Raw genomic sequence first — 55,222 nt, forward strand, 5'->3', positions numbered from 1 at the left:
CGTTGTTGAGCGTGGTGGTGGCGACGCGCCAGCCGCCGCCCTCCGGGCCGAGCCGATTCGCGTCCGGCACCCGCACGTCGGTGAGGAAGACCTCGTTGAACTCCGCCTCGCCGGTGATCTGGCGCAGCGGCCGGATATCGACTCCGGGTTGGGTCACGTCGCACAGGAAGTACGTCAGGCCGGCGTGTTTGGGCACCGACGGGTCGGTGCGTGCGACCAGGATGGCCATGTCCGCGTGCTGTGCCTGCGACGTCCACACCTTCTGTCCGTTGACGATCCAGTCGTCCCCGTCGCGGACCGCACGGGTGGACACCCCGGCCAGGTCCGAGCCCGCGCCGGGCTCGCTGAACAGCTGGCAGTAGATCTGTTCGCCGGTGAACAACGGGCGCAGGAACTTTCGTTTCTGTTCGTCGGTCCCGAACGCCGCGATCGTCGGCGCCGCCATGCCCATGCCGATGTAGTTCTTGACGGTGCCGCCCACCGGCGCACCGGCGGCGGCAAGCCGCGCGTCGACCAGCTGCTGCGCGTCGCGCGGCAGGCCCAGGCCGCCGAAACCCTGCGGCAGGTGGACCCAGGCCAGGCCCGCGTCGTACTGCGCGCCAAGGAATTCCCGTGGTTCGGTGGTGGCCGGGTCGTGCTCGTCGAGCAGCGCCTGGACCCGCGCCGTCAGGTCCGCCGTGACGTCGGTGGTGCTCATTGGGCCTGGTATCCCTGGGCGGGGCCGAGCAGCAGTCCGCCGTCGATCACCATCGTCTCGCCGGTGATCCAGCTCGCCGCGTCCGAGACCAGGAAGGCGACGGCGCCCGCCACGTCGGCCGGCTCGCCGATGCGCCCGAGCGCGATCGTCGCGGCCAGCGGATCCTCGTGGTCCTTCCACAGCGCCTCGGCCAGCCTGGTGCGCACCACACCGGGCGCGATGGCGTTGACCCGGACGCGCGGCGAAAGTTCCAGCGCCAGTTGCTTGGTCACGTGGATCAACGCGGCCTTGGTGGCGTTGTACATGCCCATCGCCGGGGATTGGTGCAGCCCGCCGATCGAGGCGGTGTTGACGATCGACCCGCCGTGCTCCCCCATCCACGCCTTGACCACGAGCGAGGTCCACAGCAGCGGCGCCCACAGGTTGACGTCGAAGATCTTGGTGAAGCGGGCGTGGTCCTGCTCGATCAGCGGACCGTACGCCGGATTCGTTCCTGCGTTGTTGACCAGGATGTCGACCCGGCCGAAGCGCTCGCACGTGAGGTCGACGCAGCGCCGCGCGGCGTCCTCGTCGACGGCGTGCGCGCCGACGCCGACGGCCTTCTCGCCGACCTGCGCCGCGGCCTCGTCGGCCGCCTCCTGCTTGCGGGCGGTGAGCACCACGTCGGCGCCGGCGGCGGCCAGGTGTTGGGCGATCGCCAGCCCGATTCCGCGCGAGGCGCCGGTGATGATCGCGGTCCGTCCGGTCAAATCCAGTGAGGTCATCGTGTGCCTTCTGTCGGCTGCGTCAATAATTTTCGTCAGCGATGTTTTGTACACGTGTGCACGTGGTATGCGAGTCGCATGTTAGCGAAACTAACTCTCATGAAACCACTGGTCGTGGCCGGGGCGGTCGCCGCGGCGATCGCCGCCGCACCGGCGGCCTCCGCCGACGCTTTTGCCGCTGGTCCGGCCGCGAATGCTCCGGTCCAGACGCACGTCGTCTTCAAGGACGACCCGGGCGGCGGCGGCTGCGACGCCAACGGCAATTGCGGGTCGGGCGGCCAGAACCAGGGGCCCGGCGGCGGACCCGGCGGGCAGGGTTGCGTGCCGGGCGTCGGTTGCGGCTCGGGCGGCCAGTTCGCCGGCCCCGGCGGCGTGCCGGGCGGCACCGGATGCCTGCCGGGCGTCGGCTGCGGCTCCGGCCACGGATAACCCCTAGGACCCTCAGCCTCCCGGCAGCCTGGTGATCCAGGCCCGGGAGTCTGCCGGGTCGATGACGTCGTCGAGCTCGAACGTGGTGGCCGACCTCAGCGCTTTGCCGTGTTGGTAGGCCGCCGCGACGAGCTTGTCGAACAGCTGCTGTCGTTGTAGTGGGTCCGGCTGGGCCGCGAGCTCCTTGCTGAACCCGAGCCGCACGGCCCCTTCCAGCCCCATGCCGCCGATCTCACCGGTCGGCCAGGCCACGGTGAACTGCGGCGCGCGGAAGGAACCACCGGCCATCGCCATCGCGCCCAGCCCATATCCCTTGCGCAGGATGATCATTCCCAGTGGCACGGTCAATCTCGCGCCCAGCACGAACATCCGGCCGAAGCGGCGCACCGCGGCCTCCTTCTCCGCGTCGGGCCCGACCATGAATCCGGGGGTGTCGCACAGCGAGATCACCGGCAGCCGGAACGACTCGCACAGCGTGAGGAAGTCGCCCGCCTTGTCGGCCGCTTCCGCGTCGATCGCGCCGCCGAGGTGATGCGTGCTGTTGGCGATCAGCCCGTATGCCACCCCCTCGACGCGAACCAGCGCGGTGACGATCCCGACGCCGTAGTCGGGGCGCAGCTCCAGCGCGGAGCCCACGTCTACGATCGACTCGATCGCGCGGTGCACGTCGTAGGCGCGTAATCGGTTCTCCGGGACCACATGTCGGGCCAGCCGCGGATCCGGCGCCGCCCATTCCTGGTTACGGCCCTGGAAGTAGGACAGGTACCGCTTGGCCAGTACGACGGCGTGCGCCTCGTCGCGGGCGACCACGCTGACCACGCCGTTGTGCCGCTGCACGTCGATCGGGCCGATCGCCTCCGGCCGATACACCCCGAGGCCGCCGCCCTCGATCATGGCCGGGCCGCCCATCCCGATGTTGGCGTCGGGGGTCGCGATGATCACGTCGCACACCCCGGCCAGCGCGGCGTTGCCGGCGAAGCAGCGCCCGGAGACGACCGACACCAGCGGCACCCGCCCGCTCAGCGCGGCCAGCATCCGGAAGGTCGGCACGTCCAGCCCGGCGGCGCCGCCGACATCGGTGTCGCCGGGCCGACCCCCGCCGCCCTCGGCAAACAGCACCACCGGCAGGCGTTTTCGGGTGGCCAGCTCGAAGACCCGGTCGGTCTTGGCGTGATTGCGCATGCCCTGCGTACCGGCGAGCACCGTGTAGTCGTACGACACCACGACCGCCTCGGCGCCCCCGATCCTGGCCAGGCCGGCGACGAGCCCGTCGGCCGGTGTGTTGGCGATCAGGTCCTCCTCGGAGCGCCGGCTGCGTTGCGCGGCGATGGCCAGCGCACCGTATTCGACGAAGGTGCCCGGGTCGACCAGGTCGGCGATGTTCTCGCGGGCGGTGCGCCGGCCGCGCGCGTGCCGCTTGGCGACGGCCGCGTCGCGGCCCTCGTCGCGGGTGAGCAGGTGCCGGTGGTTGACCTCGTCGAGGTCGGCGCGGAACCGGTCGAGATCGAGTGCGGCCGAAAAGGATTCGCTGTCAGCCTCGGTGTCCGTGCGGGTGAAGACCAGCAGCGGATCGCCGGTTCCGACGACCTGGCCCGGCGCCACCAGGTTCCGGACCGTCCGCAACGCGTCGGGTGCGGCGAGCACATGTTGCATCTTCATCGCCTCGAGGACGACGAGCGGGGCGCCGGCGCCGAAGGCCTCCCCCTCCGCGGCCACCTCCACGATCGTGCCGGCGAGTTGGGCGCGCAGGGCTTCCTCGCCGGGGTAGAGCTCGACCGGCGCGGCGCGGACGTCCTGCGGGTGGGACAGCGCGGCGGCGGCCAGTTCGGGAAGCCTCTCGTCGAGGAAGTCCGTCGTCACCCAGCCGGACTGGATCGCGCTGTCGCTCAACAGCTCTTGCAGGAACCCGATGTTGGTGCGCACGCCCTCGACGCCGAATTCACCCAGGGCGGTGCGGGCCTTGCGCACCGCCGCCGGCCACGACGTTCCGCGCACGTGGGTGATGACCTTGGCCAGCAGCGAGTCGTAGCGCGGGCTGGTGACCAGGCCCGCCCGGCCGTAGGTGTCGACGCGCACCCCGGGGCCGCTCGGCGGCGAGAACACCGTCAACGTGCCCGCCGCGGGCATCACCGAGCCGTCGGCGGCGAAGGTCTCCATGTTGACCCGCGCCTGGATCGCGATGCCGCGGCGGGCGGCCGGCTCGCCGATCACTTCGCTTCCGTCCGAGGCGACTCCGGCCGGGAGCCCGAGTTCGTAGTACGACGCGCCGCCGGCGATGGCCAGCTGAACGGCCACCAGGTCCACCCCGGTGGTTTCCTCGGTCACCGGGTGCTCGACCTGGATGCGCGGGTTGACCTCGAGGAAGACGAACTGGTCACCGGCGACCAGGAATTCGACGGTGGCAACCCCGCGCAGGCCCACCCGGGCGCACAGCCGGACGGCGGCCTGGTGCAGGGAGCGCCGCCGCGCGTCCGAAAGCCCTTGGGCCGGCGCGATTTCGAGCAGCTTCTGGTAGCGCCGCTGGATGCTGCAGTCGCGGTCGCCGAGGGCCAGCGCGCGCGTCTGGTGCCCGGCCACCGCGCCCACGACCTGCACCTCGATGTGCCGCGCGGCGTCGAGGACGGCCTCGGCGAACAGCGCGGGATCGGCGAAGCCGAGTTGCGCTTCCGCGGCGCACTGTTGGTAGGCGTGCTCGATCTCGTCGGCGCTACGCACCTTCCGCATTCCCCGGCCACCGCCGCCGGCGAGGGCCTTGATCATGACGGCGCCGTCCCGCTCGGCGAAGAATGCCTTGACGTCCTCGACGCTGCTGGGTCCGTCGGTGGCGGGCAGCACCGGCACGCCGGCGGCGGTCGCGGCGGCGCGGGCCGACGACTTGTCGCCGACCAGCTCGAGCACGTCGGCGCCCGGTCCGACGAACGTGTATCCGGCGGCCGAACAGGCGCGCGCGAATTCGGCGTTCTCGGACAGGAACCCGTAACCCGGGTGGATCAGCTCGGCGCCGGACTGCTTGGCCGCCGCGAGCAGTTCGGCCTGATTGAGGTAGGCCGCCGGCCCGGCGCCCGGCAGGCCGATCGCCTCGTCGGCCGCGTGCACGTGGGGGCTCTCGGCGTCGTCTTCGGCGTAGACCGCTACCGTCCGGATGCCCAGTTCCGTTGCCGTGCGGATGATCCGAAGGGCGATCTCGCCGCGGTTGGCGATCAGCAGGGCGGAGCTCATCGGAGCGGGTCGCCCCATTCCACCTCGCCGCGCAGCTTGCCTTTGAGCAGTTTGCCGCCGGCGTTGCGGGGCAGCGCTTCGGCTACCACGGTGACGTATTGCGGGATCTTGTAGTCGGCCAGCCGGCCGCGGCAGTGTTCGAGCACGGCGCGCACGTCGATCCCGCCCTCGCCGGAGAAGAGGACGGCGCCGACCTTCTCGCCCATCACGTCGTCGGGCACCGCCAGCACACAGGCGTCGGCGACGTTGGGCGCCGACAACAGCGCCGCCTCGACCTCGACGCTGGAGACGTTCTCGCCGCCCCGGTTGATGATGTCCTTGAGCCGATCGACGATGTGCACCCGCCCGGCGTCATCGACGCGAACGACGTCGCCGGTGTGCAGCCAGCCGTCCGCGAACGTGCCCCTGTCGGCCTCCGGGCGATTCCAGTAGCCCGCGGTGACGTTGGCGCCGCGCGTGACCAACTCGCCGACGCCGGGCTCGTCACCGCCGAACGGGACCAGGCCGAGGTCCACCGAGGGCACGGCGTACCCCACGGAGTCGGCGTGCTCGACGGCGTCGCGGTCCGGCAGGACGGTCATCAGCGACGCGGTCTCGGTCATGCCGTACCCGTTGAACACGGTGGCGTGGGGGAACGCCTCCTTCACCGCTCCCACCAACGACGGCGCGATGGGTGCGCCCCCGTAGCCGACCCAGCGCACACCGGACACGTCGGCGTCGGCAAAGGCCTTGTGCCGCAACATCAGGGCGTAGATCGCCGGCACGGTCACCATGACGGAGATGCGTTCGGCGGCCAGCGTCGCAATCAATTCGTCGAGGTTGAGCGCGGGCATGATCACCGACGCGCCCCCGAGCCGGGCGGCGGCCAAAAGCTGTGAGTTGCAGCCGGTTACATGGAACAGCGGCACCGAGATGAGCGTGCGCATTCCCTCGCCGAGGTCTCTCGGCTGGTCGAGGCAGCGGATCGCGTTCTCGGTGTTGGTGACGAACGCCTCGTGGGTGGTCGGCACGCCCTTCGGGTGGCCGGTGGTGCCCGAGGTGTAGAACAGCGCGGCGATATCCGTGTGGCCGAGGCCGTGGGTCACGTGGGGGTTGCCGTCGGGCAGTGGCGCGTGCGGCGCGAGATCGATCCGGGCGCCCGAGTCGGACCGGACGAATTCGACCTCGGGTTGCGCGGAGCGCGTATTGACCGCGACCACAACGCCACCGGCCATCACGGTGCCCCAGAACGCGAGCACCCAATCGATGCCGGCCGGGTAACGCACCGCGACGCGATCGCCCGGGCTCAGGCCGTCCGCCCGCAGCCCGCCGGCCACCCGCGCCGCGCGGTCCCACAGCTGCCGGTAGGTCAATCGGCCGGCGCCGAGTTCGACGACGGCCTCGCTGTTCGGGCGGTTGTCGACCTGTTCGGCGAGCATGTCCAGCAGGGTGGCGGGCAGGCGTTCGTAGCGCGGGATACCGTCGGCGCCGCGGGACACGCCGGTCGTCGGGAATGGGTTGTGCGTGCGCGGAATTTCGATCACTGGAGGCATGCCCGGTCCCTATATCCTCCTGCCCTATCGTGATAGCGGTGACGATCGAGGATTCCGCCATCATGCCCGAGGCGTTCTTCGCTGTCGATGGCGACTCCTATCTGCCGAGCCCGCTGGCGCGGGGACCGTGGGGCACGGCGCTGGGCGGTCAAAACGTCGGCGGCCTGCTGGCGTTCGGAATCGAGCAATCCGGCATCGATTCCGAGCTTCAGCCCGCGCGCCTCACGGTCGACCTGCTGCGCCCGGTTTTGCCCGAACCGGTGCGGATCGAGACGTCGGTGCAGCGGGAAGGCCGGCGCATCAAACTCGTCGACGCCGCGCTGGTGCAGAACGGGCGAGTCGTCGCGCGGGCCAGCGGGCTGTTCCTGCGGCGGGGCGAGCATCCCGAGGGTCAGGTGTGGTCCGGCCCGGTCGAGATGCCGCCGCTTCCGGCCGACGCCGACGGCTCCCCGGCCGACATGCCGTTCCTGATCTGGGGCTACGGGGCTACGCGTGCGGGCAGCCCCGGCATCGCGGCGGGCGAGTGGGAACAGGCCCATTCCCAGAAGTTCGCGTGGACGCGGCTGTTTCGCCCGATGGTGCAGGGCTACCCGCTCACGCCGTTCGCCCGCCTGGGGTTCGTGGGCGACATCACGAGCTCGCTCACCCATTGGGGCACCGGCGGTTTGCGCTATATCAACGCCGACTACACCGTCACCGCGAGCCGCCTGCCGGACGGCGAGTTCCTGGGGTTGGCGGCCCAAAGCCATTACGGCACCGCCGGTGTGGCCACCGGAACCGCCACCCTGTTCGACCGGCACGGCCCGATCGGCTCCAGCACGGCCCTGGCTCTGGTCCAGCCGGCGGAGGCATTCCAGCCCGACCTATCAGTCGCTCATCCCATCAGCTGAGCGGCGACCGTCGCGCCCAGTTCCCAGCACGCTTCCAGGTCGGTCTTGCTGGGTTTGCCCGAAACTACCACGGTTTCAGCCACTTTCGTCCAACCCAATCCGGTGGTGATGGCCTCGATGCCCCGCTCGGCGCCCTCGGTGCCCTCGTTGCCGTGCAGGTACACGCCGAACGGTCGCCCCCGCGTCGAGTCGAGGCACGGGTAGTAGCAGACGTCGAACGCGTGCTTGAGTGTTGTATATTCTCTTATTATGACCACGACGCTATCACCGCAGGTCACCCGTGCAGTCATCTACGCGCGAGTGTCATCCGACCGGGCCAAAGGGCGCTCCGTCGCCGAGCAAGAGGCTGAGTGCCGGGCCGAGTGTGAGCGGCGAGGCTGGCCCGTGGCCGACGTGCTGACCGACAACGACCGCTCCGCAACCCGTTTCGCCACCAAAGACCGGCCCGAATACGAGCGGCTGAGGACGATCCTGCAGCCGGGCGACGTGCTGGTGGTCTGGGAAGCCAGCCGGGCGGGCCGGTCGCTGGACCACTACGTTGACCTGCGACGGCTGTGCTCCGACCGCGGGGTGCAGCTCTCCTACTCCGGCCGGCTGTTTGACATGGACGACGGCGACGACCGATTCACCACCGGCCTCGACGCTCTGATCGCCGAGCGCGAAGCCGAGGACATCCGCAAGCGTATCGTTCGCTCTCACCGCGCCAACCTGGCGGCGGGCAAGCCTCACGGTCGAGTTCCGTACGGCTACAAGATCGTTCGTGACCCCGAGACCGGCAAGGCCGCCGGCCGCATACCCGACCCGGCTCGCGCTCCCCTGGTCGCTGAGGCGGCGCGGCGGGTGCTCGACGGCCACAGCCTCGCGTCGGTAGTCCGCTGGATCGCAGACAAAGACCCGCAGCCCCATTGGAACGACGCGAAGCTCCGGCGCATCCTGCTCAACGCCACCAACGCCGGTTACCGCACTCAGAGCGCGAAGGTCAACGGCAAACGCGGCCCACAAAAGATCGTCAAGGAGGGCACCTGGCAGCCGATCCTCACGCCCGAGCAGCACGACGATCTGGTGGCGCTGTTCGCCGCCCGTAAGACCGGGCCCCGCGGGCCTGAGCCGGTGCACCTGTTGTCGGGCCTCGCCAGCTGCGCGGTGTGCGAGGACAAAATCTGGCGGGGCAAGGCCGGACGCAAAAAGGACGGCTCCCTGTATGAGGTCTACAAGTGCCGGAAGGGTTGCGTGGGGCGCAATCTGGGCCAAGTCGATGCCGTCGTGCTGTCGGTGGTCGAGGGCATCCTCAGCACACCCGAGGCGCTGGCGGCACTAGCTGCCCCGCCCGCCGAGCCCGACTCCACCGCCAAGGCCGACCTGGAAGAACTCAAGCGCCAACTAGAAGCCGTTGAGGACCAAATCACCGAGATGAAGATGCCCGCCGATGTCGGCGCTCGGGTTGCGACGCGGCTGGCCGAGCGCATCGCCGAGCTGGAAAAATCCACGGCTCCCACGTTCACCGAGCCGGTGGTGCGGGAGCTGGCCACCGCTCCGGACCCGGTGGCGATGTGGCGCCGGCTTCCGCTGACACGCAAGCGCGAGTTCATCCGCGCGGTAATGACCATCAAGGTGGATCGGGTCGCGAGCCGGTGGCACGCCAAAGAGGATGGCATCCTCATCGACAGCCGGGCGCTCACTCCGCGCTGATCTACGAAATCCGTTGGACTTACCCGACTTTGACGGGCTTGTCTCTAAGGACAAAACTTAGCAACGGTAACTGGCGGCGCACACCGGTGCTGAGTTAAATTTGGCGTCGACCCTCGGCAATGAGCAGGCCCTGCAGGAGCTGGGGGCGCCAAAACGTCGGCCCCAGATGGGCTCGGCGGGCGGCACGCTACAGCCAGGAGTGGCGCGGCAGTAAGAGGCGCCCACGCACGATAACCAGAGGGTGGCGCAGGGCAGCCCGGCTCAGGGACTCGTGCGAAATCGACCGAATCGAATCGGAGATTTCGCACGATGTCCGCAACCACCTTTCAACCGCGCACCCTCACGCCTGAGGAGATTGCCGCTGATCTGAGATGCCAGACCGCGAAGGTTTGGGGTCTGATCAGATCCGGTGAGCTGCCAGCAGCCAAGTTCAACCGCCGCTACCTGGTCGATGCCGCAGCTTACAAGGCCTTCAAGGCCGAGCGCGGCCTGGTTTCTACCGTCGTCGACGACTCGCCAGTCGATCCGGCCTGGGTGGCCGCCCAGGTCGCGAAGTTCTCTCCTGACGACCTACGCCGCGCCGGGGAGCTGCTGCTGGCGCTGTCCCGCACCGACCAAGGGCACGGTCGAGACGAAACCCATAGGCGCGCAACGTGAGTGACCCGTAAATGCAGCGATGCCGCCGGGCTGCGTCTTGGCCTCGACGCGCTGCCCAACGGCATCACCTCAACGACGACTCCACCGAGAGTCTGTCCCCTTCTCGACCAAAAAAGAGGAACACATGAATACGAGTCCGAAACCCGGCAGCCGCACCGCCCGTGATGAGGCCAAGGCCAGCCCCAACGGTCACGCGCGGGCCGCCGTGGCGTTCCCCGGCCAAGGTTCGGGCTCGCCGAACTCGCCCTCGCCGTGGGCGGACGGGACACGATGGGCCGACAAGCTCGGGGTCGATGCGGACACATCCGTCTTCGAACACGATCCCGACATGTGGCAGCGGCTGGTCAGGTCCTACCGCAAATACGACATGTCCGTGTCGCGGGGCATGACGTTCGAAAGCCTCACGGCGGTTCCTCGCGAGGTCTGGGACAAAGGAAAGTCGCCGGTGACGTTCACGCGCGCGGAGGTCGCCAAGCTCGCCGACGAGAGCGGTGCCACCGACCCGAACGTGATCGGTGCCGAGCTGGAAGCGCGGTACCTGCGGGTGCTGACCGCTTTCAACAAAGCCGACAAAGCGAAGAAGTCAATTCCTCGCCGCCGGCTGTACGCGCTGGACGAGGTGGAGAAGGTCTGCGGTCCCGAGGTCGCCGACGACGTCCGCAAGCGGATCGAGCAGCGCAACCGCGACACGTGGAACATGGGGGCCGGCGCGCGGCGGCACGGATGGGAAGAACACAACTACCTGGTGACCGCGGACGAGCTGGTGCGGCAGCACGAGGTGGCGATCGAGACCCTGTTCGAGCTCAAGCCGGCGAGCAAGGACGATCAGAGCGCTGCGCTGGCCGAGCTTGCCGCGGCGCGGGACAGCCACAAGTCAGGCGGTGTCGCACACCGCAATCCGGTGAATAAGCGGTGGCGCACCATCGATGAGCTGGACAGCCTGCCGGGCACTGAGTGGCTGGTGGACAAGCTGTTGCCGGCCGCGTCGCTGATCCACCTTGTCGGCATGTCCCAGTCGCTCAAGAGTTTCATCGCGCTCGACATGGCGCTGTCGCTGGCGACGGGCACGCCGTTCGCGGGAAGCGACCGGTTCGCGACAGGCGATCCGGTCCACGTGCTCTACGTCGTCGGCGAGGGTGTTCGCGGCATCTCCAAACGGGTCCACGCGTGGTGCGTCAAGCGCAAGGTTGACCCGGCGCTCGTGAAAAGGAACTTCACCGTGCTGCATGGTGCGGCGCAGCTCGGCTCACAACGCGACATGGATGACGTGGCGGCCAAAGCGGAAGAGCACCACGCGGGCCTCGTGGTGTTCGACACCCAGGCGCGGTGCACGGTCGGGCTGGAAGAGAACTCCGCCACCGATCAAGGGCGCGCCGTCGCCCACATCGACACATTCATCCGGCGCACGGGCGCCGCGGTGCTGGTGCTGCACCACACCACTAAGGTCGATCCGCGCAACGCACGCGGTTCGGTGGCGTGGCTGAACGCGGTTGATGTCCAACTGATCGCGTTGCGTGACAACCCGACGTCGATGGAGGTGACGATCGAGGTCGGCAAGATGAAAGACGACGCGGTCGAAGGACCGTACCGGTTCAACGTGGTCAAGGTCGTGCTCGAAGGCGGCGGGGACTCTCTGGTGTTGGCGCCCGGTTCCGACCCCACCACGTTCGACCCCGAGGCGCCCATGGAGAAGTGGACCGGCAGAGGGTCCGCCTACGTCAAGCCCATTTACGCGCTCGCCCAGGAACACTGCATCCAAGGCGAGGGGAAAACCCAGAGGGCGCTGGCGCTGGCCGCGAGCGAGATCATCGGCGAGGAGCGAACTACCAGGGGCAAAGTGCGCAAGGTGCACAAGGTATGCAGCTTCAACACCGCCGATGAAGCGGTGAAGCTGCTAGTGGCACACGGGAAACTGGTCGTCGCCAAGCGCGACTACCTCAAGAACGTGTTCTACCAGCCCGACGAGTACCCGCCGCTTGATCCCGCCGACATGAACGTGTTCACGGACACCGACGACGCCGGGCACCGATGACATGGATGCGCAACCGGCGCCGTGATCACCTGCGTGGGGGCTTTCTACAGGCGGAATCACGCGTTTCCGCAGCTCAGCGCCAGTGACCCAACCATGACCCAACCTGGCGTGCTCGCAAGTTGGGTCATGGTTGGGTCCTTCGAGTGAATCCGCAGCTCAGGGCGTTTTCAGTCCGATTGCGTCCACTTGGGTCACCCTTGGGTCACCGACCCATCAGGCGGGCGGGTACCCAACCATGACCCAAGGGATAACCCAAGTGAGTTTGACCAGGTCGGGGGCAGTGACCCAACCATGACCCAAGGGGTAACCCAACTTCTGCCCATCCATACCCACGTTGTTCTCCCCCCCTATGTAAATAGGGGGAACGGGGGGAGGGGGAACCCAACGAGAGCGGCGGCATCCTCACCGGCGCGCCGGCTGACCGGCTGGGCCTGACATGAGTGAGAGCGGCGGCACCCTCTCCGACCGGCCCGCGCCCGCCGACCTGGCCGCTGCACGCAATTACCCCACAATGGCCACATGGCACGACCGGGACCAGTGATGAGCCGAGAAGACTCCCGGCGCCGCGCCGAGCGCGCGCGGTGGCTGCGCGGCGCCGGGAAGACATGGCAGCAGATCGCCGACTCCGAGGGCTTCCGCTCACGGCGGGCGGCACAGTTGGCGGTGGCCCGCCTGGCGGAGTCCGAGCCTGCCGACAATCCCGCCGCAGCCCGCCGGACGGCTGCCGACGGGCTGCGGATCACGAAGTCGATCATGTTCGCCGGCCTGGCCGAAGCGAAGCAACAGGGCGATCATCAGGCCGTGGTGTCCTACGCCCGCGCCATTGCCGACAACATCGACAAGGACGCCAAGATCAACGGCTTGCACGTCCCCGTCGCCCAGCAAGTCGACATCAACGTGTCCACCGACCCGGCCGCGATCATCGATCGGATGGAGGCCGAGCTTTTGGCCCTGGCCGCCCAGCGCCAACCGCAGGCCGCCATCGGCGGCGGCAACATCATCGACGCCGAAATTGAGGAGATCACCCGATGACCATCATGACCACCGAGGACGCCATCAAGGCGGCGGCTTCGGTCGCCCGCGACGTCGCCGACGGCAAGCTGAGCCCGGCCGACCTAGAGCGCCAGGCCGTGACGGAGCTGCGCGAGCTGGCCGGTCAGGTGATCGGGCCGGACGATCCGGTCTGGCCGCTCCACGTCGAGATCGCGCGCGGTGTCCTGGCCGCCGGTGGCATCCCCGCCGACGAGCTGTCCGAATGGCTGGCCGTGGAGCGTCATCGAGCCGGTGATTCGCTGAGCCATCCCGACCCTGACGACCAGGTTGCGCCCGAGCCCGTTTCGTTGCCCAGCGTGGCACTCAGCCCCGAAGCGGCGGACCCCGAAGCTGAGCCTGACGTTGAGACTTACACCGAGCCCGACGTTGAGCCGGCGCCCGTGGCCCAGCTTCTGCCTGAGCCTCGACCGGGTGAGTATGACCCTTTCCGGGGATGGCCCGCCGCCAAGAACGGCTTCGTTGGCTGAACCCCAGTCTCGAAACTTTAGTTTTGATAGACCGCTGCGCGGTATCACCTCGACCTGCATAGCACCAGGCCAGAATTATCGAAAGTTCTCTCTTATCGAAATTGTGGAGGTCAGAGTTTCGATATAAGATTAGGGGCATGACCACCACTGCTGCCCCCGCCACCACCGGCCAGCTGCTCGGCTATGCCCGAGTCAGCACCGGCCACCAATCCCTCGACGCCCAGACCGACGCGCTCACTGGCGCCGGAGTAGACGCGGCCAGGGTCTACAGCGACAAGCTCACCGGCACGTCCACCAAGGAGCAGCGGCCGGGCCTGGCCGCCGTCCTCGATTACGCCCGGCCTGGCGACACCATCGTGGTCGTCGGCATCGATCGCCTGGGACGCAACGCCGCCGAGGTAATGACCACGATCCGCGACCTTGGCGAGCGCCAGATCATCCTCCGGTCTCTGCGTGAGGGCATCGACACGTCGAACGCCACTGGGCGCATGGTTGCCGGGGTGCTGGCGTCACTGGCCGAACTGGAACTTGAGCTTGGCCGGGAGCGCCGGGCAGCAGCCAAGGCATCACGCAAGACACGCGGCCTGCCGATTGGGCGCCCGTCGAAGCTCACCGCCGACCAGATCCGCCAGGCCGAGCAGCTGCGCGCCAGCGGTGAGCCCGTGCCGATGATCGCGGAGACGCTGAAGGTGAGTACGCCCACCATGTATCGCGTGCTCGCCGAACGCGCCAAATCCGCCTGACCCGACACGCCCGCGACTCCGGCCCAATTCACGCCGGGGTTGCGTCGCCTCTGCGTGATGATTCCCACGTTGAGACCTCGACTATCCCGACAAAGGAGGGGAATTACCCTGTGCCCCTTGCTATCTCGGCAAGTTACTTGCACCGAGACCAGCTAGTCTGAGCACATGACAGCCGCCACCAACGCCGCGCAGCATCCCCGTGACCTCAGCTGGAAGTCCTGGCGCGGCCAGCTCGGCGCATGGGCCAGCCGCGGTGAGACCTCCGGTCCCCGCGTCGAGGAGGCCAAAGCGGCGCTGGACTGGTGGCGGAACCGCACATCTCTCATCGAGATGGGCATCCCGGCCGATGAGGCTGAGTCGCTGCTCGACGCAATCGACAAGCACGCGGACGACGCCGAGCCCTCCGAGCCAGCGGCGGTGGCCCGATGACTTTCCCGGTGCGCCCGTCGGCAATCAGCGCGCTCAACCGCACGTATGCCGGCCGGCTGCGCAGGCAACCCGAGACCGTGCCCACGTTCTTGCAAGAGCAGTGGCGCGAGCGGCGGCGCAAACGGCTGGTCACCGAGCGACTGAGCGAGTCGTTCAGCGCCAGCCGGGAAATCATGGACGTCGCCGGGCCGCTGGCGCAGCGCATCGCTGCCCTGGCCGCCCGCGATGACGGGCGGGTGAACGCGCCGCCGACCGCTGCCCGGTTTGCGCGCCTGGTCGCCAATTACGCCGACGCCGCACACGATTTCGTGGCCGGGTTGCTGACCTGGGCCGATCCCACCAAGCAGCGGCGGGCCGCTGAACTGCTGGCCACCAGGCCCGCCGCGCCGGTGATCGACGCGGCGGCGATTGATTCCGGTAGCTGGGCACACGCCCTGGTCCAGATGGCGACGGCAGCCGACGGCCTCAAGGTCGCTCAGGTCCACTCAGCTCGCCTAGAGAAGCTGCTGCGCGAGACCGTTGACCGCGCCGCACTCGACCTGGAACGCAAAGTCGCCTGGGCGGAGAGCAACCCACCGCCGCCGGCGCTGCCCAAGCCGGTTGACCCGCGCGCGGAACTCCAAGCGATGGGAATCGACTTGTGAGCATCAACTATGACGTTTCGATCGCGACCAGCAACCTGTTGCCGGTCGATTTCCCGACGCCGTCGCAGAATCCGTTGGCGACCGGCCTGTACGCGGCGGTCGGCGACTGGCAGCCCGACCCCGACCTCCGGTTCATGAACGGCGTCAGGGTCCGCGGAAACAACTACGGCGGCGAGAACGCTTTCGGCGTGTGGGGCGGCGGATGGTGCGGCGAGGTCGTCACCGTGACCAGCTCCGGCAGTGACACCTGGTCGGTCAGCGTGGACGGCGACACGGCCAGCGACATCGCCCACGACGCCACGGCCGACACCGTGCGAACGGACCTGACCGGCCTGTCCAGCCTTTCCGGTGAGACCGTCGGCGTCACGTCGCCCGCGGCCGGTACTTGGGTGTTGCACTTCTCTAAGCGTCACGACGTCCAGATCGACGGCGACAGCATCGCCTCCCAGACCGAAACCAAGTTCGGCACCCGGCCAGACATCCTTGAGCCCTTCTCGCCGATCACGGTGTGGGCCTACGACGAATGTGACCTGACCGCGGCCAGCCGCGAGGAGATCACCGCCCGCGCGGCCCAGATCCTTGCCCTTGAAGAGTCGGTCGGTGTCGAGCGCGAGTTCGCTGCCCGGCTCAAGCTCGATGCTGCCGATCTTCCTGGAGCGGCCCAGACGGCCGCCTCGCTCAGGTTGGCCGTCGGCTACCTGGAAGCCCAAATGGCCTTGACCAACACGCAGGGGTTCTTCCATGTGGGCGCGCAGTGGGCGGCGGCCGAGCTGGGGATCTTCAACGAACAGGGCACGCGATGGGTCAGTCCGTTGGGACATTTCTGGGTCATCGGCGGCGGCTATGTCGATGGCCTGGACGACATGATCATCGCGACTAGCCAACCGTTCGGGTGGCGGGACGACGCGACGGTGCGCACGGCCCTCGACACTGTGCACAAAGACGTTTTCGCGGCCATCGCCGAGCGCACGGTCCTGGTCGGTTACGAGCACCTGATCGCCTCCGTCACGATCACCTAGAAGGAGAGAACACCAATGCCAAACGCCGATGGCACACCCGTGATTGACGCTTTCGTGCCCGCCGGAGGGTTCTCCGCGGTGACCGACAGCGGGGACGTCGATGTCGCTCAGTCGGACTCCGGCTTCGCGGCCAGCCTGAAGGCGGCGGGCTTGGTGCCGTACACGCCGGTCACGCTATGACCGTCGCCGCCGCTGAGCGCTTCGACACCGAGGCCGACACCGACAACGACGCCCCAACCTGCCGAGTTTGCGGCGGGCCGGTGCTCTATTACGCCGGCAGTGTCCACGGATGGACCTGTCGAGGCTGCCTGAACGCCTACCTCGATGAGGGCGCCGCCAAGGCCGAAGCCAAGGACCGAAAAGAGCGAGATCGGCTAGCCCACAAGCAACTTGTCACTCTGGGTAGTGATCGGCGTCGGGACGGTGGTGGACCGCGCTATGTGCCGCGCCCTGTCCCGGCGTCGGTCACCTAAACCGATTTGAAAGGACAAGCCATGACTAAACCCGGCATGACGCTTGCCGACACCATCACCCCACGCGAGCGCGAACACCTTGAGCTGTGCATCCACGAGGCAGGCCACTGTGTCAGCGGCGTAGTTCTCAGCGCGCAGCTTCGCAACGCCATCGTCGTGCAGAGCAAAGTGCTCGGCACTCAGGGTTTGACGACGTTCGAGCCCGAGATGCCCCCCGGCTCCGAGGCTTTGACCGCCTACGCCGGACCCTGGTCGGAAGCACGGTGGCGGGCAGGCGGGCGACGACCCACGATGCGCGAGCTGTTTGCGCTATGGGACGCCGGCGGCTGCAAGGACTTCAGGGCATTGACCGCCGCCGGTGGTACGCACCTGGGCGCCGGTATCACGCCGCTGCTCGAAAGGTGTTGGCCCGCCGTGGTCCGTGTGGCCCAACAGCTCCACGGCACCGGCGAGGTCTTCGAGGAGGGCGTTCTGGCGGCGCTCGGCGTCACCGACGGCGGCGGCCCGACCAGCGTCCAGTTGGCCAGCATCCGCAGCGGCTGGGGCCGGCAAGTGCCGCCGCTCGCCACGAAGAAACAGCAGCGCGTGCCCGCGTAAAAGCTCACGGTCAGCGCCGCGATGACCTCGGGGCGGCGGCTGACCGGAGATCACGACCAAAAGAACAACGACGAAAACCCGAGGAGCACCGTTGAAATGTCCGCCCAGAAGCTCGAACCCGCCGCCAGTGATGTTTGGATGTCCGACCACTGCCCGCGGTGCAATCCGCTCGGGCACCATGCCGATAGCCGGGTTCGCTCGGCGAGCCTCACGTCACCGATTTTGGTGACCTGGCTCGGCGGCCGGTATCTGACCTGTCACTACCAGTGCGCCCGCTGCGGTCACCAGTGGACCTGCTCTGACTGGCCCGCGTCGTGTGTCGGCCTCGACCCGAAACATCGGAGGAGAGCTGCGTGACCGAGACACTGACCCACGATCCCATCGCCGCGCTGACGGCCGCCGGCGCCCTGGTCACGGCGCGCCAGCGGCGGCGCCCAGAATCGCCGGCCGAATTGGCCCGGCGGTTGATCCCTGGCTACGTGGTGACCCCCGCGATCAAGTTGCTGTCCGACGAGCTGGTGCGCGCCGTGGAGACACCAGATTCGCGGTTGATCGTGACGATGCCGCCGCGCACCGGTAAGTCGGTGCTCACCTCGCAGGTGTTCCCGGTGTGGTTGCTGTCCCGCAGCCCCAACACCGAACTGATCCTGAAGTCTTACGGCGACCTGCTCGCGGAGTCTCATTCGGCCGCTGCCCGGCGGTTGATCTCCGAGAATCCCGACGTCGTCGGTATCGAACTGGCACCGGACAAGCAGGCAGTGGGCCACTGGCTAGTCAACCGTCATCGTGGCGGCATGTTGGCGGGCGGAATCCTTTCCAGCACAACAGGATTCGGCGCCAACATCTTAGTCGTCGACGACCCCGTGAAGGGCGCTCAGGAGGCCGATAGCGACGCCTACCGGCGGCGACTCACGGCCGAGTTCAAGGCCAGCCTGATGACCCGGCTAATGCCGGGCGGCTCGGCGATCCTAGTTCTCACGAGATGGCACCTGGAAGACATCGCCGGGTCGTTGCTGGCCGAGCCCGGCAGCCGATGGCGTTGTGTGAACATCCCGGCCATCAGCACCGCGGGGGTGCCTGATGCACTGTGCCGGGAGCGAAGCGGCGTGGCCATGACATCCGCCGTGGGCCGCACCGCCGCTCAGTTCCGCGAGATCGAGTCGGAGGTGGGATCTCGGGCCTGGGCGGCGATGTACCTCGGCACGCCCGCCACGCCGGAGGGTGGCTTGATCAAACGGCATTGGCTGGACGATTGGCGTCTGCCGGCGGCGCCGTCGGGGGCCGTCAAGATCGTCGTCGGCGTCGACCCGGCTGATTCCGGTGAGGGTGACGAGACCGGCATCATCGCCGCCAGCCTGGGCGCCGACGGCGTGATCGCCCTGATTGCGGACATGTCCGGTCATTTCACTTCTGATCAGTGGGCGCGCCGGGCCGTCGAGCTGGCCGGTGATGTGGGAGCCAGCGAGATCAGCATCGAGGCATTCAGCGCCAGGGCCACCTACACCCGCCTGGTCACTGAGGCGCTGCCCAAGTACCGGCTCAACCGTCCGGTTCGCGTCGCCGGCTGGCCGCCGAAAGGCACCGACCGCGGCAAGGGCGACGCGGCGGCGCGCTCGACCGGGCTGCTGGCGGCGCTGGAAACCGGCCGGTGCCGGATCGCCGGGCACCTGCCCGAGTTCGAGCGCCAGGCCGTCACCTGGCAGGCCGGCCAGCACCAACCGGACAGAGTCGCGGCGGCCGTGGTCGCTTTCGACGTTCTGAGCCATTCCGGCGGTCACCAGGTGCATTTCGTCAGCCCTATCGACGCTGCCCGCCGCGCCCGCGAGGGCCGGATGCCGGCGCCGCCGGCGTGGATGACGCGGCGAATCGGCGGATGAGCCACACGCCGCCTGCACGTCGATGTACGAACACTCGGCCCGGCGTACGGATCGACTTAGAAAGGAACGCGAACCGCGCTCGGGCGTCAAGGCTGGACGGGATCCTTTTCGTTACCTGAGCTGGCTATCTCTTTGAAGGGAGCGGTAAGAAGCGTTCAATTAATAATTCAATGACCTCGTCGGCAATTTTGTGATAGGTGCGCAATAGCGCGCTCGAAACTGAGGTGCTCCCGCCATGAGCCAGAGTGTGACGGGCACCAATTAGGTTTCCCAAAGTCTGTCGATTTTCGTCTATCTCAAGGAAAGTGTGTAAATCGGCTTCCCACGAAGGATCGAAACTGCCGAGGAGTTGCTCAAGCTTCGCGGGGTTCATATTGGTGATTCTTGCTGCCTGACGCTGGCTGTAACGCAAAACTCGGTGCGATGAATTTTCTTCAAGGTATCCGTTCACCATGTGCTCAACGCTCTTCTCAATAAATCCGCTCAGCCGAATGACGGCCAACCGATTGAGGTAACCTCGGACAATCAGGTCGTCCTCTTGATCAGCGTAAAGAACAATCTCGTCAATTTCGCGCAGATGAGCTCGGATTGCTGCACGTCGATCGACGTACCTACGACCGGTCATATCGCAGAGAAAGCTGCGCGCGCTTCTTCCAGTCGCACGAAAACCGACTCTTCGTTGGCAGTCGCCTTTGTGACAGCGTCAATAAATCGGTCACTGTTAAGTAGGTTGTTGTAAGCCTCTTCCCATGCAGGCTTGTCAATCTCTACTTTCGGGCTGTTCTGGATTCGGCCCATCACCGCGACGAAAACTGAATCGAGTATTGCTGCATTGACTTGCGTGCCCAAGCGGAAAGCCCGGCGACCAATAGCGAAGTTTAGTGCGGCAGCGGCGGCCTTGAATAGAGCGGATATTGCCGCTAAGTCGACACTATCGCCATTCCGATGCTCGCCAAGGAAGTCGTTTAGAAAAGTCTTCAAAGGAGAGTAGTAACTGCTTGAATTGACGTACAACGCGATAATGCGCAAGATCAATTCTTGATCTTTAAGGCGTTGACTCCGCCGGCCGTATAATTCACGCCAGCTTTCGTCGTTGTTTAGGCTTCGAATTGTTTCCACAAGCTCTCCACCGTAGAGTGCCACGCGAATTTCATGTGGTGTGAGGTTGGTACCACCGGAATTCAAGCGTTCGAAAATCTGGTAAACGCTCTCATAGTCCTGAACGGACTGAGGTGCACGAATAATGATGGCTTGGATAAATGTGTCGTCGAGCGTCCTTCGAAGGTCGTCCGGCAACGTTTCGTATGTGAGGCCGCGTAAAGCGTTTTCCACGGCTTCGAGACGAAATTTCCCAGCGTAGAACGCTGCCAACGTAGTGAGCCGTTGTTGGCCATCCAAGACCAAGTACTTTTTCCCCGGTTGCTCGACCAGAAAAATCCCCGGCACAGGAAAGCCGAGCAACAATGACTCCAAGAAGCGGTCTTGCTGAGGTCGCCGCCAGACTCGTCCCCGCTGGAAAGGCTCAGCCTTCGGATCCGGCAAAGTCTCTTCGGGATCGAACGTCGGGACCACGATTGCTCGTTGGTTGTACCTTCTAACGAGGCCATGGACGTCGAACTCGGTGCCGAAATAGACCACAGGACTCGCCGATGGGGCAACAGCGTCGGTCTCGTCGACGTCGTCGACTTCCGTTACCTCGGTGGTGTCGTTTGGCTCGGAATCGCTCGGCACGGATCGAGCCTAGCGGCTAGTACCCGTCCAACGATCGCTAATGCCGAACGGGCGTTCGATCTGTCCTACCGGTGTCCCAACGCTTCGATCACGAGTTAACACGTATTGGATGGAGCTCTATCGCGACCCTTCGCTGGCCTGCACGGATCTGACCGTATTAGACATCGCGACACGGAACAGCAGACGCCGTTTCACACTGGCAGGGTCAGGCGTTCGAACCCCCTTCGCCGGCCGCCGTGGCGGGGTGGCCGATCAAGCTGGTCCGGGGAGACTCGATGTAGTGGAGAATCACCCATTCCGCGAACCACGAAGCCAACATCCGTCGTTGGCCTGCCAAGCCAGAAAATGACATACCCTCATACGCCATCGCTAGACCTTCGTGGACGGGTTCCGACCGGAAGGTGTACAGCCTGCCGAGCAGCTTGCGCCGCAGCGTGCGCGGCAACTTGGTTCCTCGAAGGATGTTAAAGGCCTGCTCGAAGTTGCCGTGCTGGACCATCTCGTCGAGGAAATCAGGCATCAACTCGTCAAAAAACTCGATGAACCGCGCCGTCAGACGCTCTGTCTTCCACGGTTGAAACGGGTTGGTCAGGCACTCGGCAGCAACGACATACAGGATCATGGCGACTTGCTCGCGCTGCTGGCGAAGAGCCGAATCGAAAGTCAGTAATGCACCCCGGAAGCGGTCCCAACTCTGCCTGTCCTCGACAGCCAGATGAAGCCTATCGAGAGCTATGCCGTGACGCGCCAACGTTCCAAGGTTCTGGTCCGCCTGGCGGGTATCCAGTTCTGCAAGCATGTCGGGCCGGGTGGCCTGGACAGGCCAAACGGTGGGCGGCAGGTTCACCGGGCGGCCGAGCGCGAATGTGCAAATCGCTGCGACAACCTCTGCGATAGCGTGCGCGGCGGGACTGGTGAACGGCCCGTGGATGGGGCCCGGGATAGCGATATAGACGTCGACTATGGGCGCCGGAAGATTTAGGGCCATCAGTTGCTCTGGCATCCCGCCCTCGGGCACATCTTCGCTGAAGTTGAGCAGCACATCCCAGCCGAGACGCCGCCAATCCAGGATGCGGGTTGCCAGGTGCATCCTCTCCTGAATTCGTGACTGGAACATGGGGTCTGCAAGCCCGAACTGTTCACCCACAAGCCGACAGTGATACCAAACGCGACCACCGAAATCGTCTTCAGATTTCAAGTCGCGGGAAGCCAGCTCGCCGGCCCGGTGAACGAGCTTGTCGATGTCGTCCTGGCGGCTTAGGTCGCTTGCGACGGCGGTGATCCACGGGCCTGAATCCGCCGGCGTCACAGTGATGTTGAAATTAACGCCGTCTTGCGGGCCAATGATGAACGGGTTCATCGACAGACTCATCTGCGAAACGTCGTATCCGGCCTCGCCGGCAAGGCGAAGCAACCACGATGCGCTTAATGATTGGCGCTGATCAACCCGGAGCTGCGGAAGCTCCGGGATCGGCCGATCCGGACCGCTCAACCTCTACCCCGTTTCGCACGGGCCAAGTGCTGATGTTGCGCAAATGTGGTGCGCCACGGCCAAAGAACGCCTTGACCTGGCTCCCCCGGGTGGACTCGAACCATCGGGGCGAGCAGCACCCGTGCCGGGCTCGCTGCACCGCATGAGGCGCGGCGCGGCGTCCACGACTCCTCGGACGTATTAGCGGTAGCGGTCACTAGACGTCAGGTTTTCCCATTAGTGTTGCGGCGACCGTCGCGCCCAGATTCCAGCAACCCTCAACGTCGGCCTTGGTCGGCTTACCCGAAACCACCAGGTAGTCCGCCACCTTCACCCAGCCCAGCCCGGCGGTGATCCCGTCCACCGCGCGCTTGGCCCCTTCGGTGCCCTCGTTGCCGTGCAGCCACAGCCCGAACGGCCGCCCACGGGTGGAGTCGAGAATCTGGTAGTACGACTGGTCGAACGCCAGCTTGAGAGCGCCGCTGATATAGCCGAGGTTGGCCGGGCTGCCCAATAGGTAGCCGTCGGCTTCCAACATTTCGACCGGCGAAACCGTAAGCGCTGGACGGCGAATCACCTCGACTCCCTCAATCTCAGGGTCGGTGGCCCCGGCCACAACCGCCTCAAACAGCTCCTGGCAGTGCGGACTTGGAGTGTGGTGGATGATCAGCAGACGGGCCACTAGCTCGCCCTATATCTACTAAGCGGGTATTCGTCCAAATAATGCTTGAGGGCGCCGCTCATGTAACCCAGATTCGCCGGGGTTCCGAGCAGGTAGCCGTCGGCTTCGAGCACGTCGGCGGGCGCGAGGGTGAGCGCGGGCCGCCGGATGACCTCGACGCCTTCGATCTCGGGGTCGGTGGCGCCGGAGAGCACCGCCTCGAACATCTCCTGCGTGTGCGGGGACGGCGTGTGGTGCACGATCAGCAATTTCTTGCTCATTGGGCGGCCTGCAGCGCCCGGTGCAGTTCCAACGCGGTCTTCATGGCCTCCCGCGCGCGGCGGCGGTCGCCCGCATAGTCGTAGGCCCGGGCCAGCCGGTACCAGCGCCGCCAGTCGTCGGGATCGGCCTCGACCTCGGTGCGCACCGTGGCGAACAGCGCGTCGGCCGCGTCCCGCTCGATGCGGCCCGATGGCCGCCGCGGCAGGGTGCGGGTGTCGAGTTCCATTCCGTCCGCGGCGATCAGGCGGGCGAGCCGCTGATGGGCGAACCCGGCGCGCAGCGTGGCGATCATCGCCCACAGCCCGATGACCGGCATGATCAGCAGCGCCGCGCCCAGGCCCACCGCGGCGGCCCGGCCCGACCCGATCATCGCGAAGGCCAGGCGGCCCAGCAGCACGAAGTACACCAGCATCGCCACGCACAAGAACGCGATGAGCAGCTGGACGTACAGCGTCCGTCCGGTCATGTGAGGTTCAGCAGGGGCTCGAGGCCCACCGTGAGGCCGGGGCGTTCCTTGATGCGCCGCACGGCCAGCAGCACGCCCGGCACGAACGACGTGCGGTCCAGGCTGTCGTGGCGGATGGTCAGCGTCTCCCCCTCGGTGCCGAACAGGATCTCCTGATGGGCGACCAGCCCGGCCAGCCGCACCGAATGCACCGGTATGCCTTCGACGTCCGCGCCGCGCGCCCCGGGCAGGCTGGTACTGGTGGCATCGGGGTTGGGCGGCAGGCCCTTTCGGGCCTCGGCGATCAGTTTCGCGGTGCGGGCCGCGGTGCCCGACGGGGCGTCGGCCTTGTGCGGGTGGTGCAGCTCGATGACCTCGGCCGAGTCGAAGAACGGCGCGGCCTGCTTGGCGAAATGCATCGACAGCACGGCCCCGATCGCGAAGTTCGGCGCGATCAGCACCGACGTGTCGTTGTCGCCGAGCCACGACTGCACTTGGTCCAGGCGCTCCTGGGTGAAGCCCGTGGTACCGACCACCGCGTGAATTCCGTTGCCGATCAGGAACTCTAGGTTGCCCATCACCACGTCCGGGTGGGTGAAGTCAATGACCACCTCGGTGTCGCCCTCGGTCAGCAGGCTCAGCGGATCACCGGCGTCCACCTCCGCCGACAGGACCAGATCCTCGGCGGCCTGCACGGCCGCCACCATCGTCGACCCGACTTTGCCCTTCGCCCCCAGCACGCCTACCCGCATGGCTTTCACCCTAGACTCCGGGTTCAGCCGGATCGACCGAGTGCGATGTTAGGCATTTGGACATGCCGATGTCATTGAATCGTCGCCGATCCGCTAGCGCGTTTCTGGAAATTGCTCCAAGATAATTGAGCACTCGATCGGTTCGCTTCAAGCAAAGGAGACGGAACTATGGCGGCACGGCGGCGTTCTGGCCGATTCATGGGCCTGGCGGTAATCGGCAGCCCACTTCTTGTCGCCGGTCTCGTCTGCGCCGGCCCGGCTCAGGCCGACCCGATCTCCTACCTCAACGACCTGCACAACGCCGGGATCCAGGACTTCGCCGGCGGTGATCCGGCGCTGCTGATGACGGGTCAGAGATTGTGCCAGCAATTGTCGTACGGCGTTCCTCCCGCGCAGCTGCAGGCCATGGCGCTACAGAAGTCCGACACCGACCTGGGCCCCAATGGGCTGAACCCGGCCCAGGCGGACCTCCTCGTTTATTGGGCCCAGCGCGATCTGTGCCCGAGCTCCTAACTTCTCGTGGGTTCGCGTCGTCCGGGCTGTGACGACCGCATGCCGCGAATTTGCGCGACAATTTTAACCAGTCTTCTCTGACAAGTTCCGAAGCTGTTTCACAGCCGTACGCGCTACCGTAATCACAGCGTCGCTGCCGATGGTGCCAATGATTTCGGCCGCGCATTCAATGGTGGCGCTTTTTCCAATTCCCTCGCTAGTTAGAGGAGATGAAGCTATGACGGCGAAAAGGCATAGGGGTCGATTTATGCGCTTGGGGGCAGTCAGTGGCGCACTTCTGCTCGCCGGGCTCGCCTGGGCCGGCCCGGCTCAGGCTGACGCGTCGTCCTATCTCAAAGACCTGCATAACGCCGGCATCCGCGACGTCGACGGCGGTGATGCCGCACTCTTGCAGGTGGGTCAGAAGTTGTGCACCCAAGTTTCCTATGGCGTTTCTCCCGCCACGCTGAAGACCATGGCGCTGCAACGCTCCGATGCCCGGCTTGGCGCTACCGGGCTCACTCCCGATCAAGCGAACGAACTCGTCAATTATGCGGTGGCAGATCTGTGCCCGAACTATTAATCGGGCCTCGTTGAACTTTGGATTATCCACAGTTCAGCTTTCATCCACACAGACCGCTTTCTCCGTTGTCGGCGGCAATACCGCGGCAAAGCATTCGAACATGGGTTCGATGGCGTTTCCGGCCGAGGTGTGCCGGCTACTTCTTGAACCGCCCCGCGAAGCCGCGCAGCGGCAGGTCGGCGCTGGTGATCAGCCCCGGGCGCGCCGCCACCACCGACTTGATCGCGTACAGCGCGGGCATGCCGGTCACGGTCATGCCGATCGAGGCGAAGTTGTCCGGATTGGACAGGTCCACACCGGGCCTGGGGAAGATCATGTGCTTGTTGTAGACGCACGGGTCGCCCTTGATCTGAGTGATGTAGCAGCCCTTGATGTTCCAGCTCGGGTCGGTGTGCGGGGTCATCTGCCACTCCAGGTGCGTCTCGACTCGGGGCACCCCGTCCACCATGCCCTGGTACTTGAGGTAGTTGCCGCCCAGCGAGCCCTTGGGCAGCGTGTACCAGCCCAGGTCTACGTCCTTGGTGCAGGCGCCCAGCTCGTAGCTGAACTTCACCTCGTCGAGGGTGACGTCGAAGCAGTCGGCCATCATCAGCACGCTGTCGGCGAAGACGCGGGTGTACTTCTCCAGCTTCGACGGGATCTCGGGGTCGTCGACCGGCTGGCCGTAGCCCACCTCGAGCCAGGTGTCCTTGGAGTGGTGACACGACACGTCGACGGACTCGATGGTGGTGACGTTCTCGATCTCGGCCACGTCGGCCGAGCACACCACGCCCAGGATCTGGTTCAGGCCCGGGTTCATGCCGGTGCCGTAGAACGTCGCGCCGCCCAACTCGGCGGCCTCGGCCAGCAGCCGGGTCACCGGCTTGCCCGACGGGTGCGGGTGGTTCGTGTCGCGGTGCCAGCCGGTGATCCAATCGGCCGTTGTGACGATATTGATCCCCGCCTCAAGCACTTTGACGTAAAGATCCTCGTCGGGGAAGACGCCGTGAAACGTCAGCACGTCCGGCTTGGCGGCGATGATCTCCTCGACGGTGCCGGTGGCCGTCACGCCGTTGGGCGCGATGCCCGCGAGCTCGCCGGCATCGCGCCCGATCTTCTCCGGCGAATAGCAGTGCAGTCCAATGAGTTCCAGGTCCGGTTCCCCGGCGATCCGCCTGATCATCTCGGAACCGACGTTTCCGGTGGCCACCTGGAAGACGCGGATCGGTGCATTCATTTGGCTTGGCCTTCCTGATAGAACTGCTTGGCCCACTTGCGGATCGCGGTGAAGCCCTCGTATTCGTCGGGGGCCAGTGCGGGCGGGTCGGAGTAGCGCTGGTGCTGCCAGATCTCGATGTCCTGCTCGAACTGCCGGATCACTTCCCGGCCGAATTCGGTCGCCCTCAGCTCGGCGCGCGCCGGATCCTTGCCCGGCGCCCGCCCGATGTAGACCATGAACCGGACGTCGGAGGTGGATTCGTCGACGGGGGTGACGGCCGAGATGGTGCGGTTGTCGACCATCCCCCAGCTCTTGGTCACCGCGACGCCCAAACCGCCGTTGATGGCCTCGACGCCGCTGTTGACGTCCTCGATCCGCTGACCGTCGTCGCCCTCGAAGGTAATGGTGAAGTCGACGAAGGACACCGCGTCGGCGAAGTCGTGCCGGGTGAACACCGGCACGATCGGCGTGTTGTGGACAAACTTGAAATGCGCGAAGTCCACCCCGTTTTCGAGCACGTACTGCGGGTGCAGCTCCAGGCCCGGGCGATACAGCCGCTGCTGCGGGTAGTAGTCGTCCGTGCTGCGGCCGTCGTCGAACGAGGCGAACACGTCGGGCGCGTCGAAGTAGGGTTCGCGGTGCTCGACGTCGTGCCAGATGTAGACCGACTGGTTGCGCTCCACCACGGGGTAGGTGCGGATTCGCCTGCCGCGGTTGGGCCGATCCTGGTACGGGATGCAGACGTTGCGCCCCTCGGTGTTCCACTGCCAGCCGTGGAACGGACACTGCAGCACCTCGCCGACGACCTTGCCGCCGTAACCGAGGTGCGCGCCGAGGTGCTCGCAGTAGGCGTTCATCACGGTGAGGCGGCCGGACTCGGCGCGCCACGCGACCATCTCCTGGTCGAAGTACTTCATCTTGTGCACATCGCCGACGGCGATCTCGTCGGACCAGGCGACCTGGAACCATCCGGTCGGCTTCATCGACAGCGGCGGCTTAGCCATAGAATCATCGTACCCTCTATGAAAATGTTAGGCTAGGCGGGTGACCGAAAGCCAGGTCGCCGGGCGGCGCCCCAACCGGCGGGGCAGCGCGACCCGCGAGAGCATGCTCGAGGCGGCGCTGAAGTCGCTGGCCTCGGGCGAGCCGGGGTCGGTGTCGGCCAATCGCATCGCCAAGGACATCGGCGCCACCTGGGGCGCGGTGCAGTACCAGTTCGGCGACACCGACGGCTTCTGGGCCGCCGTGCTGCACCGCACCGCCGAGCGGCGCGCCGCCACCTTCTCGGGGCCGGTGCAACCCGACGCTCCGCTGCGCGAGCGCGTCGGCGCCATCATCGACACGCTGTATCGCGGTCTGGCGTCGGCGGATTCGCGCGCCATCGAAAACCTGCGGGCCGCGCTCCCCCGCGACCCGCGCGAGCTGGAACGCCTCTACCCGCGCACGGCCGCCGAGCTGTTCTCCTGGGGCAAGAGCTGGCTCGAGACGTGCCAGAACGCCTTCGTCGGCCTGGACGTCGACCCGGACCGGGTGCGGGAGGTGGCCGCGCTGATCCCCGGCGCGATGCGCGGCCTGGTGTCGGAGCGCCAGCTCGGCTCGTACGCGGACCTCGACATGGCCCGGCGGGGCCTGACGAACGCGCTGGCCGCCTACCTGGAGCGACGCCCTAGCCTCGACCCCCGGCTTTGACCCTTAGCCTTGACGTGTGGAGGCCCTCGACATCCGGATCCGCGAAGCCACGCCGGACGATTTCGCCGACGTCGCGGACATGCACTACCCGGTGTGGCGACAATCCTGGGCCGGAATACTGACGCCGCCGCTGCTGGACATCCTGGGTCCGCCGAAGCGCTGGGTCGCCGAGATCTACCCCCACTCGCTGAATCGCGAGGGCTGGCGGATGTGGGTCGCCGAGTCCGGGGGCCGGCCACTGGGCGTCGCCATCTTCGGCCCGGATCCCGACGAACGCGGCGCCGTCCAGATCGACGCGCTGTACATCGCGGACGACAGCCAGCGGCACGGCATCGGCGGCCGCCTGCTCGACGAAATCCTGAGCGCGCACCCGTGCGGCGACGTGATCCTGTGGGCCGCGGTGCAGAACGACAAGGCGCGCCGCTTCTACGAGAAGAACAACTTTCTCCTCGACGGCCGCACCCTCGACTGGGAGCCGCTGCCCGGCATCAAGGTGGCCCACGTGGGCTACCGGCTCACGCGTCGATGACCAGCCGGTCGCCCCTTGCCCGCGACACGCAGACCACCATTTCGTCGTCACCGACCGCCACACGGCCGCGGTGATCGACCTGCCCGCCAAGCACTTTGACCTTGCACGTCCCGCAGAAGCCCTGCTGGCACGAGTACGGGGTGGTCGGATCGAGATCGCGCATGACGTCCAGCGCCGAGCGGTTCGCCGGAACGCTGACGAGCCGCCGCGACCGCGCCAGCTCCAACTCGAACGGACGCCCGTCGACCACCGGCGGCGGGCTGAACCGCTCGTAATGCAAAGGGGCGTCGGCGAATTCGTTTCGCGCCGCGCGCACCGCCTCCAGCATGGGCGTCGGCCCGCAGACGTACACCGCCGTCGTCGGGCCGGCGCCGGCCAGCAGGTCGTCGACGCCGGCGAAGCGGCCGTGCTCGTCGTCGGCCCAGACGGTCACGCGATCCGGGTCCACCGAAATCACCTCGTCGAGAAACGGCATGTACTCGCGGCTTCTTCCGGCATAGATTGCGCGCCAATCGATTCCACGCTGCGACGCGGCTCGCATCATCGGCAGGATGGGCGTCACCCCGATGCCGCCGATGACGAACAATGCGTCGCGTTCGGCGGTGCCGAGATAGAACGCGTTGCGCGGGCCCTCGAACACGCACGTGTCCCCCACCTTGAAAACGTCATGCATCTCGATGGAACCGCCTCCGCCATCGGGAATCCGGCGCACGGCGATGCGGTAGTCGGTGCGGCGCCCGGGCGGGCCGCACAGCGAGTACTGCCGGCGCCGGCCCGAGGGCAATTGCACATCGATGTGCCCACCGGGCGTCCACGACGGCAACAAGCCGCCGTCCGGGTCGGCCAGCGTCAGCGCCACCACGTCGGGGGCGACGAGTTCGCGCTTGGTGATCACCGCGCGCAGGACCCGCGGCACCGGCTTTACCCGCGACGGCTTCCACCGCGAGACAGCGGCGAATCCCCCGAACCACAGGCGGACGCCCCACAGCATGGTGCCGAGCCGGTCGCGGTCGCGCCGACCGTACAGGTCGGCCGGCCTGCTTCCCCAAATGCTTTCCGGCACGGCGCAATCCCTAATTCTGGCGAATATCGTAGCGGGCGAACAGGCGCAGCGCCGACGGGCTGATGCGCCGCAGCGCGTAGCCGATCCGGGATTCGGCGGCGATCGGGACGACGGCCGGGCCGGTCTCGATGGCCCTGACGATCGCCTTGGCCGCCGCCTCCGGTGTGTAGTTGCGCCGCCGGTAGGCCGCGTCGGCCTTCTCCCGGGCGCGCTCCTGTTGTTCGGCGGTCATGCCGGCGTAGACGGTGCTCTTGGCGATGTTGGTGTTGACGAACCCGGGGCACACGGCCGTGACCGAGATGCCCTCGTCGGCGAGGTCGGCCCGCAGCGATTCGCTGAACGCCAGCACCGCCGCCTTCGTGGTGCCGTAGGCGACCATGGATTTCGACGGGACGAACGCCGCCGCCGACGCCACGTTGATGATCGCGCCGCCCTCGCCACGCTCGACCATCTGCGCCGCGAACGCCCTGCAGCCGCAGATGACGCCGCGGACGTTGACGCCCATGATGTCTTCCCAGTTCGCCGAGCTCGTCTCCAGGAACCGGCCCGCCATCCCGATGCCGGCGTTATTCACCAGGATGTCGACCACGCCGTGCTCGTCAAGCACTTGCGCGGCAAGGGCGTTCATCGCGGGTTCGTCGCTGACGTCGACCTGGTACACCGCCGCCTCGGCGCACGCGGCGCGCACGGCGTCGGCGCTGTCGTGGGCGGCGGCCAGGTCGCGGTCGGCGATCACCACCTTGGCCGCGCCGCGACGGGCCAGTTCCACCGCGGTGGCCCGGCCGATGCCCGCGCCCGCCCCGGTGACCAGCGCGAGCTTGCCGCCGACCTCGCGCGGTCCGCCGCGCACCACCGATCCGCCGGCCGCGCCGGCGACGGTCTCCTCGACCCACTCGGCGGTCAGCCGGGCGATCACCTCGGGGCGCGACGTCACCACCCAGTGCCCGCCCTCGATACCGATCACCCGGCCGTTTTCGGGAATCGCGCCGGTGAACCGTTGCAGCGCGGGCGTCACGAAGATGTCCTTGCGCGGCACCACAACCTGGACCGCGACGGTGGTCTTCGGCAGCTGCGCGCCCGGCCGCAGCATCGGCCCGGGCATGTTGGCGCGGTACAGGCCCAGCCCGTTCACGTAGTCGGCGATGGACCGCGGCGGCCGCTCGCGCCGGCTGCGGGTGCTCGACCGGCCGATGCGCTCAAGGGCCTCATGGACTTTCACGCCGACCCGCGAACGGAACGCCAGCTCGGGCACGACGGGGCACAGGAAGAACGCGATGTACGTCGAGCCCAGCAGCTGCCGGGCGACCTGACCGACGGCCCGGGGAGTTCGCGCCGAGCGCAGGAACCTGCCCGCGTAGCGCAGGTGCGGGCCCGAAATCGACGTGAACGACGCGACTTTGGCCATCATGTCGTCGTCGGTGACGGCCGGCCAGGCCTGGATCGATCCCCAGTCGTGGGCCAGCAGGTGCACGGGCCCGACGCCCAGGCTGTCGATCACCGCGCCGATGTCGGACACCAGTTGGGGAAAGGCGTAGCCGGATCGCCTTGTGGGGCGCGATGATTCGCCCGCGCCGCGGACGTCGTAGGCCACCACGTTGTAGCGGCCACGCTTCTCCAGCTCGGAGGCCACGCCGTCCCACAGGTGATGGTTGTCGGGCCAGCCGTGAATCGCGAGGATGGTCGGGCGTGCCGGGTCGATCTCGGTGTAGCGGTGGACCGCCAGGGTGACGCCGTCGGATGCGGTGACGCGCGAGGTTGCGGCCATCGGTCAGCGCGACGCCCGCGCGGCGGGCGAGAGCGCCAGGTAGTCGACGGCCAGCTCCAGCCCGCCCAGCTGCGACGGGTGGAAACCCGGCCGGTAGTAGTCGCCGACCACCCGCACGAAGCGCAGCGGCCCGGGCACCAGACCCCGACGCGCCGCGCGGATGTACTCCCACCAGTGCGGCTTGGTACCCGGCGGCAGGTGCGGGTCCACCGAGTACAGGAAGCGGACCCCGCGGACCCAGAACAGCAGCATGGCCGGCGTCACGACCAGTTGGGCGCGCACCCGTCGCAGGTATCCCGCGCGCAGGTGCTTCATGGTGTCGAAGGCGACGGCCTTGTGCTCGACTTCCTCGGCGCCGTGCCAGCGCAGCATGTCCAGCATCACCGGGTCGGTGCCGATGGCGTCGTGGGCGGGCGCGCCGAGCACCCACTCGCCCAGGATGGCGGTGTAGTGCTCGACCGCCGACACGATCGAGATCTGCTCCAGCAGCCAGCTGTGCCGGCGTCGCCGGCCCCACCCCGGCTTGGGCCCGAGCAGCTTCTCGAACAGCCACCTGATCTGGTCGGTGTACGGGGTGAGGTCGACGCCCTGCGCGGCGAAGTGGGCGAGCACTTTCGAGTGCGCCTGCGAATGCATGGCCTCCTGGCCGATGAAGCCCTGCACGTCGAGGCGCAGCTGGTCGTCCTTGATCAGCGGCAGCGCCTGCTTGAACACGTCGACGAAAAACTCCTCGCCGGCGGGCAGCAGCAGGTGCAGGACGTTGAGGACGTGGGTGGCGAACGGCTCGCCGGGCACGTAGTGGAACGGCAGCTTCGACCAGTCGAACTCGACGTCGCGCGCCTCGAGGACCAGGCGCTCGTGGTCCAGCGCCGCCCCGCGGCGACCACAGTGCGGACCCGCTGCCTGGTCCTCGACGGTTAACATCGCCGGCCCCTCCCCTCAGCGCGCGGCCACGTGCCTGCGCAGTTCGTACTCTCGCAGATCCGCCTTGGCCAGCATCGCCCGGTGCTTGGCCGGCGTGAACGGCCAGACCTCGGGTACCCCGTCCTTGTTCAGGTACCAGCTGTCACAGCCGGTGGTCCACACGGTGTCCGGCATCGCGGCCCGCAGCTGCGCGTTGTAACGCTCGGTCGCCGAGGCCGACGGCTCGATGGTGTCGAATTCGCCTCGGCGCCAACGCTCGATCCAGCGCAGGATGTGATCGGCCTGGTGTTCGGCGACGGCGGTGAGCGAGTGGTTGCCCACCGGGCTGTGCGGGCCCAGCATCATGAAGAAGTTGGGAAAACCGGGCATCGCCACGGTTCGGTGGGCGCGTGGCCCGTCGCGCCAGACGTCGTCGGCGGCGATGCCGTCGCGGCCGGTCAGGCGCATCGGCCGGAAGAACGCGTGCGTGTCGAACCCGGTGCACAGCACGATGACGTCCACCTCGTGCAGGTTGCCGTCGTCGGTCACGATGCCCCGCCGTTCGACGTGGTCGATGCCGGCCGTCACCAGCTCGACATCGTCGCGCTGCATCGCGCGGTAGAACCCGCCCGAGACCACCAGCCGCTTGCACATCGGCTGGTAGTCGGGCGTCAGCGCCGCGCGCAACTCGGGGTCGCGCACCTGGCGCAGGCTGGCGCGGCACAGCGCCCCCATCGCCTTGCGCCGCAGGCCCGCCTTGGTCAGCGCCACCGCGAAAGTGTCGAAGATGACGCTGTACGCCCGATACGCCAACCGGTCGAGCCACGGCGCGGCCCGGTGGGTGAAGCTGGCGAACCGGGAGTATTGCGGGTTGGGCATCGGGACGATCCACTGCGCGGTGCGCTGGAACAGCACCACCTTGCCCGCCACGCCGGCCAGCCCGCAGACCAGCTGCACGCCGGTGGATCCGTTGCCGATCACCGCGATTCGCCGGCCCGACAGCTCGACCGTGTGATCCCAACGCGCGGAGTGAAACGCGTGGCCGCCGAAGTCGTCCAGCCCGGGGATCGACGGCATCCGGGGATGGTGCAGCACGCCCGTCGCCGAGATCAGGAAGTCGACGGTCGACTCCTCGCCGGCGTCGGTGCGCAGCGCCCAGCGGTCGTTTTCGAACCGGGCGCTGACGATCTCGGTGCCGAACCGGATCCGGTCCCGCAGCCCGAATTGGTTGGCCACGCCCCGGAAGTAGGCCTGGATCTCGCCGCCCGGCGAGAACATGTGCGACCAGTCGGGCTTGGTGGCGAAGGTGTACTGGTACACCCGCGACGGCACGTCACAGGTCAGGCCCGGATAGGTGTTTTCGCGCCAGGTGCCGCCCACCTCGTCGGCCTTCTCGTAGATGGTGACATCGCGAATGCCGTTGCGCAGCAACGCGATTGCCACGCACAGGCCGGACATGCCCGCGCCGACGACGGCCACGGAGGGGTCGCGCGTCACCATCGCCAGCTACCCTGCTGGTCGTCCATCCGCCGATCATAAGCACGTTTCGCCTCAGGAGAACCCGTATAGCACAACCGCAAAACCGAGGATGACGAGCGCCGCCGCTGTCATCGCCCGACGCCGGGCTTGAATCCACCGCCGGACCCGAGGACGGCGTAGTACGCGATGGCTGCCACCGCGCGGCGGCGAGCACCTTCGGATTTTTCCCCGCGCGACCCGGCTACCCCGTTGTGCGCGGTCGCTGCAACTGGCTGAATTGGGGAACGGCGGCCAGCGTGGCAACCGCATCGAAGAGCGCTTGTCTCATCTCCGGCGCCGGTGGCCCGGACAGCACGGGTCCGAAGAAGGTCCGCCCGTCGATTTGCATGATCGGACTGCCCCCGCTCTCCCCGAGCGCGTCCTGTCCGGCCTGATGGCTGCGCCGCACCTCGTCATCCTGGGCGGTATCCGATATGACGTCGGCGTCGATGTCGTGGCAGCCCACCACGTCCAACACCTCCGCCACCAGGTTGTCGTCGAGCGCCTCGGAGCGTTCAAGGTAGCGCTCGCCGAAGGCGAAATACGCCGCGGCCATGGCCTCGGCACCGTGTGTGCGCCCGATTGCGGCCATCAGCCGGCCGATTCGCCGGGAGTCACGCATCCGCGCCTGCTGCGGCGCCGGCAGCTCGCGGCCCTCATTGAGCACCGCCAGACTCATCAGTCGCCAATCGATCGCCAACTCCAGTTCGCCGGCGAGGTCCTTCAGCCACCTGGCGGTGTTCCAGGAAAATGGACACACGGGGTCGAGCCAGATCGTCACCGTCGTGGGGCCCCGGTTCCGCGCTTGAGTCATCAGCTCTGCCCCTGTCCTGTCGGGTCACGTTACGACTTGCCTCACTATACCCCATAGGGTATTGGCGCTGTTCGCGGGCGTTTGCGGCCTTCGCGAACTTTCTCCACACTTGACGCATGCGAGTCGGCGTCCCGACCGAGACCAAGACCAACGAGTTCAGGGTGGCCATCACCCCCGCCGGCGTCGCGGAACTCACCCGCCGCGGCCACGAGGTGCTCGTCCAGGCCGGCGCGGGCGAAGGCTCGGCCATCCCCGACGCGGAGTTCAAGGCCGCGGGCGCCGAACTGGCCGGCACCGCCGAGCAGGTGTGGGCCGGCGCCGACCTGCTGCTGAAGGTCAAGGAGCCGATACCGGCCGAGTACGGCCTGTTGCGCCGCGGCCAGGTCCTGTTCACATACCTGCATCTGGCCGCGTCGCGCGCCTGCACCGACGCCCTGTTGGCCGCCGGAGCGACCTCGATCGCCTACGAGACCGTCCAGACCGCCGACGGCGCGCTGCCCCTGCTGGCCCCGATGAGCGAGGTCGCCGGCCGGCTCTCCGCTCAGGTCGGCGCCTACCACCTGATGCGCACCCAGGGCGGGCGCGGCGTGCTGATGGGTGGGGTGCCGGGCGTCAAGCCGGCCGACGTGGTGGTGATCGGGGCCGGCACGGCCGGCTACAACGCCGCCCGGGTGGCGGGCGGCATGGGCGCGACCGTCATGGTTTTCGACGTCAACATCGCCAAGCTCCGGCTGCTCGACGCGGAGTTCGCCGGCCGCGTCGGCACCCGCTACTCGTCGGCGTTGGAGCTCGAGGGGGCCGTCAAGCGCGCCGACCTGGTGATCGGCGCCGTGCTGGTGCCCGGCGCCAAGGCGCCCACCCTCATCTCGAATTCCCTTGTCGCGCAGATGAAGCCGGGGGCTGTGCTGGTGGACATCTCAATCGACCAGGGCGGCTGCTTCGAGGATTCGCGGCCCACCACGCACGACGACCCGACGTTCGCCGTGCACGACACCGTGTTCTACTGCGTGGCGAACATGCCCAGCGCGGTGCCCAAGACGTCCACCGTCGCGCTGACCAACGCCACGATGCCCTACGTGCTCAGGCTCGCGGAGGCCGGCTGGCGGGCGGCGTGCCGGTCGGATCCCGCTCTGGCCAAAGGGCTTTCGACGCACGACGGGCTGCTGCTGTCCGAACGGGTGGCCACCGACCTGGGCTTGCCGCACACCGACGTGGCAACCGCACTCGCCACTTAGCAGTTCAGGCCGGCGACGATGTCGGCCACCGGCCCGGGGCGGGCCTCGTCGAACGACGTTCCCGCCCAGAGGGTCATCCCGTCCGGGTCCTCCCGCTGGGCCGCCGCCTCCCGGATCGGCAACGTCATCTGGTTGACCTCGGGGTAGCCGAGCGGGGCCACGGTGTCCAGGCGCCGGATGAAGTCGTTTTCCAGGCTGCGCGCGTAGCGGCCCGAGAACGCGCGCGAGACGATGGTCTTGCCGAAAAGCTGATTCTTCATGGCGGTGCGATGCGCCTGGCTGGTGCCGGCCTCGTCGGAAAGCAGCAGCGCGGTGCCGACCTGCGCGGCCACGGCTCCCCTGCGCAGCACGCCGGCGACGGCCTCGGCGGTGCCCAGCCCGCCCGCCGCGATGATCGGGACGTCGCGGTGCGCGCGGTGGATCCGATCGATCAGCTGGTGCAGCGATTCGGTACCCGGTTCCATGTCAGGGGCGAAGGTGCCACGGTGCCCGCCGGCGTCGGGCCCCTGGACCACCAGGCTGTCCGCGCCCGCGGCGACGGCGATCCCCGCCTCGTATAGCGACGTCACCGTGACCATCACCAACAACCCCTGCGCGCTCAACCGCCGGATCACGTCGGGCGGCGGCACGCCGAAGGTGAACGACACCAGCTCGGGGTGGACGTCGGACACCACCTCGAGCTTGCGCTCCCAGTCGTCGTCGTCACCGAACTCGGGCCTGCCGACCTCGCACTGGTAGTGATCGGCGATGTTTTCGAGTTCCTCGGCGTAATAGTCCAGCGCGACCCAGTCGGCGACGCTGGGCTGCGGCACCAACAGGTTCACTCCGAGCGGACCCGTCGTCATGGCGCGCGCGGCGGCGATGTCCTCGGCCAACCGCTCGGCGCTCACGTACGCGGCGGGGATGAAACCGAGCCCACCGGCGTTGGACACCGCGGCGGCCAGCGCGGGGGTGCCAGGGCCGCCCGCCATCGGCGCGCCCACGATGGGCACCGCGATATCCCAAAAGCCCAGAACCACGGCGCTAATGTACCATCGCCCGAAGTTGTTGGGGCAGCGATCGTTTCGACGCGTACGGGCCCAGGACGGCGGCGCCGTACCGCTTGCCCAGCAGGCGGCGGGCGACCGCGTTGACCTCGTCGACCGTCACCCCGTCGATCTGTTGCAGGGTGTGTTCGATGCTGCGGTGTTTGCCGTAGTTCAGCTCGCTGCGGCCGATGCGGCTCATCCGGGAGCCGGAGTCCTCCAGCCCGAGGACCAGCCCGCCCCGCAGGGACCCCTTGGCGATGCGGCATTCCGCCTCGGTGATGCCGTCGCGCGCCACCTTTTCGAGCACCTCGCTGGTCACCCGCATGACGTCGGGGAAACGCTCGGGCAGGCACGCGGCGTACACGGACAGCGAGCCGCTGTCGGCGAAGATGTCCACCGCCGAGTAGACCGAATAGGCCAGCCCGCGCAGCTCCCGGACCTCCTGGAACAGCCTGGAGCTCAGGCCGCCGCCCAGCGCGGTGTGCAGCACCGACAGCGCCCAGCGATGCTCCCAGCTGCGCCCGGGCGTGCGGACGCCCAGCGACACGTGGGTCTGTTCGGCATCCCGGTTGACCAGCGTCAGCCCGGGTTGTCCGGTGACCCGCCCGGCGCCCTTGCGCGGGGCGATCGGCTGCCGCCCCCGGACCAGGTGCGGCCCGAAATGCTCGCGTACCAACGCCACCACCTGGTCGTGATCGACGTTGCCGGCGACGGCGACGACCATCCGTTCGGGGGTGTAGCGCCGCACGTGGAACGAGTGCAGTTGGTCCCGCGTCATCGCCGAAACCGAACGCGCGGTGCCGATCACGGGCCGGCCCACCGGGTGGTCGCCGAAGAGCGCCGACAGGAAGATGTCGCCCAGCGCGTCCTCGGGGTCGTCGTCGCGCATGGCGATCTCCTCGAGGACGACGTCGCGTTCCAGCTCCACGTCCTCGGCGGCGCAGCGACCGTTGAGCACCACGTCGGCGACCAGGTCGATCGCCAGCTCCAGGTCGCTGTCGAGCACGTGCGCGTAGTAGCAGGTGTGCTCCCTGGCGGTGAACGCGTTCAGCTCGCCCCCGACGGCGTCCATCGCCTGGGCGATGTCGACGGCCGTGCGGGTGGGGGTCGACTTGAACAGCAGGTGCTCGAGGAAGTGCGCCGCCCCGGCCACGGTGGAGCCCTCGTCGCGCGACCCGACGCCGACCCAGACCCCGACCGACGCGGAGCGCACGGCGGGCAGGTGCTCGGTGACCACCCGCAGGCCGCCCGGGAGCGTGGTGCGGCGGACGGCCTTGTGGTCCGGGTTCACCGCGGCGATCTGCGTTCCCCGACGCAGCGACGCCGGGGGGTTAGCTGCTTGCCGTGGCGGCATCGGCAGGAGCGGGCGCGGCGGACGGCGTCTCCGCGGCTTCCTCTTCGTCCACCAGGACCAGCGAGATCTTGCCGCGCTTGTCGATGTCGGCGATCTCGACCCGCAGCTTGTCGCCGACGTTCACGACGTCCTCGACCTTCGCGATGCGCTTGCCCCTGCCGAGCTTCGAGATGTGCACCAGGCCGTCACGCCCGGGCAGCAGCGACACGAACGCCCCGAAATCGGTTGTCTTGACCACGGTTCCGAGGAAGCGCTCGCCCACCGTCGGCAGCTGCGGGTTGGCGATGGCGTTGATCCGGTCGATCGCGGCCTGCGCCGAGGGCCCGTCGGTGGCGCCGACGAACACGGTGCCGTCGTCCTCGATGGAGATCTGCGCGCCGGTCTCCTCGGTGATGGCGTTGATGACCTTGCCCTTGGGGCCGATGACCTCGCCGATCTTGTCCACCGGGACCTTGATGGTGGTCACCCGCGGCGCATAGGGACTCATCTCGTCGGGCGCGTCGATGGCCTCGGCCATCACCTCGAGGATGGTCAGGCGCGCGTCCTTGGCCTGCGCCAGCGCGCCCGCCAGCACCTGCGACGGGATGCCGTCCAGCTTGGTGTCCAGCTGCAGCGCGGTGACGTAGTCCTTGGTGCCGGCGCACTTGAAGTCCATGTCGCCGAACGCGTCCTCGGCGCCGAGGATGTCGGTCAGCGTGACGAAGCGGCGCTCCGTCTTGCCGTCCACCTCGACGTCATCGGAGACCAGGCCCATCGCGATGCCGGCCACCGGCGCCTTGAGCGGCACCCCGGCGTTGAGCAGCGCCAGCGTGGACGCGCAGACCGACCCCATTGAGGTCGAGCCGTTGGAGCCCAGGGCCTCGGACACCTGCCGGATGGCGTACGGGAACTCCTCGACGCTGGGCAGCACCGGGATCAGGGCCCGCTCGGCCAGCGCGCCGTGCCCGATCTCGCGCCGCTTGGGCGAGCCCACCCGGCCGGTCTCGCCGGTCGAATACGGCGGGAAGTTGTAGTGATGCATGTAGCGCTTGGACGTTTCCGGCCCCAGCGAGTCGATCTGCTGGGCCATCTTGACCATGTCCAGCGTGGTCACGCCCAGGATCTGGGTCTCGCCGCGCTCGAACAGCGCGCTGCCGTGCGCCCGCGGCACCACGGCGACCTCGGCCGACAGCGCGCGGATGTCGGTGATGCCCCGGCCGTCGATGCGGAAGTGGTCGGTCAGGATGCGCTGGCGCACCAGCTTCTTGGTCAGCGAGCGGAACGCGGCGCTGACCTCCTTTTCGCGGCCCTCGTAGGTCTCGGCGAGCCGCGCTGCCACCTCGGCCTTCAGCTCGTCGGTGCGCGCGTCACGCTCGGCCTTGCCGCCGATGGTCAGCGCCTTGGCCAGCTCGTCGGTGGCCACCGAGGCGACCGAGTAGTAGACGTCTTCCTGGTAGTCCGGGAACGTCGGGTACTCGCCGACGGGCTTGGCGGCCGCGTCGGCCAGCTCCTGCTGGGCGGTGCACAGCGCGTCGATGAACGGCTTGGCGGCCTCCAGGCCTTCGGCCACAACGGTTTCCGTCGGCGCCTGGGCGCCACCCTCGACCAATTCGATGACCTTGTCGGTGGCCTCGGCCTCGACCATCATGATCGCGACGTCCCCGTCGACCTTGCGGCCGGCCACCACCATGTCGAACACGGCCCGCTCGAGCTGCTCGACCGTCGGGAAGGCGACCCAGGTGCCGTCGATCAGCGCCACCCGCACGCCCCCGATGGGGCCGGAGAATGGCAGCCCGCTTATCTGGGTGGAGGCCGACGCGGCGTTGATCGCCAGCACGTCGTACAGGTCGTTGGGGTCCAGGCTCATGATCGTCACCACGACCTGGATCTCGTTGCGCAGCCCCGACACGAACGACGGCCGCAGCGGGCGGTCGATGAGCCGGCAGGTCAGGATCGCGTCGGTGGAGGGGCGGCCCTCGCGGCGGAAGAACGAGCCGGGGATGCGCCCGGCGGCGTACATCCGCTCCTCGACGTCGACCGTCAGCGGGAAGAAGTCGAAGTGTTCCTTGGGACTCTTGCTGGCGGTGGTCGCCGAGAGCAGCATGTTCTCGTCGTCCAGGTATGCGACCACGGCTCCGGCGGCCTGCTGGGCCAGCCTGCCGGTCTCGAAACGGATGGTGCGGGTGCCGAAGCTCCCGTTGTCGATGGTGGCGGTCGCCTCGAAGACGCCTTCGTCGATTTCAGCTACAGACATGGGTGTCCGTATGACCTCTCTGGGTATTCAGCTGTTTCGCGTCGTCACGCGCGAGTAACCCGAGAGCTTCCCTGAAAGGAAGAAGTCTGAATGCGGCTACGGCCATCGATCGAAGCGGCCGACCTGCCCCAGATCCGGAGAGCCCGGCAGCCACTACCGAAGACCGCCCGATGCAGACCGGGCTGCTCCCTTGTGACTTGCTGGAACGGCTTACGCGGATCTGCGCAAACCGCACCGTTTGCTCGGGCCGAACCGGCCCAGAACGCTCCCACTCTACACGGGCGAACTCAGCCGGCCAGCGGGCGCCGGGATTTGCCAGGCGTCAGCGACGCAGGCCCAGGCGCTCGACGAGCGAGCGGTAGCGCTCGACGTCGATCTGGGAGACGTACTTGAGCAGCCGGCGGCGGCGGCCCACCAGCAGCAGCAGTCCGCGCCGCGAGTGGTGGTCGTGCTTGTGCACCTTGAGGTGCTCGGTCAGGTCGGCGATCCGCCGGGTCAGTAGGGCGACCTGGGCCTCCGGGGACCCGGTGTCGGTGTCGTGCAGGCCGTAGGAGCCCAGGATTTCTTTTTTCTGCTCGGCAGTAAGCGCCACGAAACTATCTCCATCAATCGGTCCGCGATTTGGATTCTTCAGCGCGGCCACCGCGAACCGCAGCGCGCGCCGATGTCGTCAGGCAGTTTAGCAGCGGGCCGGCGCCCGCTCCGAATCGTCGGGCGGGGCTAGTCGGGGGGCAGTAGGCCGCGCGCCCGCTCGGTGTCGTCGCCCATCGCGGCGACGAGGCCCTTCACCGTGTCGAACTTGCGCTGTCCGCGGATGCGCGCGACGAAGTCCAGGGCCACATGTTGCCCGTACAGGTCGGCGGTGGTGTCCAGGACGAACGCCTCGACGGTGCGGGTGCGCCCCGAGAAGGTGGGGTTGGTGCCGATGGACACCGCGGCCTGGTAGCGCTCCCCCGGAACGACGGTGCCGGTGACCGGCCCGTGCCCGAGCACGGTGAACCACGCCGCGTAGACGCCGTCGGCGGGGATGGCCGAATACATCGGCGGCGCGACGTTCGCGGTGGGAAAGCCCAGCTCCGCCCCCCGGCCCTCGCCGCGCACGACGACGCCCTCGACCCGGTGCGGGCGGCCCAGCGCCTCCGTCGCCGCCACCATGTCGCCGGCGTCCACACAGGACCGGATGTAGGTGGACGAGAACGTCACGGTCTCGTTGCTGTGGTGCTCGGACAGCAGCGACATCGACTCCACGGCGAAGCCGAACCGCTCGCCGGCCTTGCGCAGGGTGGCGACCGTGCCGGCCGCCTTCTTCCCGAAGGTGAAGTTCTCCCCGACCACGACCTCCACCACGTGCAGGTTCTCCACCAGCAGCTCGTGGACGTAGCGCTCCGGGGTGAGCTTCATGAAGTCCGTGGTGAACGGCATCACCAGAAAGACATCGATGCCCAGCTCCTCGACCAGCTCCGCGCGCCGGGTCAGCGTCGTCAGCTGCGCGGGGTGGCTGCCGGGATACACCACTTCCATCGGGTGCGGGTCGAACGTCATCAGCACCGTCGGCACGTTGCGCGCGCGGGCGGCCTTCACCGCGTGCGCGATCAGCTCGGCGTGGCCGCGATGCACACCGTCGAACACCCCGATGGTGACCACGCATCTGCCCCAGTCCGTGGGAATCTCGTCTTGGCCGCGCCACCGCTGCACGACCGCAAGCCTACGATGCCGGGCGCGGACATGGGGCGCGAGATCTTGGCGAGGCACGCCAGATTAGGCGTGGGTTGCCTAAACTTTCTGCTTGTGAGGGCTGACGACGAGCCAGGCGGCATCACCGCGGTCGGCCAGGACTACCTGAAGGTCATCTGGAATGCCCAGGAGTGGTCCGTGGAAGGGGGCCCCGCGAAAGTCAGCACCAAGATGCTGGCCGACCGGATCGGGGTGTCGGCCAGCACCGCGTCGGAGTCGATCCGCAAACTGGCCGAGCAGGGCCTCGTCGACCACGAGAAGTACGGCGCCGTGACGCTGACCGAGGCCGGGCGCCGCGCGGCCCTCGAGGTGGTGCGCCGGCACCGGTTGCTGGAGACCTTCCTGGTCAACGAGCTCGGCTACGGCTGGGACGAGGTGCACGACGAGGCCGAGGTGCTCGAGCACGCCGTGTCGGATCGCCTGGTGGCCCGCATCGACGCCAAGCTGGGCTACCCCCAGCGCGACCCGCACGGCGACCCGATCCCGGCCTCCGACGGGCAGGTCCCCACCCCACCGGCCCGCCAGCTGTGGGCGTGCGGCGACGGGGACACCGGGACGGTGGCCCGCATCTCCGACGCGGACCCGGAGATGCTGCGCTACTTCACCGACGTCGGGATCCACCTCGACTCGCGGCTGCGGGTGCTGACCCGCCGCGAATTCGCCGGCATGATCTCCGTCGCGATCGAGGCCGCCGACGGCGCCGAGTGCACGGTCGACCTGGGCAGCCCGGCGGCCCGGGCGATCTGGGTGGTCGCCTAACTCGTCAACAGTCCCTTGGCGATGTGGGTGACCTGCACCTCGTTGCTGCCGGCGTAGATCATCAGCGACTTCGCGTCGCGGGCCAGCTGTTCCACGCGGTATTCGGCCATGTAGCCGTTGCCGCCGAACAGCTGCACGGCCTCCATCGCGACGTCGGTGGCCGCCTCCGACGAGTACAGCTTGATCGCCGACGCCTCGGCCAGCGAGAGCGGTTTGCCCGCCTGTTGGCGCTCGATGGTGTGAAAGACCATGTTCTGCACGTTCATTCGGGCGATCTCCATCTTGGCCAACTTGAGCTGGATCAGCTGGAACTGCCCGATGTTCTTGCCCCACAGCGTGCGGGTCTTGGCGTAATCCACGCAGAGCCGGTGGCATTCGTTGATGATGCCCAGCGCCATCATCGCGATCCCGATCCGCTCGGCGGCGAAATTGTCGCGGGCGCTTTCGCGGCCGTCGCCGTCGGCCTGGCGCCCGTTCTCGCCGAGCAGGCGATCGGGGGTCAGCCGCACGTTGTCGAAGAACAACTCGCCCGTCGGCGAGGACATCATGCCCATCTTCTTGAACGGCTTGCCCTGCGTCAGGCCCGGCATCCCCGCGTCCAGCACGAAGATCAACACCGGCCGGTTGCGCCGGTCGGTGTCGGAGCCGTCGTCCAGCTTGGCGTAGACCACCAGGACGTCGGCGCAGGGCCCGTTGGTGATGAACGTCTTCTGGCCGTTGAGGATGTAGTCCTCGCCGTCCCGCTTGACCGACGTCTTCATGCCGCCGAACGCGTCGGACCCGGAGTCCGGCTCGGTAATGGCCCACGCCGCAATCTTTTTCAGCGTCATCAGGTCGGGCAGCCAGCGTTCCTTCTGGGCCAGCGTGCCGCGGCTCATGATGGTCGCCGCGCCCAGGCCGATGCTGACCGACGCGGTGCTGAGCAGCCCGATGCTCACCCGGGCCAGCTCCGACACCAGCACCGCCAGCATCGACGCCTGCGCGCCGCCACCGAAACCCCCCGCGCCGTCGGACTTTTCGTCGGGCGCCTGGCCCGCTTCGCGGGCGCGCTCGCGCTCCAGCATCGACTTGACCGACTCGGCGGCCATCGCGTCAAGACCGAACTGGCTGAACAGCTTCCGGGCGATCGGATACGGCGACAGCGCGCCCGTTTCCAGTTCGTCCAGATGCGGGCGGATCTCCTTGTCGATGAACTGACGAACCGCATCCCGAACCATGAGGTCGGTGTCGGACCACTCGATCACGGTTCAGCGTTCGGCGCGCTGATAGGCCGTGACGACGGCGGCGCCGCCCAGCCCGATGTTGTGCTGCAGGGCCGCGTCGACGCCCTCGACCTGACGCTTGTCGGCGGTGCCGCGCAGCTGCCAGGTCAGCTCGGCGCACTGCGCCAGCCCGGTGGCGCCCAGCGGGTGTCCCTTGGAGATCAGGCCGCCCGACGGGTTGACCACCCAGCGTCCGCCGTAGGTGGTGTCGCCGTTGTCGATCAGCTTGGGCGCCTCGCCCTCCCCGCACAGGCCGAGGGCTTCGTAGAGCAGCAGCTCGTTGGCCGAGAAGCAGTCGTGCAGCTCGATCACCTGGAAGTCCTCGGGACCCAGCCCGGCCTGGTCGTAAACGCGTTGCGCGGCTTGCACATTCATGTCATGGCCGATGAGGTTCTTGGCGCTGCCGTCGAACGTGGACGCGAAGTCGGTGGTCATCGCCTGGCCGACGATCTCGACCGCCTGGCCGGCCAGCCCGTGCTGGTCGACGTAGCGCTCCGAGGCCAGGATCGCCGCGCCCGAGCCGTCCGAGGTCGGCGAGCACTGCAGCTTGGTGAGCGGGTCGGAGATCATCCGCGCCGCCAGGATGTCGTCCAGCGTGTAGGACTCCTGGAATTGCGCGTACGGGTTGTTCACGGAGTGCTTGTGGTTCTTGTAGCCGATCTTGGCGAAGTGCTCCGCGGTGGTGCCGTATTGCCGCATGTGCTCGCGGCCGGCGGCGCCGAACATCCACGGCGCGACGGGCATCGCGAACTCGTCGATCTCGGCCATCGCCTTGACGTGCCTGCCCATCGGCGATTCGCGGTCCTGGGCGCCGCCGCTCAGCGCGCCGGGCTGCATCTTCTCGAAGCCGAGCGCGATCGCGCAGTCGACGATCCCGCCGCGGATGGCCTGCGCCGCCAGGAAAAGCGCCGTCGAGCCGGTCGAGCAGTTGTTGTTGACGTTGACGATCGGGATGCCGGTCATGCCCAGCTCGTAGAGCGCCCGCTGGCCCGACGTCGAGTCGCCGGCCACGTAACCGACGTAGCCCTGCTGCACGTCGCGGTAGTCGACGCCGGCGTCGGCCAGCGCGTTGGTGCCCGACTCCCTGGCCATGTCCGGGTAGTCCCAGCCCTCGCGGCGGCCCGGCTTCTCGAACTTCGTCATGCCGACGCCGACGACATAAACCTTGTTGGACATTTCTGCGCGCCTTCCGGAGGTGTGGGGCGAATTGACACCCGTCTAGTCCGGAGCTTAGCCGGGTGAACTCGGTCGCTGGAACCCCCGTCGCTGCCGGGGCGCCCGACGTCACGCGGGGTCGACGAAGACTGGGTCCTCGCGCGACATTCCGGCCACCACGGCGGCAATCTGATTGGGCTTGCCGATCAGCCCGACTTGCAGCTCGGATTCGCGTTTGAGGGCGGCCGCGGCGTCGTTGGCGACCCACGTTTCGTCGTAGAGGCGCTTGGCAGCGCGGACGGCATCGGGAGATTTGCGCGCGATCTCGTCCGCGAGTGCCAGCGCCGATCCCAGCGGATCGTCACTGTTTCGCGTGACCAGCCCGAGCGCCAAAGCGTCGCTGCCCGACACGATGCGGCCGGTGAAGGTCAGCTCCTTGGCCACGTCGATGGGGACGAGCCGCGGCAGTGTCTGCGTGATGCCCATGTCCGGGACCAGCCCCCACTTGACCTCCATGATGGACAGCTTCGCGTCCGGCGCGGCGATCCGGATGTCGGCGCCCAGCGCGATCTGCAGGCCGCCGCCGAAGCAGTTCCCGTGGATCGCGGCGATGACCGGCGCCGGCACCAGGGACCAGTCGTAGGCCACGCGTTGGGCGAAGTTGGCCACCCGGTCGCCGTCGCGTTCCAGGAGAACGCCGGTGCCACCCTGTCCAGACATGAAGCTGCCGACGTCCAGGCCCGAGCAGAAGCTCTTCCCCTCGCCGTGCAGCACGACCGCGCGCACCGATTTGTCTTCCGCCAGTTGCGCTGCCGCGTTCATCAAGCCCTCGAACATGGCGTGGTCAAGCGCATTGTGCTTGTCGGCGCGCACCATCGTCACCGTCGCTACGCCACCGTCCCCGATGCGCACGCGGACCCTGTCTTCGCTCATTCGTACGAACCTACCGCGACAGCGTCGAGGGACGGATCACCACGACGGACTTGGTCCCGCTCCCCTCGTCGCGCAGCAGCGCGACCACCCGGCCGTCGGCGTCGGTCGCGGCGTAGACGCCGTCGAGGCCGGCCGGCGCGAGGGACCGGCCGTTGCTGGCCGCCAGGGCCTCCTCGGCGGACAGGTCGCGGCGGACAAACAACAGCAGGCACGCCTCGTCCAGGGTCAGCGTCAGCCGGGGCGCCTCGGCCAGGTCGTCGAGCGAGCGCGCCTGGTCCAGCCCGAAACGCCCGACGCGGGTGCGCCGCAACACCGTCAGGTGCCCGCCCACGCCCAGCGCGGCGCCGAGATCGCGCGCCAGCGCGCGGATGTACGTCCCCGAGGAGCAGTCGACCTCGACGTCGACGTCGGCGAGCTCGCCGTGGCGGCGCACGGCCCGTACCTCGAATCGGTCGATGCGCACCGGCCGCGCCGCGAGCTCGACCGCATGACCCTCGCGGATCAGCCGATAGGCGCGACGGCCGTCCACCTTGATCGCGCTGACCGCCGACGGGACCTGTTCGATGTCCCCGCGCAGCGCGGCGACCGCGGCGGCGATTTCGTCGTCCGTCACGTGCCCGGCCGAAACCGTTTGCAGCACTTCGCCTTCGGCGTCCTCGGTGGAGGTGGTCTGCCCGAGGCGGATGGTGGCGGCGTACGACTTCGACGCCCCGGTGAGCAGGCCGAGGATCTTGGTGGCCCGCTCGACGCCGATCACCAGCACCCCGGTGGCCATCGGGTCCAGCGTCCCCGCGTGCCCCACCCGGCGGGTGCAGAAGATACGCCGACAGCGCCCCACGACGTCGTGGCTGGTGATCCCGGCCGGTTTGTCGACGACGACGATTCCAGAACTCGTGCTCATAGCACGATGCCGGTCAGCACCAGCCCGCGCTCGACCGACCAGCGGCCCCGCAGCGCGGTCAGCGGCGGACCCGACAGCGCGGCGCCGTCGATCAGGATCTTGGAGACGAACACGCCAGTGGTTCCGGGCGGATCGACGTCGAACACGATGTGGGCGTCCTCGAAACCCAACCAGCGCTCGGTCAGCGGGAACCACGCCTTGTAGGTCGCTTCCTTGGCACAGAACAGGATCCGGTCCCAATGCAGGCCCGCGGGCAGCGCGGCGATCTCCTGGCGTTCGTCCTCGAGGGCGATCGCGCCCAGCACGCCGTCGGGCAGCACGTCGTGCGGTTCGGCGTCGATGCCCACCGAGCGCACCGCGCCGGCGCGCCCCACCACCGCCCCGCGATAGCCCGTGCAGTGGGTGAGGCTGCCGACCACCCCGTCGGGCCAGCACGGTTGTCCCTTGTCGCCCTTGAGGATCGGCACCGGCGGCACGCCGAGCTCACCCATCGCGACGCGGGCGCAGTGCCGCACGGTGATGAACTCGTTGCGCCGCTTGGCGACCGACTTGGCGATCAGCGGCTCCTCCTCGGGCAGCGGGCTCAGGCCCGGCGGGTCGGAATACACCTCCGAATACGCGAGATCCTCCGATGCGGTGCCGGGCAATACCGACGCCACCAGCGTGCGGCCCGTCATCGAGATTGCCGCTGCCGCACTCGTTCCCGGAATTGCTGGGCCTGGCGGCGCATCTCGGGGGTGATCACGAAGTGACCGCCGAAGTCGTTGAGATAGCCCGGCGCGTACTGGGGATCCGGCAGCACCTGGCGCAGCCAGCTGTAGGGCTTGCGGCGGCGCCACTCGCGCGGGTAGCCCACCGACACCTCCTCGAAGCGCACGTCGTCGTACCAGGTGGTGCGCGGAATGTGCAGGTGCCCGTACACCGAGCAGATCGCGTTGTAGCGGGTGTGCCAGTCGGCGGTCTTGGTGGTTCCGCACCACAGCGAGAACTCCGGGTAGAACAACGCGTCGCAGGGGTCGCGCACCAACGGAAAGTGGTTCACCAGGACGGTCGGTGTCATCCAGTCCAGCTGTTCGAGGCGGGCGCGGGTGGCGGCCAGCCGCTCGCGGCACCAGGCCTCGCGGGTGGCGTATGGCTCGGACGAGAGCAGGAACTCGTCGGTGGCCACCACGTTGCGCTGCCGCGCGATCGCCATGCCCTCGGCTTTGCTCGTCGCCCCCTCCGGCAAGAAGGTGTAGTCGTACAGCAGAAACATCGGCACGATCGTGGCCGGGCCGCCGCGCTCGGTCCACACCGGGAACGGATGCTCCGGGGTGATCACGCCCATCTCGTCGCACATGTTGACCAGGTAGTCGTAGCGCGCCTTGCCGAAGATCTGCATGGGATCGCGGGTGGTGGTCCACAGCTCGTGGTTGCCGGGCACCCAGATCACCTTGGCGAACCGCCGGCGCAGCACGTCAAGCGCCCAGCGGATGTCGTCGGTGCGTTCGGCGACGTCGCCGGCGACGATCAGCCAGTCGTCCGGCGACGACGGGTACAGCGATTCGGTGACCGGCTTGTTGCCGAGGTGACCGGTGTGCAGGTCGGAAACGGCCCACAGCGTCGGCTGCGCACCATGAGTCGATTCCCGGCTCGCCACGACTAACCAGCCTAACGAACCCTGCGCGATGAGCCGGTTTCCGCCGGGCCCTTGCCCGCGGGATTAGAACGTGTTCTCTTTTCACTGCGGGGGCTCTACACTCCCGGCAAGGGAGGGTAGGAGATGTCGGTGATCGCCAGGCTGCGGTTGATCGGAGCGCTGGGCGCGCTGGCCACGGCGCTGGTCGTGGGCTGGCAAAGCGCCCCGCCCGGACCGAGCGGCGGTGGGCGTGTCGAGCTGCGGTCGACGGCCCAGCCGATGGAGACCACCATGAAGAGTCCCATCGTGGCCACCACCGACCCGCGCCCGTTCGACGCGTGCGAGGACATCCCGTTCGACGTCGTGCAGCGGCTCGGGCTGGGGTTCACGCCGCCCGAACACGAGGACGGGCTACGCTGCCACTTCGACGCGGGCAACTACCAGGTGGCCGTCGAGCCGATCATCTGGCGCACCTACGAACAATCCCTGCCGCCCGACGCCATCGAGACCACGATTGCGGGGCACCGCGCGGCGCAGTATTGGGTGATGAAGCCGACCTATCACAACAGCTTCTGGTTCTACTCGTGCATGGTCGCGTTCAAGACCAGCTACGGGGTGCTGCAGCAGGCGCTGTACTTCTCGACGGTGTACTCCAACCCGGAGGTGGAGTGCATGTCCACCAATCTGCAGCGCGCCAACGACCTGGCGCCGTACTACAAGTTCTGATTACGTCGCCCGGCGCCCCGAAAAAACCTAGTGTTGGGCCGGTGAGCACCACCTCGACCCGCGCCGCGCAGCCCAAACCCCGCACGCTGGGACGGGTCGGCGACGCCGCGCTGGGCCGGCTGTTGGGCGTGCGGCGGGCGACCACCGAGTACACCGTGGAGCGCGTCGACGTGCCGATGCGCGACGGGGTCACGCTGGCCGCCGACCACTACGCCCCCACCACCCCCAGCCCCGCGGGCACCCTGCTCGTCCGCGGACCCTATGGGCGGGGGTTTCCGTTCTCGCACGCCTACGCGCGGCTGCACGCCGCTCGCGGCTATCACGTCGTGCTGCAGAGCGTGCGCGGCACGTACGGGTCGGGCGGGGAATTCGACCCGATGGTCAACGAGGCCGCCGACGGCGCCGACACGGTCGTCTGGCTGCGCGAACAGCCGTGGTTCACCGGCCGCTTCGGCACCGTCGGCGTGTCCTATCTGGGCTTCACCCAGTGGGCGCTGCTGCAGGATCCGCCGCCGGAGCTGGCCGCGGCCGTCATCACCGCGGGCCCGCACGACTTCAACGCCTCCGTGTGGGGCACCGGCTCCTTCGCCGTCAACGACTTCCTGGGCTGGAGCGAACTGGTCGCTCACCAGGAGGACCCGGGACGAGCCAAGATGGCGCTGCGCCAGCTGCAGGCCCGGCGCAAGGTGGCCGAGGCGGCAGGTGCGCTGCCCCTGGGCACCGCGGCCCGGGCGATGCTCGGCGAGGGCGCGCCGTGGTTCGAGTCGTGGATCGAACACCACGAGCAGGACGACGCGTTCTGGGACGCCCGGCGGTTCACCGACGCGCTGGACCGCGCGCGGGTGCCGGTGCTGCTCATCGGCGGCTGGCAGGATATCTTCATCCGGCAGACACTGCAGCAGTACGCCCACCTGCGCGGCCGCGACGTGGACGTCGCGTTGACCGTCGGCCCCTGGACACACACCCAGTTGCTCGGCAAGGCGCTCCCGATCAGCGCGCGGGAGACGCTGGACTGGCTGGACACCCATCTGGGCGGCGAGGCCTCGCGCCGGCCGAGCAGCGTGCACGTCTGCGTCACCGGCGCGGACAAGGGCCAGGCGTGGCGCCACCTGCCCGACTGGCCGCCCGCCACCACCGAACGGTCGCTGTACCTGCGGCCCGGCGGACACCTCGGCGAGACGGCGCCGACCCCAAATGGGTTGGCACCGGCCACGTTTCGCTACGACCCCGCCGACCCGACGCCCACCACCGGCGGCCCGCTGCTGTCCACGAACGGGGGCTACCGCGACGACAGCCGCCTCGCCGCGCGCGACGACGTCCTCGCCTTCACGAGCCTCACACTCACCCACGACCTGTACGCCTACGGGAACCCGGTGGTGGAGCTGGCGCACAGCTCCGACAATCCGCATGTCGACCTGTTCGTCCGGGTGAGCGAGGTCGACGCCAAGGGCCGCTCCCGCAACGTCAGCGACGGCTACCGGCGGTTGGGCGCCGCGGACGCCGCCGCCGGGACCGAGCTCGTGCGGGTGGAACTCGACGGGATCGCCCATCGCTTTCGCGCCGGCTCGCGCATCCGCGTCCTGATCGCGGGCAGCTGGTTTCCGCGCTTTGCGCGCAACCTCGGCACCGCCGAACCGTTGTTGACGGGCCTGCAGTCCACTCCGGCCACCCACGCCGTGCACTACGTGCGGTCCCGGCTGCTGCTTCCCGTCGGCCCCGCCGATCCGCTAACCAACCGCGTCGCGGACCCGGAGGGCGACCAGGTCTAGCGCGGCGTCGTCGTGCACCGGCGCGGCCAGGCGGACGTCGGCCAGCGGCAGCTGCGCCCAGCTGGTGCAGCCGCCGTACTCGGGGGCCCGCGGGATGCGCACCGGCTCGGCCAGCGGGATCACCGACACCACCAGCACCGCCAGCTTGTGCTTCGGCCGGAAGTCCAGCCGATCCTCGCGCACCGACTCGGCCGTCCAGATGTGCAGGTCCTCGATCGCGTCGAGCCCATCCGGTCGGTTAACCTCCTGCGCGGCAACGACTTTCGCCGCGGCGCGCAGCACCAGGTGCTCGTCGGTGCTGTCGGCCGCCCCGGCGTCCAGCAGGTCGAGGTGCTCGGGCCGGACGCGCTGGGCGTGGCTATGCGCGATGGTCGGGAACAGCAGGAACTCGCGGGCCGCGAGCTCGAACCGCTTTTCGCCGATGCCGCCCTTGCGCAGCAACACCCGCTGCCGGCCGTCGAGCAGCGCGTGCACCACCGCGCCCCACTCCTTGAGCGCCGGCGTCATTTGGCGCCTGCGAGGCGGGCCACCACCTCGGGCCGGCGCAGCGGCGGCACGGTCTTCGGTGGTTGGCGCCGCGGCGGCAGGGCCGCCAGCAGTCGCGCCGTCGTCTCGGTGACCTCGGCGACCGCGGCCTCGAACGCGTCGGCGTTGGCGGCCGACGGGCGGGTGATACCGCTGACCTTGCGCACGTACTGGCGCGCGGCCGCCGCGACTTCCTCCGGCGTGGCCTCCGGCTGCAGGCCCCGCAGTTCGGTGATGTTCCGGCACATGGTCTCCACGATAAACGCGCCGTCGAGCCTGCGTTCGGTGCATCGAGACTGCGGTCAGATCGAGATTTTCGGCGCAGCGACGCTCTCAGCGCAGGCTCGGCGAGGCGCGGCGATCCCGGCTGACTACGGTGAACACATGACAGACGTCCTGCTGATCGAAACCGACGAGCGGGTGCGCACCCTGACCCTCAACCGCCCACAGGCGCGCAACGCGCTGTCCTCGGCGCTGCGGGACCGCTTCTTCGGCGCCCTGGCCGACGCCGAGACCGACGACGGCGTCGACGTCGTCATCGTCACCGGCGCCGACCCGGTGTTCTGCGCGGGGCTGGACCTCAAGGAGCTGGGCAGCGAGTCGGCGCTGCCCGACATCTCGCCGCGCTGGCCACCACTGACCAAGCCGGTGATCGGCGCGATCAACGGCGCCGCGGTCACCGGCGGGCTGGAGCTGGCCCTGTACTGCGACGTCCTGATCGCCTCCGAGCAGGCCCGCTTCGCCGACACGCACGCCCGCGTCGGCCTGCTGCCCACCTGGGGACTGAGCGTGCGGCTACCCCAGAAGGTGGGCGTCGGCCTGGCCCGGCGCATGAGCCTGACCGGGGATTACCTGTCCGCCGCCGACGCGCTGCGCGCCGGCCTGGTGACCGAGGTGGTGCCGCACGACCGGCTGATGCCCACAGCCCGCCAGGTGGCCGCCTCGATCGTCGGCAACAACCAGAACGCGGTGCGCGCGTTGCTGGCCTCCTACCACCGGATCGACGACACGCACACCAGCACCGGGCTGTGGCTGGAGGCCACGGCCGCCCGGCAGTTCCGCACCAGCGGCGACGACATCGCCGCCAACCGCGACGCGGTGCTGCAACGCGGGCGGGCCCAGGTGCGGTAGGGGGAAGCGATGCGCGCCGGCGGTGTCACGTTGGGGGCCCTCACTCTGGTGGCGGCGTCCGCGATCGCGTCCGCTCCGCATGCGACGGCCGAGCCGCCGCCGCGATTTCCCGACCTGACCAGATTCATCGCGGTCCCCGCGGACGGCTACGTCACGCCCGCCCAGGGCGGGGCGCCCCGCATCAGCTTTTCCGCCACGCCGACCCTGGTCTGCGACTTCTACGGCGGGCCGGCGCCCGCTCCCCAACCGTCGCAGGACATCAAGTGCAGCGGCGACGCCCCCGGGATGGACGACGTCCCGTTTCCCGGTGGCGGCCACTCGAAACCGGGCGATTGCGTCGTCGGCGCGGTGAACTTCAAGGGGCCGGGCTACGAACTGAGCCGCATGACCTACAGCGGGTGCGACGGCAACCCGCCCGCGCTGACGTCGGGCGGCAAACCGCTGGCCGCGGGCGCGAAACTGACGTACCTCAACGTGACATGCGCCGTCGACGCCGGCAACGTCGTCGCCTGCCTGGACACCACCAGCGGGGACCACGGCTTCGTGCTACAGCCGTCGGGCAGCTGGGCCTTCTAAAGAACTAGCCGAGCGCCGCGCGCAGCGACGCCACGGCGTCGTCGATCGAGCCGACGGTCGAATAGCCGGCGGCCAGCCGGTGGCCACCGCCGCCGAACTCCGAGGCGACCGCCGCCAGATCCACCTGGGCCTTGGCCCGCATCGACACCGACCAGTGCTGCGGGTCGACCTCCTTGAAGACCGCCGCCACCTCCGCCTGCTGCGTGGTGCGCACGATGTCGACGATGCTCTCGACTTCCTCGGCGCGCGAAGTGATCCAGTCCCGATGCTCGACGACCGCGTACACCAGCCCGCGACCGCCAACGGCGTCCGGCACCAGCTGCGCCGAGCCCAGCACCCGCGAGAGCAGCGGCAGCCACCCGAACGGGTGGGTGTCCATCAGCGTCCGGCTGATCGCGGCGTTGTCGACGCCGAGGTCGACCAGCCTGGCCGCCAGCCGAAGCGCCCGGGCGCTGGCCCAGCGGAATGATCCGGTGTCGGTCGTCAGGCCCGCGTAGATGCAGTGCGCGACGTCCCGGTCGATCGGCTCGCCCCACGCGTCGAGGATGTCGGCGACCATCATCGTGGTGGAATCGGCCGACACGTCGATGAAGTTGGCGCTGCCGAACCGGTCGTTGGAGGCGTGGTGGTCGATGACCAGCGACCGGCGGCCCGGGCCGGCCAGGTCGCTCAACTCGCCGAGCCGCTTGACGCTCGGAACGTCAACGGTCACAACCAGATCGACGTCGCGGCGCAGCTCGTCCGGGCGGACCAGCAGCCGACAACCGGGCAACGAAGCCAGCGACTCGGGCAGCGACGCCGGCGCGGCGAAACTGACCTCGACGCGCTTGCCGCACCGGTCCAGCACCAGCGCCAGCGCCAGCCCCGCGCCGATGGTGTCGGCGTCGGGGTGGACGTGGGCGATCACCGCGATCGTCGCGGCGCCCGACAGCAGCTCGACGGCGCCGGCGGCGTCCACCGACAACCCCTGGGCGCCCCGCGGGGCACCGGCCAGGTCAGTCTTCGGGTCGATCGTCGTCACCGGCATTCCCGTCGCTCGCGTCCCCAGCCCCGCTCACCCGGTATGGATCGGCCTCCCCGGCCGGCTTGGCACCCGAACGAACCCGCGCCAGATCGGCGTCCGCGGCGCGGGCACGCTCCAGCAATTCCTCCATCCGCTGCACGCTGTCGGCGGTC

58 protein-coding genes and 1 pseudogene (2 of these 59 only partly in view) are annotated in these 55,222 nt (G+C 68.3%); 25 read left to right on the forward strand and 34 right to left on the reverse strand.

From position 1 onward, the window contains the following. Window positions 1–697 carry the 5' portion of an acyl-CoA dehydrogenase family protein gene (locus AC5Y5E_RS08240; protein ID WP_499902478.1) on the reverse strand. The gene continues 497 nt to the left of window position 1, outside the view, so 697 of the gene's 1,194 nt are visible here — the first part of the coding sequence; its start codon is at window positions 695–697; its stop codon lies beyond the left edge, outside the window. Further along, on the reverse strand, window positions 694–1,461 hold the full coding sequence (locus AC5Y5E_RS08245; RefSeq protein ID WP_499902479.1) for an SDR family oxidoreductase: 768 nt from the start codon (window positions 1,459–1,461) through the stop codon (window positions 694–696). Before AC5Y5E_RS08245 ends, AC5Y5E_RS08240 begins: the two co-directional genes overlap by 4 nt. Window positions 1,462–1,560: 99 nt before the next feature. Here AC5Y5E_RS08245 and AC5Y5E_RS08250 point away from each other — a divergent pair, with 99 nt between their 5' ends. Continuing rightward, window positions 1,561–1,890 (forward strand): PE-PGRS family protein, encoded by a 330-nt coding sequence (locus tag AC5Y5E_RS08250; RefSeq protein WP_499902480.1) that lies wholly within the window; start codon window positions 1,561–1,563, stop codon window positions 1,888–1,890. A 12-nt stretch (window positions 1,891–1,902) separates the two neighbouring features. Here AC5Y5E_RS08250 and AC5Y5E_RS08255 read toward each other — a convergent pair whose 3' ends face one another. Beyond that, entirely contained in the window at window positions 1,903–5,109 is a 3,207-nt protein-coding gene (locus AC5Y5E_RS08255) for a carboxyl transferase domain-containing protein (protein WP_499902481.1), read from the reverse strand. Beyond that, complete coding sequence (locus AC5Y5E_RS08260; RefSeq protein WP_499902482.1) at window positions 5,106–6,641, reverse strand: class I adenylate-forming enzyme family protein; 1,536 nt, start codon at window positions 6,639–6,641, stop codon at window positions 5,106–5,108. The genes AC5Y5E_RS08255 and AC5Y5E_RS08260 overlap by 4 nt, the downstream gene beginning before the upstream one ends. Window positions 6,642–6,679: 38 nt before the next feature. Between AC5Y5E_RS08260 and AC5Y5E_RS08265 the strand changes: the two genes are divergently transcribed. Further along, the gene (locus tag AC5Y5E_RS08265; RefSeq protein WP_499902483.1) at window positions 6,680–7,531 is read left to right on the forward strand and encodes a thioesterase family protein; all 852 of its coding nucleotides are present in this window, start codon (window positions 6,680–6,682) and stop codon (window positions 7,529–7,531) included. Here the strand turns inward: AC5Y5E_RS08265 and AC5Y5E_RS08270 are convergent. Continuing rightward, window positions 7,516–7,761, reverse strand: a pseudogene (locus AC5Y5E_RS08270) (flavodoxin family protein); the annotation flags it as partial. The gene AC5Y5E_RS08265 and the pseudogene AC5Y5E_RS08270 overlap by 16 nt on opposite strands. Window positions 7,762–7,780: 19 nt before the next feature. Here AC5Y5E_RS08270 and AC5Y5E_RS08275 point away from each other — a divergent pair. From AC5Y5E_RS08275 to AC5Y5E_RS08335, 13 genes are all read left to right on the forward strand, one after another. After that, the gene (locus tag AC5Y5E_RS08275; protein ID WP_499902484.1) at window positions 7,781–9,220 is read left to right on the forward strand and encodes a recombinase family protein; all 1,440 of its coding nucleotides are present in this window, start codon (window positions 7,781–7,783) and stop codon (window positions 9,218–9,220) included. A 309-nt stretch (window positions 9,221–9,529) separates the two neighbouring features. After that, window positions 9,530–9,877, forward strand: coding sequence for a helix-turn-helix domain-containing protein (locus AC5Y5E_RS08280; protein ID WP_499902485.1), 348 nt, complete (start codon window positions 9,530–9,532; stop codon window positions 9,875–9,877). Between the two features lie 124 nt (window positions 9,878–10,001). After that, window positions 10,002–11,909: an AAA family ATPase gene (locus AC5Y5E_RS08285; protein ID WP_499902486.1), complete on the forward strand. Its 1,908-nt coding sequence runs from the start codon at window positions 10,002–10,004 to the stop codon at window positions 11,907–11,909. 519 nt (window positions 11,910–12,428) lie between these two features. Continuing rightward, window positions 12,429–12,941, forward strand: coding sequence for a hypothetical protein (locus tag AC5Y5E_RS08290; RefSeq protein WP_499902487.1), 513 nt, complete (start codon window positions 12,429–12,431; stop codon window positions 12,939–12,941). Continuing rightward, window positions 12,938–13,429, forward strand: coding sequence for a flagellar hook-length control protein (locus AC5Y5E_RS08295; RefSeq protein WP_499902488.1), 492 nt, complete (start codon window positions 12,938–12,940; stop codon window positions 13,427–13,429). The genes AC5Y5E_RS08290 and AC5Y5E_RS08295 overlap by 4 nt, the downstream gene beginning before the upstream one ends. Window positions 13,430–13,566: 137 nt before the next feature. Further along, complete coding sequence (locus AC5Y5E_RS08300; protein WP_499902489.1) at window positions 13,567–14,172, forward strand: recombinase family protein; 606 nt, start codon at window positions 13,567–13,569, stop codon at window positions 14,170–14,172. Between the two features lie 165 nt (window positions 14,173–14,337). Continuing rightward, on the forward strand, window positions 14,338–14,601 hold the full coding sequence (locus AC5Y5E_RS08305) for a hypothetical protein (protein WP_499902490.1): 264 nt from the start codon (window positions 14,338–14,340) through the stop codon (window positions 14,599–14,601). Next, complete coding sequence (locus AC5Y5E_RS08310) at window positions 14,598–15,245, forward strand: hypothetical protein (RefSeq protein ID WP_499902491.1); 648 nt, start codon at window positions 14,598–14,600, stop codon at window positions 15,243–15,245. Before AC5Y5E_RS08305 ends, AC5Y5E_RS08310 begins: the two co-directional genes overlap by 4 nt. Further along, on the forward strand, window positions 15,242–16,264 hold the full coding sequence (locus tag AC5Y5E_RS08315; RefSeq protein ID WP_499902492.1) for a hypothetical protein: 1,023 nt from the start codon (window positions 15,242–15,244) through the stop codon (window positions 16,262–16,264). The genes AC5Y5E_RS08310 and AC5Y5E_RS08315 overlap by 4 nt, the downstream gene beginning before the upstream one ends. A 15-nt stretch (window positions 16,265–16,279) precedes the next feature. Continuing rightward, a complete protein-coding gene (locus AC5Y5E_RS08320; RefSeq protein WP_499902493.1) occupies window positions 16,280–16,444 on the forward strand; it encodes a hypothetical protein in 165 nt (54 codons plus the stop codon). Then, complete coding sequence (locus AC5Y5E_RS08325) at window positions 16,441–16,737, forward strand: hypothetical protein (protein WP_499902494.1); 297 nt, start codon at window positions 16,441–16,443, stop codon at window positions 16,735–16,737. The genes AC5Y5E_RS08320 and AC5Y5E_RS08325 overlap by 4 nt, the downstream gene beginning before the upstream one ends. 21 nt (window positions 16,738–16,758) lie before the next feature. Continuing rightward, window positions 16,759–17,334, forward strand: coding sequence for a hypothetical protein (locus tag AC5Y5E_RS08330; protein ID WP_499902495.1), 576 nt, complete (start codon window positions 16,759–16,761; stop codon window positions 17,332–17,334). Between the two features lie 353 nt (window positions 17,335–17,687). Beyond that, window positions 17,688–19,211 carry a terminase large subunit domain-containing protein gene (locus AC5Y5E_RS08335; RefSeq protein ID WP_499902496.1) on the forward strand — a complete coding sequence of 508 codons (1,524 nt, stop codon included), beginning with the start codon at window positions 17,688–17,690 and terminating at the stop codon, window positions 19,209–19,211. A gap of 124 nt (window positions 19,212–19,335) precedes the next feature. Here the strand turns inward: AC5Y5E_RS08335 and AC5Y5E_RS08340 are convergent, their stop codons facing one another. The 7 genes from AC5Y5E_RS08340 to dapB all read right to left on the reverse strand — a co-directional run bounded on the left by AC5Y5E_RS08340 (window position 19,336) and on the right by dapB (window position 24,553). Continuing rightward, on the reverse strand, window positions 19,336–19,836 hold the full coding sequence (locus AC5Y5E_RS08340) for a HEPN domain-containing protein (RefSeq protein ID WP_499902497.1): 501 nt from the start codon (window positions 19,834–19,836) through the stop codon (window positions 19,336–19,338). Beyond that, on the reverse strand, window positions 19,833–20,942 hold the full coding sequence (locus AC5Y5E_RS08345; RefSeq protein WP_499902498.1) for a DUF262 domain-containing protein: 1,110 nt from the start codon (window positions 20,940–20,942) through the stop codon (window positions 19,833–19,835). The genes AC5Y5E_RS08340 and AC5Y5E_RS08345 overlap by 4 nt, the downstream gene beginning before the upstream one ends. 205 nt (window positions 20,943–21,147) lie before the next feature. Further along, the gene (locus AC5Y5E_RS08350; protein WP_499902499.1) at window positions 21,148–22,434 is read right to left on the reverse strand and encodes a hypothetical protein; all 1,287 of its coding nucleotides are present in this window, start codon (window positions 22,432–22,434) and stop codon (window positions 21,148–21,150) included. 196 nt (window positions 22,435–22,630) lie between these two features. After that, window positions 22,631–23,095 carry a flavodoxin family protein gene (locus tag AC5Y5E_RS08355; RefSeq protein ID WP_499902500.1) on the reverse strand — a complete coding sequence of 155 codons (465 nt, stop codon included), beginning with the start codon at window positions 23,093–23,095 and terminating at the stop codon, window positions 22,631–22,633. Continuing rightward, entirely contained in the window at window positions 23,095–23,355 is a 261-nt protein-coding gene (locus AC5Y5E_RS08360) for a flavodoxin family protein (RefSeq protein WP_499902501.1), read from the reverse strand. The genes AC5Y5E_RS08355 and AC5Y5E_RS08360 overlap by 1 nt, the downstream gene beginning before the upstream one ends. Then, complete coding sequence (locus AC5Y5E_RS08365; RefSeq protein ID WP_499902502.1) at window positions 23,352–23,822, reverse strand: tetratricopeptide repeat protein; 471 nt, start codon at window positions 23,820–23,822, stop codon at window positions 23,352–23,354. The genes AC5Y5E_RS08360 and AC5Y5E_RS08365 overlap by 4 nt, the downstream gene beginning before the upstream one ends. Continuing rightward, window positions 23,819–24,553 carry a 4-hydroxy-tetrahydrodipicolinate reductase gene (dapB, locus tag AC5Y5E_RS08370; protein WP_499902503.1) on the reverse strand — a complete coding sequence of 245 codons (735 nt, stop codon included), beginning with the start codon at window positions 24,551–24,553 and terminating at the stop codon, window positions 23,819–23,821. The genes AC5Y5E_RS08365 and dapB overlap by 4 nt, the downstream gene beginning before the upstream one ends. 168 nt (window positions 24,554–24,721) lie before the next feature. Between dapB and AC5Y5E_RS08375 the strand changes: the two genes are divergently transcribed. Next, window positions 24,722–25,066, forward strand: a complete 345-nt coding sequence (locus AC5Y5E_RS08375; protein WP_499902504.1) for a DUF732 domain-containing protein — start codon at window positions 24,722–24,724, stop codon at window positions 25,064–25,066. A 247-nt stretch (window positions 25,067–25,313) separates the two neighbouring features. Beyond that, window positions 25,314–25,628, forward strand: a complete 315-nt coding sequence (locus AC5Y5E_RS08380; protein WP_499902505.1) for a DUF732 domain-containing protein — start codon at window positions 25,314–25,316, stop codon at window positions 25,626–25,628. 136 nt (window positions 25,629–25,764) lie between these two features. On the opposite strand, the gene AC5Y5E_RS08385 is transcribed toward AC5Y5E_RS08380, so the two are convergent. Then, a complete protein-coding gene (locus tag AC5Y5E_RS08385) occupies window positions 25,765–26,844 on the reverse strand; it encodes an NAD(P)H-dependent amine dehydrogenase family protein (RefSeq protein ID WP_499902506.1) in 1,080 nt (359 codons plus the stop codon). Then, window positions 26,841–27,830 (reverse strand): aromatic ring-hydroxylating dioxygenase subunit alpha, encoded by a 990-nt coding sequence (locus tag AC5Y5E_RS08390; protein WP_499902507.1) that lies wholly within the window; start codon window positions 27,828–27,830, stop codon window positions 26,841–26,843. The genes AC5Y5E_RS08385 and AC5Y5E_RS08390 overlap by 4 nt, the downstream gene beginning before the upstream one ends. A gap of 103 nt (window positions 27,831–27,933) precedes the next feature. Between AC5Y5E_RS08390 and AC5Y5E_RS08395 the strand changes: the two genes are divergently transcribed. Next, window positions 27,934–28,515: a TetR/AcrR family transcriptional regulator gene (locus AC5Y5E_RS08395; protein WP_499902639.1), complete on the forward strand. Its 582-nt coding sequence runs from the start codon at window positions 27,934–27,936 to the stop codon at window positions 28,513–28,515. A gap of 16 nt (window positions 28,516–28,531) precedes the next feature. Further along, window positions 28,532–29,044, forward strand: a complete 513-nt coding sequence (locus tag AC5Y5E_RS08400) for a GNAT family N-acetyltransferase (protein WP_499902508.1) — start codon at window positions 28,532–28,534, stop codon at window positions 29,042–29,044. Here AC5Y5E_RS08400 and AC5Y5E_RS08405 read toward each other — a convergent pair. The 5 genes from AC5Y5E_RS08405 to AC5Y5E_RS08425 form a co-directional block, all read right to left on the reverse strand. Beyond that, entirely contained in the window at window positions 29,031–30,107 is a 1,077-nt protein-coding gene (locus AC5Y5E_RS08405) for a PDR/VanB family oxidoreductase (RefSeq protein WP_499902509.1), read from the reverse strand. The two genes, AC5Y5E_RS08400 and AC5Y5E_RS08405, sit on opposite strands and share 14 nt — an antisense overlap. Window positions 30,108–30,117: 10 nt before the next feature. Continuing rightward, a complete protein-coding gene (locus AC5Y5E_RS08410) occupies window positions 30,118–31,872 on the reverse strand; it encodes an SDR family oxidoreductase (protein WP_499902510.1) in 1,755 nt (584 codons plus the stop codon). Between the two features lie 3 nt (window positions 31,873–31,875). Further along, a complete protein-coding gene (locus tag AC5Y5E_RS08415; RefSeq protein WP_499902511.1) occupies window positions 31,876–32,796 on the reverse strand; it encodes a metal-dependent hydrolase in 921 nt (306 codons plus the stop codon). Window positions 32,797–32,811: 15 nt separating this feature from the next. Beyond that, complete coding sequence (locus AC5Y5E_RS08420; RefSeq protein WP_499902512.1) at window positions 32,812–34,275, reverse strand: flavin-containing monooxygenase; 1,464 nt, start codon at window positions 34,273–34,275, stop codon at window positions 32,812–32,814. A gap of 220 nt (window positions 34,276–34,495) precedes the next feature. Next, on the reverse strand, window positions 34,496–35,107 hold the full coding sequence (locus tag AC5Y5E_RS08425; protein ID WP_499902513.1) for a mycothiol-dependent nitroreductase Rv2466c family protein: 612 nt from the start codon (window positions 35,105–35,107) through the stop codon (window positions 34,496–34,498). 116 nt (window positions 35,108–35,223) lie between these two features. On the opposite strand from AC5Y5E_RS08425, the gene ald reads away from it, so the two are divergent. Beyond that, entirely contained in the window at window positions 35,224–36,342 is a 1,119-nt protein-coding gene (gene ald, locus AC5Y5E_RS08430) for an alanine dehydrogenase (RefSeq protein WP_499902514.1), read from the forward strand. On the opposite strand, the gene AC5Y5E_RS08435 is transcribed toward ald, so the two are convergent. The 5 genes from AC5Y5E_RS08435 to AC5Y5E_RS08455 form a co-directional block, all read right to left on the reverse strand. After that, entirely contained in the window at window positions 36,339–37,361 is a 1,023-nt protein-coding gene (locus AC5Y5E_RS08435; protein ID WP_499902515.1) for a nitronate monooxygenase, read from the reverse strand. The genes ald and AC5Y5E_RS08435 overlap by 4 nt on opposite strands. A gap of 4 nt (window positions 37,362–37,365) precedes the next feature. Beyond that, the gene (locus tag AC5Y5E_RS08440) at window positions 37,366–38,724 is read right to left on the reverse strand and encodes a M16 family metallopeptidase (protein WP_499902516.1); all 1,359 of its coding nucleotides are present in this window, start codon (window positions 38,722–38,724) and stop codon (window positions 37,366–37,368) included. Further along, complete coding sequence (locus AC5Y5E_RS08445; RefSeq protein ID WP_499902517.1) at window positions 38,702–40,957, reverse strand: polyribonucleotide nucleotidyltransferase; 2,256 nt, start codon at window positions 40,955–40,957, stop codon at window positions 38,702–38,704. The genes AC5Y5E_RS08440 and AC5Y5E_RS08445 overlap by 23 nt, the downstream gene beginning before the upstream one ends. A 322-nt stretch (window positions 40,958–41,279) precedes the next feature. Beyond that, window positions 41,280–41,549 carry a 30S ribosomal protein S15 gene (gene rpsO / locus AC5Y5E_RS08450; RefSeq protein ID WP_066909705.1) on the reverse strand — a complete coding sequence of 90 codons (270 nt, stop codon included), beginning with the start codon at window positions 41,547–41,549 and terminating at the stop codon, window positions 41,280–41,282. Window positions 41,550–41,677: 128 nt separating this feature from the next. After that, complete coding sequence (locus AC5Y5E_RS08455; RefSeq protein WP_499879802.1) at window positions 41,678–42,652, reverse strand: bifunctional riboflavin kinase/FAD synthetase; 975 nt, start codon at window positions 42,650–42,652, stop codon at window positions 41,678–41,680. A gap of 93 nt (window positions 42,653–42,745) precedes the next feature. On the opposite strand from AC5Y5E_RS08455, the gene mntR reads away from it, so the two are divergent. Further along, on the forward strand, window positions 42,746–43,450 hold the full coding sequence (gene mntR, locus AC5Y5E_RS08460; protein WP_499902518.1) for a manganese-binding transcriptional regulator MntR: 705 nt from the start codon (window positions 42,746–42,748) through the stop codon (window positions 43,448–43,450). Here the strand turns inward: mntR and AC5Y5E_RS08465 are convergent. From AC5Y5E_RS08465 to pptH, 6 genes are all read right to left on the reverse strand, one after another. Next, window positions 43,447–44,694, reverse strand: a complete 1,248-nt coding sequence (locus AC5Y5E_RS08465) for an acyl-CoA dehydrogenase family protein (protein ID WP_499902519.1) — start codon at window positions 44,692–44,694, stop codon at window positions 43,447–43,449. The two genes, mntR and AC5Y5E_RS08465, sit on opposite strands and share 4 nt — an antisense overlap. Window positions 44,695–44,697: 3 nt before the next feature. Continuing rightward, entirely contained in the window at window positions 44,698–45,888 is a 1,191-nt protein-coding gene (locus AC5Y5E_RS08470; protein WP_499902520.1) for a lipid-transfer protein, read from the reverse strand. A 108-nt stretch (window positions 45,889–45,996) separates the two neighbouring features. Continuing rightward, window positions 45,997–46,800, reverse strand: coding sequence for a crotonase/enoyl-CoA hydratase family protein (locus tag AC5Y5E_RS08475; RefSeq protein WP_499902521.1), 804 nt, complete (start codon window positions 46,798–46,800; stop codon window positions 45,997–45,999). A 10-nt stretch (window positions 46,801–46,810) separates the two neighbouring features. Further along, window positions 46,811–47,701, reverse strand: a complete 891-nt coding sequence (gene truB, locus AC5Y5E_RS08480) for a tRNA pseudouridine(55) synthase TruB (RefSeq protein WP_499902522.1) — start codon at window positions 47,699–47,701, stop codon at window positions 46,811–46,813. After that, window positions 47,698–48,378 carry a 4'-phosphopantetheinyl transferase PptT gene (pptT, locus tag AC5Y5E_RS08485; protein WP_499902523.1) on the reverse strand — a complete coding sequence of 227 codons (681 nt, stop codon included), beginning with the start codon at window positions 48,376–48,378 and terminating at the stop codon, window positions 47,698–47,700. The genes truB and pptT overlap by 4 nt, the downstream gene beginning before the upstream one ends. Next, entirely contained in the window at window positions 48,375–49,340 is a 966-nt protein-coding gene (gene pptH / locus AC5Y5E_RS08490; protein ID WP_499902524.1) for an ACP phosphodiesterase PptH, read from the reverse strand. The genes pptT and pptH overlap by 4 nt, the downstream gene beginning before the upstream one ends. A gap of 129 nt (window positions 49,341–49,469) precedes the next feature. Here pptH and AC5Y5E_RS08495 point away from each other — a divergent pair, with 129 nt between their 5' ends. Both AC5Y5E_RS08495 and AC5Y5E_RS08500 read left to right on the forward strand, forming a co-directional pair. After that, on the forward strand, window positions 49,470–50,045 hold the full coding sequence (locus AC5Y5E_RS08495; RefSeq protein WP_499902525.1) for a DUF3558 domain-containing protein: 576 nt from the start codon (window positions 49,470–49,472) through the stop codon (window positions 50,043–50,045). A gap of 41 nt (window positions 50,046–50,086) precedes the next feature. Next, complete coding sequence (locus AC5Y5E_RS08500) at window positions 50,087–51,814, forward strand: CocE/NonD family hydrolase (RefSeq protein WP_499902526.1); 1,728 nt, start codon at window positions 50,087–50,089, stop codon at window positions 51,812–51,814. Here the strand turns inward: AC5Y5E_RS08500 and AC5Y5E_RS08505 are convergent. Both AC5Y5E_RS08505 and AC5Y5E_RS08510 read right to left on the reverse strand, forming a co-directional pair. Next, window positions 51,773–52,321 (reverse strand): DUF1802 family protein, encoded by a 549-nt coding sequence (locus tag AC5Y5E_RS08505; protein ID WP_499902527.1) that lies wholly within the window; start codon window positions 52,319–52,321, stop codon window positions 51,773–51,775. The genes AC5Y5E_RS08500 and AC5Y5E_RS08505 overlap by 42 nt on opposite strands. Beyond that, window positions 52,318–52,587 (reverse strand): DUF2277 domain-containing protein, encoded by a 270-nt coding sequence (locus AC5Y5E_RS08510; protein ID WP_499879813.1) that lies wholly within the window; start codon window positions 52,585–52,587, stop codon window positions 52,318–52,320. Before AC5Y5E_RS08510 ends, AC5Y5E_RS08505 begins: the two co-directional genes overlap by 4 nt. Window positions 52,588–52,723: 136 nt before the next feature. Here AC5Y5E_RS08510 and AC5Y5E_RS08515 point away from each other — a divergent pair, with 136 nt between their 5' ends. Together AC5Y5E_RS08515 and AC5Y5E_RS08520 are read left to right on the forward strand one after the other, a co-directional pair. Beyond that, window positions 52,724–53,470 (forward strand): enoyl-CoA hydratase, encoded by a 747-nt coding sequence (locus tag AC5Y5E_RS08515; protein WP_499902528.1) that lies wholly within the window; start codon window positions 52,724–52,726, stop codon window positions 53,468–53,470. Between the two features lie 9 nt (window positions 53,471–53,479). Then, on the forward strand, window positions 53,480–54,046 hold the full coding sequence (locus AC5Y5E_RS08520; protein WP_499902529.1) for a hypothetical protein: 567 nt from the start codon (window positions 53,480–53,482) through the stop codon (window positions 54,044–54,046). A 4-nt stretch (window positions 54,047–54,050) separates the two neighbouring features. On the opposite strand, the gene AC5Y5E_RS08525 is transcribed toward AC5Y5E_RS08520, so the two are convergent. After that, on the reverse strand, window positions 54,051–55,067 hold the full coding sequence (locus tag AC5Y5E_RS08525) for a DHH family phosphoesterase (RefSeq protein ID WP_499902530.1): 1,017 nt from the start codon (window positions 55,065–55,067) through the stop codon (window positions 54,051–54,053). After that, window positions 55,042–55,222: the 3' portion of a 30S ribosome-binding factor RbfA gene (rbfA, locus tag AC5Y5E_RS08530; RefSeq protein ID WP_499902531.1), read on the reverse strand. It continues 302 nt past the right edge of the window; only the last 181 of its 483 coding nucleotides appear in the window; its start codon lies off the right edge, out of view — the gene reads right to left on this strand; the stop codon is at window positions 55,042–55,044. Before rbfA ends, AC5Y5E_RS08525 begins: the two co-directional genes overlap by 26 nt.

The sequence above is a fragment of the Mycobacterium sp. NGS54 genome (assembly GCF_059812465.1).

Excerpts from the sequence above, each read along its gene's own strand:
- AC5Y5E_RS08245 (WP_499902479.1), bottom strand. The coding sequence starts at position 1,461 with ATGACCTCACTGGATTTGACCGGACGGACCGCGATCATCACCGGCGCC.
- AC5Y5E_RS08250 (WP_499902480.1), top strand. The coding sequence starts at position 1,561 with ATGAAACCACTGGTCGTGGCCGGGGCGGTCGCCGCGGCGATCGCCGCC.
- AC5Y5E_RS08255 (WP_499902481.1), bottom strand. The coding sequence starts at position 5,109 with ATGAGCTCCGCCCTGCTGATCGCCAACCGCGGCGAGATCGCCCTTCGG.
- AC5Y5E_RS08260 (WP_499902482.1), bottom strand. The coding sequence starts at position 6,641 with ATGCCTCCAGTGATCGAAATTCCGCGCACGCACAACCCATTCCCGACG.
- AC5Y5E_RS08275 (WP_499902484.1), top strand. The coding sequence starts at position 7,781 with ATGACCACGACGCTATCACCGCAGGTCACCCGTGCAGTCATCTACGCG.
- AC5Y5E_RS08280 (WP_499902485.1), top strand. The coding sequence starts at position 9,530 with ATGTCCGCAACCACCTTTCAACCGCGCACCCTCACGCCTGAGGAGATT.
- AC5Y5E_RS08285 (WP_499902486.1), top strand. The coding sequence starts at position 10,002 with ATGAATACGAGTCCGAAACCCGGCAGCCGCACCGCCCGTGATGAGGCC.
- AC5Y5E_RS08290 (WP_499902487.1), top strand. The coding sequence starts at position 12,429 with ATGGCACGACCGGGACCAGTGATGAGCCGAGAAGACTCCCGGCGCCGC.
- AC5Y5E_RS08295 (WP_499902488.1), top strand. The coding sequence starts at position 12,938 with ATGACCATCATGACCACCGAGGACGCCATCAAGGCGGCGGCTTCGGTC.
- AC5Y5E_RS08300 (WP_499902489.1), top strand. The coding sequence starts at position 13,567 with ATGACCACCACTGCTGCCCCCGCCACCACCGGCCAGCTGCTCGGCTAT.
- AC5Y5E_RS08305 (WP_499902490.1), top strand. The coding sequence starts at position 14,338 with ATGACAGCCGCCACCAACGCCGCGCAGCATCCCCGTGACCTCAGCTGG.
- AC5Y5E_RS08310 (WP_499902491.1), top strand. The coding sequence starts at position 14,598 with ATGACTTTCCCGGTGCGCCCGTCGGCAATCAGCGCGCTCAACCGCACG.
- AC5Y5E_RS08320 (WP_499902493.1), top strand. The coding sequence starts at position 16,280 with ATGCCAAACGCCGATGGCACACCCGTGATTGACGCTTTCGTGCCCGCC.
- AC5Y5E_RS08325 (WP_499902494.1), top strand. The coding sequence starts at position 16,441 with ATGACCGTCGCCGCCGCTGAGCGCTTCGACACCGAGGCCGACACCGAC.
- AC5Y5E_RS08330 (WP_499902495.1), top strand. The coding sequence starts at position 16,759 with ATGACTAAACCCGGCATGACGCTTGCCGACACCATCACCCCACGCGAG.
- AC5Y5E_RS08340 (WP_499902497.1), bottom strand. The coding sequence starts at position 19,836 with ATGACCGGTCGTAGGTACGTCGATCGACGTGCAGCAATCCGAGCTCAT.
- AC5Y5E_RS08360 (WP_499902501.1), bottom strand. The coding sequence starts at position 23,355 with ATGAGCAAGAAATTGCTGATCGTGCACCACACGCCGTCCCCGCACACG.
- AC5Y5E_RS08365 (WP_499902502.1), bottom strand. The coding sequence starts at position 23,822 with ATGACCGGACGGACGCTGTACGTCCAGCTGCTCATCGCGTTCTTGTGC.
- dapB (WP_499902503.1), bottom strand. The coding sequence starts at position 24,553 with ATGCGGGTAGGCGTGCTGGGGGCGAAGGGCAAAGTCGGGTCGACGATG.
- AC5Y5E_RS08375 (WP_499902504.1), top strand. The coding sequence starts at position 24,722 with ATGGCGGCACGGCGGCGTTCTGGCCGATTCATGGGCCTGGCGGTAATC.
- AC5Y5E_RS08380 (WP_499902505.1), top strand. The coding sequence starts at position 25,314 with ATGCGCTTGGGGGCAGTCAGTGGCGCACTTCTGCTCGCCGGGCTCGCC.
- AC5Y5E_RS08385 (WP_499902506.1), bottom strand. The coding sequence starts at position 26,844 with ATGAATGCACCGATCCGCGTCTTCCAGGTGGCCACCGGAAACGTCGGT.
- AC5Y5E_RS08390 (WP_499902507.1), bottom strand. The coding sequence starts at position 27,830 with ATGGCTAAGCCGCCGCTGTCGATGAAGCCGACCGGATGGTTCCAGGTC.
- AC5Y5E_RS08395 (WP_499902639.1), top strand. The coding sequence starts at position 27,934 with ATGCTCGAGGCGGCGCTGAAGTCGCTGGCCTCGGGCGAGCCGGGGTCG.
- AC5Y5E_RS08410 (WP_499902510.1), bottom strand. The coding sequence starts at position 31,872 with ATGGCCGCAACCTCGCGCGTCACCGCATCCGACGGCGTCACCCTGGCG.
- AC5Y5E_RS08415 (WP_499902511.1), bottom strand. The coding sequence starts at position 32,796 with ATGTTAACCGTCGAGGACCAGGCAGCGGGTCCGCACTGTGGTCGCCGC.
- AC5Y5E_RS08420 (WP_499902512.1), bottom strand. The coding sequence starts at position 34,275 with ATGGTGACGCGCGACCCCTCCGTGGCCGTCGTCGGCGCGGGCATGTCC.
- AC5Y5E_RS08425 (WP_499902513.1), bottom strand. The coding sequence starts at position 35,107 with ATGACTCAAGCGCGGAACCGGGGCCCCACGACGGTGACGATCTGGCTC.
- ald (WP_499902514.1), top strand. The coding sequence starts at position 35,224 with ATGCGAGTCGGCGTCCCGACCGAGACCAAGACCAACGAGTTCAGGGTG.
- AC5Y5E_RS08440 (WP_499902516.1), bottom strand. The coding sequence starts at position 38,724 with ATGCCGCCACGGCAAGCAGCTAACCCCCCGGCGTCGCTGCGTCGGGGA.
- AC5Y5E_RS08445 (WP_499902517.1), bottom strand. The coding sequence starts at position 40,957 with ATGTCTGTAGCTGAAATCGACGAAGGCGTCTTCGAGGCGACCGCCACC.
- AC5Y5E_RS08470 (WP_499902520.1), bottom strand. The coding sequence starts at position 45,888 with ATGTCCAACAAGGTTTATGTCGTCGGCGTCGGCATGACGAAGTTCGAG.
- AC5Y5E_RS08475 (WP_499902521.1), bottom strand. The coding sequence starts at position 46,800 with ATGAGCGAAGACAGGGTCCGCGTGCGCATCGGGGACGGTGGCGTAGCG.
- truB (WP_499902522.1), bottom strand. The coding sequence starts at position 47,701 with ATGAGCACGAGTTCTGGAATCGTCGTCGTCGACAAACCGGCCGGGATC.
- pptT (WP_499902523.1), bottom strand. The coding sequence starts at position 48,378 with ATGACGGGCCGCACGCTGGTGGCGTCGGTATTGCCCGGCACCGCATCG.
- AC5Y5E_RS08505 (WP_499902527.1), bottom strand. The coding sequence starts at position 52,321 with ATGACGCCGGCGCTCAAGGAGTGGGGCGCGGTGGTGCACGCGCTGCTC.
- AC5Y5E_RS08510 (WP_499879813.1), bottom strand. The coding sequence starts at position 52,587 with ATGTGCCGGAACATCACCGAACTGCGGGGCCTGCAGCCGGAGGCCACG.
- AC5Y5E_RS08515 (WP_499902528.1), top strand. The coding sequence starts at position 52,724 with ATGACAGACGTCCTGCTGATCGAAACCGACGAGCGGGTGCGCACCCTG.
- AC5Y5E_RS08520 (WP_499902529.1), top strand. The coding sequence starts at position 53,480 with ATGCGCGCCGGCGGTGTCACGTTGGGGGCCCTCACTCTGGTGGCGGCG.